The sequence below is a fragment of the Paenibacillus koleovorans NBRC 103111 genome (assembly GCF_004000845.1).
Lineage (GTDB): Bacteria > Bacillota > Bacilli > Paenibacillales > NBRC-103111 > Paenibacillus_AA > Paenibacillus_AA koleovorans.
In genome coordinates this window covers 1-56,559 of sequence record NZ_BIMA01000041.1, presented here as the reverse complement: position 1 = coordinate 56,559, position 56,559 = coordinate 1, and the positions used below count along the sequence as shown (strand labels likewise).

The following is a 56,559-nucleotide window of genomic DNA, read 5'->3' as shown; positions in this document are numbered from 1 at the left end:
GACGGCGCGACTCGGAGCGGACTCTTTGCCGACGACATCCACAGCCGTGACATAATACCCGACAAGACCTTGTGCATTGACCGGCTTATCGCTGATCGAGGCTTCCTGCCCGATCAAGGCGACCTTGCCGTTCAACCGGTTGAAGCCGGTGCTGTCGGAAGAGCGATACAATCGATAGCCGACCAAGTCCTGGCTTGTGGAAGGCTGGAACGAGACCGTATACGTGCCGTCCGGCGAACGTTGAAGCGCAATCCCGCTCGGTGCTGCCGGCTTCTGGCCGTCATCCACGCGCGGATCTTCGGTATAAGCGGCGTCGTTCTGGTAATCTTGCGGGTAGTAGTGCCAAATGTCCTTGCGATTCTCTGCCGGCAGCTGCGGGAGAATGTCTTCGATTTCTTTAATAATCTGCGCGATCGGCTTCTGCCTGCGCACGACAAGCTTCTCTTGAACCATGTCCCCCGGGGTGTCCGCCTTGGGCAGGAAGACGAGGCCGTCGTAGGAGACGAATTTCTGATGAACGAGGACATTATCCTCTTCGATCGGCACGAACTTTTTGTTGAAAATATCGGTGTTCAGCTTGCCGGCTTTGACCGTTTCTTCGTTCGGAAGTTTGCCGGAATAGCCGGATACCGTCATTTCGACGATATTTTCCGGTTTCGTGTAAGCCGGTGTCACGAACAGATCCGGCTTGTTCTCGACCGTGGCGTTCATGACGAGCGACCATATTTTTTTGGCCCGCTGGGTGCCGCAGCCGATGCCGGTGCCGCAGCCCGTTTTGCTGAGCGTGTTGATCTGCTCGTCATAACCGGCCCATACGCCCAGCGTAACGTCCGGGGTGTAGCCCACGAACCAGGCGTCGCCGTCGTTCTGCGTAGACCCGGTTTTGCCGACGACCGGATACTTGTTGTAATATTTGAAGTCTCGTTTGATATCGGTTCCCGTACCGGCCGATACGACGGTGCGCAGCATGTCCGTAATCAAATACGAGGTTTCTTCGGAAAACACCGTCTCCGGTTTCAATTTATGCTCGTAAATGATAGTGCCGGAGGCGTCGGTTATTTTGCTGATCATAAACGCATCGTTGAAAATGCCCTTGTTGGCCAGCGTCTGGTAAGCATTCGTCATTTCCTCGACGGACACGCCCTGAGACAAGCCGCCGATTACGCCGGTCTGCGCATTGTAATCATCCTGCGTAATCGAGGTGATGCCCATTTTCTTGGCGTAGTCCCAAGCGGTGTTGATGCCGACGTCGTTCAAGTACAGCTTGATCGCCGGAAGGTTGTATGACTGGTTCAGCGCATGTCGCGCAGTGACCAGACCGTGGAAATCGCCGTCCCAGTTTTCCGGCAAGTGGAACTTCTTCACCCAGTCCTTCAGTACGAGGGGGACGTCGTCGATGATCGAAGCCGGCTGGAGGACGCCTTTCTCGATAGCAGGGGCATAGGCGGCGATCGGCTTCATCGTGGAGCCGGGCTGGCGCTTCATCTGCGTGGCCAAGTTCATTTGTTCGACGAAAAAGTCGCGTCCTTCGATCATACCCAGAATCGCACCGGTTTTGTTGTCCATCATCACACCGGCTATTTGCTCGATGCCCTTTACTTTATCGTCCGGCGTGAAGTTTTTCGGATTATCCGAAATGAGATGCATCTGGTCGTAAATCGTTTTGTCGATCGTCGTGTAGATATGATAGCCGCCCTGCAGCAACTGCTCGCGAGCGTCCTTGAGCGCTTCCGCATAGAGCTCCTGCTCCCGTTTCGTAGCGCCTGACTTAAGCCCGGGAGTCACACTTTTCAGCAGCAGCTCGGACGCTTGGCGTTCGGCTTCCAGCATCAAATAAGGATAAGTGTCGTACGCCCTCTCCGAAGAAGGGGCGAGCGAGGCTTGCAGATCGAACTGGAGCCCTTCGTCATATTGCGCCTGCGTCAGCTTGCCGGTCTCGAGCATCCGCTTGAGCACGAGCTCCTTGCGGTTGTTCGCCTTGTCGAAGCCGGTTTTGTCGAACTTGCCGCGGCTCGTGTAGGCCGAGAACACGCTAGGCGACTGCGGCAGACCCGCCAAGTAGGCGGCTTGGGCTACGTTCAATTGATTGAGATCGTCGATGTTGAAAATGCCTTTGGCGGCAGCTTTGATGCCGGATAAATTCGTTCCGTTCGACCCGTTGCCGTAAGGGATTTTGTTGAGATAGGCGAGCAAAATCTGATCCTTCGACATAAGCCGCTCCAGCCGCAGCGACAAGAAAATTTCTTTCGCCTTGCGGTTGTCGCTCTTGTCGAAGCTCAGGAACACACGGCGGGCGACCTGCTGCGTAATCGTGCTGCCCCCGGTCTGCACATCGGCGTTCGTCAGCTTCTGCGAAACCGCCCGGAACAGCCCTTTCATATCAACCCCGCTATGCTCGTAGAACCGGTCGTCCTCGATCGCGATGACGGCGTCGCGCATAAGCGCCGGGAGCTCGGACTGGCTGATCATGCGGCGGTCTTCATCCGAACGGAGCTGGCCGACCGGTGTACCGTCGTTGAAATAGACGAAGCCGGTAAGCGTGTTCTCGTCCATCCTACTCAATATGTATTCGCGGCTCCGCACCGGGTCGTCCTTCACGAGCGAGCTGACATAGCCGAATGCCGCGCCGGCACCCACCAGCAAACCCAACATGCCGATCAAAAAAGTCAGCTTGATGATCGCCAGCGTAAACACCAGCGTCTTGCGCAGCCTCGGATGACGTTTGAAAAATGATGGCTTTTTCTCTGATGATTCCTGTGGCATATGCAACCTCCTATCCTGCAAGTGTATTATACCATATTGCGGAAAAGCAGCCTATCCTGTCGAACCGCGTCCCATCTTGGGAGATGGATGGCAGGCCAGCATTCTCTTGATAGCTTGCGGTACGATTTTCCATAGTATTCGTGACCCGCTTATCGGATTGTGTACGTACAAAAAAGACCGTCCGAAAGGCCGGACGGTCTGGGGCTGCAGCTTAACGGCTGTAGAACTCGACGATTTGCTTCTCATCGATTTCTTGAGGCATTTCGGAACGGTCCGGAAGACGGATGAACTTGCCTTCCATAGCGCCTTCGTTGAATTCCACGTAGGCCGGCAGGAAATTGCGATTAGCCAATGCTTCCTTGATCGAGGATATCGCGCGGCTTCTCTCGCGGAGGCCGATTACGTCGCCAGGGCTGACGATGTAGGAAGCGATGTCGACTTTCTTGCCGTTCACGGTCACGTGGCCGTGGGAGACGAGCTGACGCGCGCCTGCACGGGAGTTGGCCAAGCCCAGACGGTACACGAGGTTGTCCAGACGGCTCTCGAGGAGCGCCATGAAGTTCTCACCGGCGATACCTTGAAGCTTGGAAGCTTTATCGAACAGGTTGCGGAATTGCTTCTCGCCCAAACCATACATGTGGCGAAGCTTTTGCTTCTCTTGCAGCTGGATGCCGTAGCCGCTCATTTTTTTGCGTTGGCCCGGACCGTGTTGTCCCGGAGGGAACGCGCGCTTCAATTCTTTGCCGGAACCGCTCAAGGAAATGCCCAGACGGCGGCTCAATTTAAACTTGGGACCTGTATAGCGTGCCATGTATTCATGACTCCTTCATCAATTAAAGTAGGATGGTTGAAATGGAAACACAGCCATCGCCGGGTGCCTGATTTTGTTTACAGAATCCGGAGGATTCATCTGCCAGGAATGTTCAGCCGCAGTCCTGTCAGCAACAAAATCAGTGAGGGTGACACCGGATCGGTTCGATACGCAGTCTTAATTCCACTCGACTTCTAATTTTATTAAAAGCGGGCGGCTGTGTCAAGCGGGTCCAATCATTCTGGGCGGTCCATTTTTGACAAAACCGCGTGGGATGGCGGTTGGTGCAGCATTTTGACGAATAATTTATGATGCAAAGAAAAAATATTACGTGTACTATAAGAGTATTGAAGTTTCGTAGAAGGAGCTTGCTATGGAAGAAGATCAACAAACAGCCGCTCCCTGGACGGATGCGTTTCATACCATGATCGACGAGCTCATGAATTTCGATTCCGAGGAGACGGGAACGGTTTCGCTGCTAGGTCCGGACGGAGCCGTATGGGCAATGCGCGACTTGAGGAGCGGCTCCTCCGGACGGCAGGCGGAACCGCCCATCGAGACCGAGCATGAGCCGGTGACGATCGTCATCGATTCGATCCCTATATCGCTTACATTGCAGCTCGGCGCTGGGAGGGCGAGAGACGCTCGCTTGTTGCTGCAGGCGATGGCGTCGGCGTTGACAGCCAAGGTGCGACTCACGCGGGAACGGAACGGGCTTGCTTCGACTGATGCCGCCCTGGAGCGTATGAATCAAGCCTTCGAACGGCAGAACACGCTGTTTTTGCTGACCAAGCGGCTGCATGAGCAGAACGATGTGAACGCGATTTTAACTGAATGGATCAAATGTCTGAATGCGCTGTATCCGGAGCTGGAGAAGAAGCTGTATGTGGCGCAGGACCATCTTTGTCCGGAAATTCCCGTCACGCCGCTCGTGCTGTATGACGACGACCATCTGTGCTCGCGGGCGTTCATGCAGGGCAAGCTCGTCTTCGAGGACGCCGACCGGAACGGCCGCTTGACGGCCGGCGTGCCTCTGAAAGGCAAACAAGGCGTATATGGCGTGCTTCAGCTAACGGAGTCATCGGCTGCGCTGTCCGGCGAAGACTGGGACTACATTTCGCTGCTGACCGATACGGCGGGGACCGCCTTCGAGAACGCCCAGCTGTTCGGCCAAACGGTACGTCTCGTTCAGGAGCTGCAGCTGATTAATGAGATTTCGCACCGGTTGAACCAGAGCCTGAAGCTGCAAGACATTTATCAGTTCGCGGTGGAGGAGCTGATGCAGCTGTTCCAGGCGGAGTTCGTCTGCATCCTCGAGCTGGACAAGCAGAAGAACGAGTTGGTCGTTAGGGCAAGCCGGCCGGAATCGTTCATGCGCGAGCGGGTGTCGCTCGATTACGGTTTCGCCGGACTCGTCATCTCGAAGAAGGAGCCGGTTATGCTGGCCGATTACCGGTCCGACTGTCCGGTGGATTCCGTGTGGATGAACGAGACCGAAGCCCGCTCCTTGTTAGCCTCCCCGATGATGGATCACGGCGAAGCGATCGGTGCGATTTTGGTCGCCCATCGGCAGCCGAACCATTTTTCCTACAACAACTACAAGCTGCTGCAAGTGCTGTCGACTCACTTCGGGCTGACGATCTCGAACGCGAACCTGCATGCCGAGATGAGGCGCATGGTGGCGACCGACCATTTGACCGGCTTATTCGCCCGCCACTACCTGGACGAGCACATCGCCATGTTCCAGAAACGCGACGCTTGCGGCTCGCTGGTGCTGCTGGACATCGATAATTTCAAGAAAATCAACGACTCCCACGGTCATCAGATCGGCGACCACGTCTTGATTCAAGTGAGCAAGGTGATCAAGTCTTGCATCCGGGACGGCGATATCGCCGCCAGATGGGGTGGGGAGGAGCTGGCGATCTACTTCCCCAAGGTAAGCCGCGAGCAGGCGGTTCACGTCGCAGAGCGCATCTGCAACAAGGTAAGGCTGGAGACGACCCCTCAGGTGACCGTATCCTGCGGAGTGTCCGATTGGGCCTGGAGCGATGCCAAGCTCAGCGTGGAGACGCTGTTCTATCGAGCCGATATGGCGCTGTACAAGGCGAAGCGATCCGGCAAAAATCAGATTCGCCAAGGATAAGCGTGCTGCATAACGACACTCCCATAGGAGACGCTAACGAAAAAGCGATTTCTATCCATTCGCGGGAGGCGTTGACAGCATGCTTTTTTCAATCTGGAAAGTAGGCGGCGCAAGAGTTGGGCATAACCGCAAACGGCTGGCAGCTGGCGGATTGATCGTCCTGCTGCTGGCGGCGGCGCAAGGTTGCGGCATTAGCGGCGGAGACCCGGGCGAGCTGTTCGACAACACGGTTTCCGGCTTGTCCGGCAAAGACAATTTTACGTTCATCGGCAAAACGCAGTCGTCCGTCAACGGGATGCCGCCGCAACCCGGAATTAACTTCAAGGGCACCGTGACCGGTCATAATCAAATGCAGATGCAAGTGCTGGACCCTGGCCGACAGCCAAGCTCCTCCGGCACGGTGCCCATGCAGGCAACGTCCGAGGCCGTCGTCTTCAATCGGTCGCAGGACAAATGGCTCGTAACGGAGGACGGGGCGAATGCGAATGCCGGCCAACTGCTGCGATTGAATCCGATGGTGCATCTGGAGCGGCTGAACGTGATGCAGAAGCAAGTGGACGCAGGTCGCAGGGCGGAGCAGCCGGGCGTGACGCTGCTGTCGGTGCATCCGGATGCTCGGCAGGCAACCGGCATGGTGACGGAAGGGATCGATGAGCAGCTGCGCGCGCTCGATACGGAGAAGAAGCTGGAGGAGCTGCGGAAGCAATTCCATTTGACGGACAAGCAAAAGGCCGCCATGCGCATCGAAGTCGAGGCGAGTCTGGCGGAAGCCAGAGGTTCGCTGGAAGAAGTGAAACGCAGCTTGCAGGCGGAGATGCAGTACGTTATTGGAGTGGATCGCAAAACGAATTTGCCGACCACGATGCAAGTGAAGACGGTCATGCATTATTCGAAGGGCGGTCAGCCGAAGGAAGAAACGTCGCTGGTCGAGTACGCATTCACGGATTGAGTGATAAGTGCTAGAATAAGGGGTGGTTCGTCCCTTACTACGAACAGCCTTTATTACTTCTTTTTATGAGGAGATGTGCCGTTAGCATGAGAGATCCCAGACTCCAAACGTTGGCCCGCAACTTGGTCAACTACTCGGTGGGCGTGAAGCCGGGGGAAAAAATATTGATCGAGATGATCGGCTCCGAGCGCGAGCTGGTCAAATGTCTGGTGGAGGAAGTCCACGCGGCAGGCGGTTATCCGTTCGTGGAGCTGAGCGATAAGTCCGTCCTGCGGTCGATGCTCGCTTCGATCACAGCGGAGCAGCTCGAGCTGTGGAAGGAGCTGGACTTGAACCGGATGGAGAAGATGGACGGATACATAGCGGTGCGTTCCGGCGACAATGTGAACGAGATGTCCGATGTACCTGGCGCGAAAAATGAAATGTATCAGCGGCTCTACTATAAGCCGGTTCATCTGGAGCAGCGTGTGAAGAAAACCCGATGGGTCGTTCTCCGTTACCCTAGCCCTTCGATGGCGCAGCTCGCCAACATGAGCACGGAAGCGTTCGAAAACTTTTATTTCGATGTATGCAACCTGGATTACGCCAAGATGGACAAAGCGATGGATCCGCTCGCAGACTTGATGGGGCGGACGGACAAAGTCCGGATCGTCGGACCGGGAACCGACCTCAGCTTCTCCATCCAGGGGCTGCCCGGCAAGAAATGCTCTGGCGAGCGCAACATTCCGGACGGCGAAGTGTACACCGCACCGGTGAAAAACTCCGTAAACGGGGTCATCTCCTATAACACGCCTAGCGTCTATGGCGGCTTTACATTCGAGAACATCCGGTTCCGCTTCGAGAACGGCCGAATCGTCGAGGCGACCTGCAACGATACGCAGCGCTTGAACGAGATTCTCGATTCCGACGAAGGCGCGCGGTATATCGGCGAGTTCAGCCTGGGTTTCAATCCTTACATCCTCAAGCCGATGAAGGACACGCTGTTCGACGAGAAAATCGCCGGCAGTCTTCACTTCACCCCGGGTCAGGCGTATGAGGAAGCCGACAACGGGAATCGTTCATCGATTCACTGGGACATTGTGCTCATTCAGCGGCCGGAGTATGGCGGCGGAGAGGTGTATTTTGACGACGTTCTGATCCGCAAAGACGGTATTTTCGTCATTTCTGAGCTGGAAGGCTTGAACCCGGAACGATTGAAATAAGCGATGCGGTCCATTTTGAAAAAAAGGCCAATCTTTCATTGCGTGGAACGAGCTTCCAAGTTATCATAGAGGAAACTACATTTTCTGGAGTCGGATCGATACCGCATCCGCTTCTTATGGAGGGATCTGTTATGTCAAGCGCCAACAACAGTGCAATCGTGGAAATTTCCCAAACGGCCAACAAATTCCGGTCTTCAATCGTGCTCCAACTGGAGAACAAGTTCATCGATGTGAAGAGCATTTTGGGACTGTTCACCACTCTGCTGGATAGCGGGTCCTACGAATTGCATGTGCACGGACCGGATGCCGATGAAGCCAAGCAAGCTATGCTGGACATATTCAACAAGCACAACCTTTCGATCAAGGTCGTTTCCGAATAAGGAGACCGAATACGCCAGATCGAATTGCGCAAGCATCTCTTCCTCCGGGAGAGGTGCTTGTTTTTGCATGCAAGCCCGCCGCTGCGGGCTGGAGGACATCTTCTCTTGTGTAAAGAGTCGATTTCGACTATCATAAGCATATAAGGCAGGATAAGCTTCGGGCAAAGGGGGAGATTTGATGTCGTCATCGGAAATCATGATTGGCTTGAATCAGAAGGCGCTTAGCCTTCTACAAGAAGATGCGGATCAAATTGAGAAGCTGATTCAGATTCAGATGGAAACGCTGACTAACCGCAGATGCCCTCTTTACGAAGAGGTGTTGGATACACAGATGTACGGACTGTCCCGGGAAATCGACTTTGCGGTACGGGCAGGACTATTGGCCGAGCCGGCAGGGAAGCAAATATTGAGCGAGCTCGAGCGCAAGCTGGCGCAGCTGTACGAAGCACTCGCCCTCAGCAAAAAGGAGTAGCCCCGATCGGGAGGCTGCTCCTTTTTTAACTCAATTCGGTTACACCAGGAAAAACGCGATGCCGAGGATGACATAGACGACCAAGAGCAGAAGGCCCTCGTACCAGTTCGTCGCCCCATCCTTGGAGATCGACTTGGCGATGAACGAGGCGACGGCGATGCCGACGAGCTCGTAGGTCGTGAAGACGATGTTCATCGTCTCGCCGAGGAAGAAGCTGATGATGACGAGCACAGGCGCCACGAACAAGGCGATCTGCAAGCTGCTGCCGATGGCGATCTCGACGGCGGCGCCGATCTTGTTCTTCATCGCGAGCATCACGGCGGCGCTATGCTCAGCGGCGTTGCCGATGATGGCGATCAGGAACGCCCCTACGAACAGCTCCGATAAGCCGAAGCGGTGCGTGAACTCCTCGAGCGTGCCGACCAGCCATTCGCTGATAAAGGCGACCATCACCGTAGCGAGAATCAGGAACAGGATCGACTTGTTCCGGGACCAGGCGACATCATGCTCGTCCGGCTGCTCGGTCGGGTCGGTCAGCTCGTTTTTGTGCGTCACCATCGAGAACAGCAGCCAAGTCAAATAAGAGACGATCAGGATGCAGGCGACGATGATGCTGAACATGTCTATTTCCTTCGTCGTCAAGCTCTTTGAGAAGATGGCCGGGATGAAGAGGGCGATGACGGCCAGGAGCATAAGCGAAGCGTTGCTGCCCGCCATCATGACGTTGAATTTCTGGACTTTGAACTTCAGCCCCCCGAGAAACACGCTGAGGCCCAGAACGAGCAGCAGGTTGCCGAGAATCGAGCCGGTGATGCTCGCCTTCACCATATCGAACAGGCCGTCCCGGATCAGGAAGATGGCGATGATCAGCTCGGCCGCGTTGCCGAACGTGGCGTTCAGGAAGCCGCCGATCCGTTCCCCCGCATAATGCGCTACCCCTTCCGTCGCTTTGCCGAGGAACCCGGCGGCGAATACGATCGCCACGCAGCAGGCGAAAAACTGAACGAGGCTCGCCATCCCCGTGTAATGCGCGATTCCGCTGAAGCCGAAGCTGGCGATCAGGATCGTAAAAAACAATTTCTGTTTCATCGGGCATCCTCCCTAAGCATAAGCCGCCATTTCATCCCGTGACGGTTCCGTATGTAAAACATTCCCTTTCCGCAGGAAACCTATTCTACTATACTGGAAATTTTTCCGCTTGAAAAGGGTCGTTTTCCCGGGCGCTTAGGTCTTTGGGACAAGTTGCTTTCCTCGATCGAACAAATTACAATATAGCTATAATGTGGAAGGAGTGAGCGCAATGTCCGTTGACCAACAAACCGGTACGATCCGTATATCCGATGACGTAGTGTCCACTATCGCCGGACTTGCGGCCCTTGAGACTTCAGGCATAGCAGGCATGTCGGGCGGCATTTCCGAAGGTCTGGCCAAGCGGTTGAGCGGGAAAAACGTGCAGAAGGGCGTCTCCGTCGAAGTAGGACAAGTGGAGGCGGCGATCGATCTGCGCGTCATCATTCATTACGGGATGAAAATTCAGGATGTCTGCCGTTCCTTGCAGGAAAATGTGAAGGAAGCGGTGGAGAATATGACGGGGCTCACCGTCGTGGAAGTGAATGTGAAGGTGGAAGGCGTCGCGTTCAAGGAAGAGGAAATTGAAGAGGCCGTACCCCGGATCAAATGATAGCCTGGAGATAAGAAGAGGCTGCACCGCATGGTGCAGCCTCTTCTTATCGTATTAAGCGCCAGAACCGAACGTCAGCTGATAAAACCAAACGTCCTGCCAGGCGTCAAACTTATAGCCGACTTTCTTGAACGTGCCTGCGAACTCGAAGCCGAACTTCTCGTGCAGCTTGACGCTGGCCTCGTTCCCGCCGGTAATGCATGCCACGATGACATGGAACTGGCGCTGCCTCGCCTCGTCGATGATCGCCTGCAGCAGCCGAGTGGCGATCCCTTTGCCATGATACCGTTCGTCAATATACACCGATAGTTCAGCCGTACGGTCATAGGCGGGTTTGGCGCGGAAGGAGGTCAAGCCGCAGTAGCCGACGACCGTGCCGTCGCATTCCGCTGCTAAGAGCGGATACCGCTCGCCGAATTGCCGGAACCAGACGACCCGCTGCTCGAGTGTCTGAGGCTCCAGGTCGAACGTGGCGGGCAGATGGATAACGGCATAGTTGTAAATATCGAGCAGGGCGGGCAAATCTTCTTCGGTGGCGTAACGGATAACCGTCTGCATGGTGAACCCAGCCCTTCGATAATATTAGCCGGAGACGAATTTTCGTTTGTCCCGGTCTGCTTTGTCCGGCTTCTCCGGCTTGTCCGGTTTATTGTACTCGCGAGAAATGCTGAGCAAAATGCCGATGCTCGCCATCATGACGATAAGCGAGGAGCCCCCTGCGCTGATGAAGGGCAGCGTCACCCCCGTCATCGGAATGGCGCCGGTCACCCCGCCCATGTTGATGAACGCCTGGATGCCGATCAGCCCGACGATGCCGATGCCGACGAGATTCCCGAACGTGTCGGTGCTCCGCAAGGCGACGATCAGCCCGCGCCAGATGAAAGCCAGATAAAATAAGAGGAAAATAACCGTACCGATAAAACCCAATTCTTCTCCGATGATGGCGAAAATAAAGTCGTTATGCGCTTCCGGCAAATAATGAAGCTTCTGAATGCTTTGGCCGATGCCGGCGCCGGTCACTTCCCCGTGCCCGAAGGCGTACATCGACTGCACGATCTGATAGCAGGAGCCTTGCGAGTCCGACCAAGGATTCATATAACAAGAGATGCGGTCCATCCGATAGCTCGTCGAATCGGGGGTCAAGGCGTAGAAAGCCAAACAGACGCAGCCTACCAACACGACCGCCGCCGAAGCGCTCAACACGAAGCGTATATTGGCGCCGCCTACGACGATGACGAGCGAGGCGCACAGGACGAGGATCACCATAGAGCCAAAATCCGGCTGCATCATGATTAGACCGGCGACGAGGGCAACGATCAGCACGGAAGGGAGCAGCCCTTTGCTGATGTGGCGGGCTTTCTCGCCTTTCTTGTGGATGAGCATAGCCAAGTACAGAATGACGGCCAGCTTCGCGAACTCCGAAGGCTGCAAGCTGAAGCCGGCGAAATTGAACCAGCTCTTCGCCCCGTTCACTTCGTTGCCGATGAACGGCACGAGCGCCAGCATGATCAGCACAACCATGAAAAACGGCCGGAGCAGCATGCGGAGCTGATTCATAGGGATATTCATAAGAAAAAACATGCCAATCGTGCCCAGTACGGCAAAAATGGCTTGTTTCTTCACGACGTAAAACGCATTGAAGTTGTATTCCTTGGACGAAATGGCGATCGCAGAGCTGGCGCTGAACACCATGACCAGACCGAAGCCGACCAAGAGGAAAGTAAGCAGCAGAAGCAGGAAATCCGGCGTTCCTCTGCGTGTTGGCATGGGCAGCGCCCCTTATTCCGAGAGAAGCTTCTTCAGCTCGTTCAGCTTCTGGTCGGCGATTTTCACCACGGGAGCAGGAACAGGAGAGGCATAATCAAGACCGTGCGGGAACGTAGATACGCCTAAGTAGACGCTCTCGATAATAAGAATCGCGTACGGCGATTCCAGGCGGCCTTCTACGGCGCGCGTGTTGATTCGCAGGAAATATTCGGATTTCTCATGTTCGATTTTCAGATCATATGTAGCGCGATAGTATTCCCATTGCCAACGAACGAAGCCGAGCTTAGTCGAAGACTCGTCCAAATGACGCAAGTCGCTTTTCACGGAATTCAAACCGGTATTCTCAATAATCACAGGTTAACCCTCCTGAGGTTCAGATGTCTTTATTCATGATAGTATGTTTCCCGAAGTTGTGCAACCCTATATAGGCATGGCAAATGGGAACATTCCGTGGCGGACGTTACCAGGAACTCGCAGGAATCGGACGATGACGCTCCGGGCAATTTAAGGCTGTACGAAACCAAATCAGTCTGCCTGACGGAGGGATAGCGGATGAAAAAAATACGCGATATTATGAGCACCGACTGCGTAACGGTAACGCTCCAAGACAATGTGTTTGAGATTGCGCTCAAAATGAAACAAAACGATATCGGCTTTATTCCGGTCGTGGACGGGGACAAGCTGATCGGGGTCGTCACCGACCGCGACCTAGTAGTCCGCGGCTACGCTGAGAAACATTCCGGCTCGACGGCGGTCAAGGAGGTCATGTCCGAGGGCTTGACCACCGTATCGCCGGACACGTCCGTGGACGAAGCGGCCAAGATGATGGCCAGCCACAAAATCCGCCGGCTGCCGGTCGTGGAGAACGGCAAGCTGATCGGAGTCGTGGCAATCGCCGACTTGGCCGTTCGCGAGATCTTCGTCAACGAAGCGGGCGAAGCGCTAAGCGATATCTCGGAGAACGTCGATCACGGCGCAGCCGTGCACTAACGGTAAGGACCCGGTCCGGAGCAAGCCTCTGGATACGGGTCTTTTTCATGAAGCCGGCGAATAATGACCTTTGTCAATCACGAGCCTTACGGAACCCGGCCGCCGTCGCCTCCGCCTCCGTGCAGAACATTTGCTCCGCCTTCGTAACTGCGTAGGAACGACCGCCAGGAACATGGTATATTTTCTCCTTCCTGGAGTTGATGTTTCCTTTAACCTGTGGATTGGCGCATGAGGGTGGAGGTCCCGAGGCTGATTCGTCCGCCCACAAGCCTATCCGGTTTTCTCGAGCGCGGCGCTCCAGCTCCACGAATTTTTTCTGAAACATGACGTTCGGAGGGACGGTCATCGTATTCGCGTACCCTTCGACCAGCAGCGTCTCATTATACATCTCCGTTTTTCCCGCCAAAAACACGTAGCGCAGCAAGCGGCTGTATGTATCTTTGTCGCCTGCGTCCCGGAACATGTACACCATCCGGCCGGTCAGCGCTTGTTTCGTGTAGTTGCTCGCCTCTTTTCCATAACGCTCGACCGGACTGTTCGGTTTGACCGTCTCAGGCGTATTGACGCCGATCAACCGCACTTTGTCGCCTTCCATCGTTTCGAACGTATCGCCATCCACCACACGCTTCACCTCGGCCTTCGTCCAGGGCTGATCGGCCAACTGCGGATAAGCTTGCACGATTGCAGCGATGTCGGAGTCGGGGTTTACGCTTGCGCTTTGGGCTGAACAGCCGATAACCAGGATTGCCAGAAGCACAATCGCAAGAAAACCGGAGGTACATCTCTTACTACTCATCTTGTCACCTCATCCCATCTCAGTTTCGTCACTTTCGGCTCGGGCTTCATTATACACAGGGTTTAAATCGGATTCCATCCTTTCATACTAAGAGTATACCAATCGCTGTGGAAGGAGCGCTGATTGCAAAATGAAATATTTCCCGGAACGCCCGCTGCTCGTCCAGAGCGACTCGACGCTGCTGCTCGAGACGCATCATGATGATTTCGAGCAACTGAGCGAGGAATTGGGCAAGTTCGCCGAGCTCGTGAAGGCGCCTGAGCATCTGCATACTTATCGATTAACTCCACTCTCGCTGTGGAATGCCGCCTCGTCGGGGCTTAGCGCGGATCAAATCCTGTACGTGCTGCGGGGCAACAGCAAGCTGGAGGTGCCGGGCCAGGTGCAGAATCATATTCGGCATTACGTGGCCCGCTATGGGCTAGTGCGCATGATCGCCCGCTCCGACGGGACGATGGCGCTGGAATCGGATGATCCGGCCGTGGTCAGTGAGCTTGCTCACTTCACGACGACACGCGCCTTCTTCATCGGTCAATCGAACGAGCTGACGATCGAGTTTGACCCGGCCTATCGCGGAGTGATCAAACAGGAGCTGATCAAGCTAGGTTACCCGGTAAGCGATTTGGCCGGCTATCATGATGGCGAGCGGCTGCCGATGCGGCTCAAAGAATTTACGGGAAAAGCGCCGGCGGCGCCGATGCCCGGCGGTGCATTTCGCTTGCGCGACTATCAGCGGGAAGCGGTCGACGCGCTATGCGCCGACGGCCGACGGCATGGCGGCAGCGGTGTCGTCGTTCTGCCGTGCGGCGCCGGCAAAACGGTCGTCGGTATAGCTGCGATGGCCCGCTTGCAATGCGCAACGCTCATTCTGACGACGAACGTGGCCTCGGTGCGGCAATGGAAAAGGGAAATCGAGGCGAAAACCGATTTGCCGAAAGACGCGGTAGGCGAGTATAGCGGTGCCAGCAAAGAAGTGTGTCCGGTCACGATCGCGACCTATCAGATTTTGACTCATCGGCACCGCAAGGACGAGCCGTTTTCGCATATGCGGCTGTTCACCGAGCGGGATTGGGGGCTCATCGTCTATGACGAGGTGCATCTGCTGCCGGCTCCCGTCTTCCGGGTGACGGCGGAGATTCAGGCGACAAGGCGGCTCGGGCTGACCGCCACCCTCGTACGCGAAGACGGCTGCGAGGAGGATGTGTTCTCGCTCGTCGGGCCGAAGCTGTACGAGGCCGGCTGGAAGGAGCTGGAGCGCGAAGGCTGGATCGCCAAGGTGCGTTGCACGGAATTGCGCGTCACCATGCCCAGAGAGGTGAGGGAGGCTTATATGACGGCGGAGAACAAGGCCAAGGCGCGGATCGCCGGCGAAAACCCGAACAAGCTGAACGTCATCCGCCAGCTTATGACTCGTCATGATCGGGAGCCGACGCTCGTTATCGGCCAGTACTTGGATCAGTTGAAGCATATTTCCGAGGAGCTGGAGGCGCCGATGATATCCGGCGAGATGCCGCATAAGGAGCGTGATCGGCTGTATGCGCAGTTTCGGGAAGGGGCGATCCGGACGCTTGTCGTCTCCAAGGTGGCGAATTTCGCCATTGACTTGCCGGACGCCAGGGTAGCGATCCAAGTGTCGGGCAGCTTCGGCTCGCGGCAGGAGGAGGCGCAGCGATTGGGACGTATTTTGCGGCCGAAGGCGGACAATGAAGCGTTTTTCTATTCCCTGGTGTCCGAGGAATCCCGGGAGCAGGAATTTTCCATCCACCGCCAGCTGTTTCTCGTTGAGCAAGGGTATCGTTATGAGATTAGGCAGGCGGCGGCCGGTACAGGAACAGGAACAGGTGCAAGTGCAGGGGAATCATTCGAACAACAGGGACAAGGAGCTGCAGCTGAGTGAAACGATCGCAATTTATTGGCAAGCTGCCGGAGGCGTTGGCCGAAGAGATCCGGGACTATGTGCTGGACATACCAGGGGTGTGGTCCGAAGCCCGTGTGGACTTGTCGCTGGAGGAGCTGCTTAACGACCGCGAGGTGCTGGAACGAATGTTTCAATCGCTGCGGGAAACGGAAATCCGGACGTTGCGCTTGATCTTGACCGGGTTCGCCGGTGAACCGTTCGACGAAGCCAGGCTCGTCAAGGCGGGCCGGGAGCAGCTATCCGGTGCGGCATTGAAGGTGGGCTTGAACCGATTGTGCCGCAAAGGCGTCGTCTTCACGCTGCGCAAAGCGTGGGGCGAGCAGCTCTATATGCTGCCGACGGATCGGATCGGCCTGTGGGCCGGGCTGCTAGCTCCGTTCGAGGCGGAGTCCTATCTCGCGGAGGAAGGGGCGACCGTCGTTCCGCTGCGGGAAGAGCAGCCTGTTCCTCCGGCGCGGCTGTTGTCCTTGCTGGCCTATGCCGAGAGGGAGGGGCTGCCGCTTACGCAGAAGGGTACGCTGGTCAAACGTACCGTCACACGGCTGCAGCAGCTGCTCGGCGTTGACGGGAGCGTTGGAGCGCGTCCCCCGCTGCTTCGTTACAAGGGCGAGGAGGCATACCCGTTTCCGCTTGCGGCGGTATTGGATGCGGCACTGAGGCTCCAGCTGTTGCATGCCGATGCCGAGTGTTATCGATTGAACGAGCGGATGCTGGCGGAATGGCTCAGTCTCAGTGAAGCGGAAATGAACCGGCAGCTGTACGGACTGTTATCCGATTTGCTTCCTCCGCCGGCCGATCCGATGATCCGAAACGTGATCGCCTGTGCGGAGGAGCTTCCGACGGACCGTTGGTTTCGGCCGGAAGCGATAAGCGCAGGTCTCGTGGAACGCGGGCTGACAGGTGCTGGAGTCGGCCCCGAGCCGGACAAGCTGCTCGTGGAATGGCTGAAGCCGGCGGAAGCCTTGGGCTTCCTGGAGCTCGGCAGGGCGGAGGACGGCGGCTGGCTGGCCCGTTGGAGGCTGCCGGCATCAGGGACCGAGCGCCAATTGGCGGAATCCATCGACACTACAACGACCATCACCGGCACCTCGACTATGGGGCAAAAAGCGGTATTTATCCTGCCGGACTTCGAGATCATCGTCCCGCCCGCGGTGCCCTATTCGATTCGTTGGGAGCTGGAGCGGCACACGGAGCTCGAGCAGCCCGGAGCCGTATGCCGCTATCGGCTGACGAAGGAGCGGATCATCCGCTCGCTTGAGCTGGGGGCCGACGGCGCACGGATCCTCGAGCTGCTGCATGACATCGCCAAATACGGCGTTCCCGAGCCGGTCGAGTATACGCTGAAGGACTGGATTGCGCAGTACGGCCGCACTTCCATCGAGTCAGCCGTACTGTTCCGCTGCCGGGATGAGGCGACGGCGGAGGAGATGGAGGTCAATCCGAAGCTCCTCCCTCATTTGCGCGAGCGGCTCGGGCCGCTTGTCTGGCTTGTAGAGCCGGGAGCGTCGGACTTGCTGCTGGAACAGCTGCAGATGAACGGGTACATCCCGGCTCAAGCAAATGCTGGCACGAATGCCGCCGATGACCCCGTTGCAACGGCATCCCAGATGCCATTCCCTGCAGATTCCATACAAAATATGGTCGCGGAACCGGCCGGGCTTATTTACTCCAGGCAATCCGTGCAGTATTATGATATTGAACGGACCATTCCGCCGACTGAGGAGCTGTATCCAGGGTTGACGGAGGTGCCGGGCATCTGGCTGAAGGAATGCAGAGCTTACCATGCGGCCACCCGCATGGATATGATACGCAAGGCGTTGGAATGGAAGGCGTCCGTCCGCTTGCGTCAAGGTGGACAAGATCGGGTGCTCGTTCCCGAGAAGGTTGAAGGCACGAAGGAGCGATGGCAAGTCCTGGTCCGCCATGAAGCGGGCGAAGCTACGCTCGGTCCCGAGCAATGGGACGAGATGCAGCTAGTGCTCCCGGGCATCAACGACGACGTCTGATCCGTTCCGCGCGCGAGCGAGGAGGGATAACGCGCAATGGACACCATGCTGATGGAAACCGGCACGCTCGATTTATCGGAGCTGCTCGCGCAAGCCTACGAGGTAGGCGATATGATTAACGGCTCCGCCGAAGTGGCGGATTACGCATATTGGAAACGGGTAGTCGAGGCGGATGCCGACGTGCAGGCGGCGGTTCTCCGCTTCGAGCGGACGAAGGAGCGCTTCGCCGAGACCGAACGCTTCGGACACTACCATCCGAACTACCATGAGGCGCTGGACGAGGCGAAGGAGGCCGAGCTGGCGCTGGAATCGTTCGAGTCCGTCCGCCGCTTCAAGGAAGCGGAGGCGAAGCTCGACGATCTGCTGTTCACCGTGTCTCAGACGATCGCTTTTGCCGTGTCGGAGGACATTAAGGTGCCGAGCAACAACCCGCTCCCGACCAAGGGCTGCGGATCGGGCGGCAGCTGCGGCTGCGGCTGACCTATAACGAAGGCCTGCGGTTATTCCGCAGGCCTTAAGTCCAAGTCGGGGACGATCGCCCCGACCTGATCGCCCGCCCAGTTGCGCACGGGCGGGGTATGGAATTCGCGGAGCGCCTCGAGCTCCGCCGCAGTCAGCCAGTCGAGCTGGCGCAGCGCCTCGACGACGGCGGGGTAGAGGGCGCGCTGCGCGCCGTCCTCGACCTTGACCGCGAGCGCTTCGCCGCGCTCGGGGGCGCTCACGGCAAAGACGCCTTCCGCGCCCATCTTGCCGACGAGGCGGCCGCCCGTAGCCTCGATGAGGCGCGTGTCGAAGCGGCCCGTGCCGGCGAGGTAAAACGGCGCGGCGCGCAGCGCCCCGAGCAGCTGCCGGCACGCCGCTTCGCGCGTCTCGGGCACGAGGCCGTCAGGCCGCCCGAACACGGCGAACGCCCGCGCGAGCGCGGCGAGCGGCAAGCCGAACACCGGCACGCCGCAGCCGTCCGTGCCGAGGGCGATGCTCGCCGCGGGGACGCCGCTCATCGCGGCGACCGCTTCGAGCATATGCCGCTGCACCGGATGCTCCGGTGCCATGTAGCCCTCGAGCGGCGCGCCTAGACGCAGCGCGAGCGCGAGCATCCCGCTGTGCTTGCCGGAGCAATTGTTGTGAAGCCGAGTCGGCCGCTCGCCGGATGCTTTCATCCGGTCGGCCTCCGGCTCGTAATAAGGATAGTGGGGGCCGCAGCCCAGGTCGTGGACGGTGACCCCCATCTGTTTAAGTAAGCGCTCTACCGCTTGAATATGGGCGGGTTCCCCGTTATGGGAGGCGCATAGCAGGGCGAGCTCGTCGGGACCGAGCCGGTAAGCTTCGGCGGCGCCGGATTCCACGACGGGAATCGCCTGAAGCGGCTTGGCGGACGAACGGGCGAACGTCACCAGCATCGGATCGCCCAGACCGGCCAGGAGATGTCCGGAACGGTCGACGACCGCTGCGTGGCCGCGATGCTGCGACTCGGTGAGCGGGCCGCGGGTGACGCGAGCAAGCGGTGCGGAGATGGAAGACAGAGCAGCCATATGACGAATCATCACTCCTGGAATCGATTGCTCGGTACGGGATCATTACGGAAGGAGATCATCCATGTTTCCTGAACGCACCGGCCTTATAGTATGGGTCAACGACTTGAAAGCGGTCAAGCACCTGGAACGGTTCGGGTCGATCCATTATAGCTCGAAGCGCATGCACTATGTGGTCATCTACATGAACGCGGACAAAGTGGACGATGCCGTCAAGGCGATGCAAAAATACCCATTTGTCAAAAAAGTGGAGCGTTCCATGCGCAGCGAAATTCGGACCGAATATAATAGTAATGTACCTGATAAGTCCAAACTTTACACCTAGACGATCGACTACAGCAAGCTCCCGAGGCGATCCGTGGCTGGGGAGCTCTTTTTTTTTACGGAAAACTTCTAAAAGTCGCGCAATTCGCAATATTATATAGAAATCACAAAAATGAAGCAAATAATAATTGGAAAAAAATAAGAAATCGATTAAAATAAAGCTAACCTGCATTACATAGGGAGATAGACCTACTTCGAAGAGGGGGATGTTGGAGATGAAAGATAAGATGATGGATAGGTGGAGTACTTATGAACCGTTCTACGTTGTATTGGGCGATAAGAAAGTAGCTGACATTATCATTACGAACCATGCGCGTTCCCGTTGGGCCGACCGGGTCGAATCCGAGAAGACGGGCTTCGAAGACATCTGCTCTTTTCTGTGGGACCGCCTCAAGAAAGACCAGGTGCAGCCTTATTACAAAAATGAGAAAGACGTCTTTGTCGTCGAGGACGATTTGGTTATGGTCGCCGAGTTTGCGGTGCTCGAGAACGAATTCGATATCGCCGGCAATCCGCTTCATAAAATGATCGTAGTCACGTTCTTGGGCCGGATGTCGGAAGTAATCGAGCTTAGGGACCTTAAGTCCTATTACTCTTGGCTCAGGCATTCGCGTCGGATGACGCTGATTAAGAATAGCCGCAAGCGCAAGTAGGCTGCCAAAGCTGGAAAAGATTAGCCTGAGTTGCGGCGCGACCCGATCGGCTCCTTAATTGAACATTGGCTGTGGCCGGGCATGCAGGCGAACTGTATGCTTTTTTGCTTCGTACCGGCTTTTCTGGTGGAATGAATTGCAAACCGCGCCTTGTTAAGATAGATTATGTTTGTATCCCTTTTTTGACAATGGATTCGCAACGTTAATGAAAGCGGGAGGCCAGAAGCGAGTGGCGTTAAACTTTCACCAGCTGCACATCTTTTATACGGTTGCCGAGAAAGGCAGCTTCTCCATGGCCGCGCAAGCACTTCATATGACACAGCCGGCGGTGACGATGCAGGTCCAGGGGCTGGAGGATTACTTCGGCACGAAGCTGTTCCAGCGTTCGACCAAACGGATCGAGATTACGGAGGCGGGCCGCACCCTGCTGCCGTTCGCCAAGCGGAGCATCGAGCTGATCAAGGAAACGGACGTGGCGATGTCCAAGTTTACCCATATGGTAGAAGGCCGGCTGCAGCTTGGAGCGAGCCTGACGATCGGGGAGTATGTGCTTCCCCGGTTGCTGGGACCGTTTAGCCGCGAATACCCGAACATCTCGGTCAGCATGAAGGTCATCAACACGACGCAAATATTGGAAGAAATATTGAATCACCAGCTGAACTTCGGCCTCGTCGAGGCGCCGGTGCTGCATCCCGATGTGAGGACGGAGGTTGTGCTGAATGACGAGCTCAAGCTGATCGTTCCTTCGGATCATCCCCTCGCGCAGCAGGACAAGGTGATACCCGAAGATTTGCTTCACTACCCGTTCATACTGAGAGAGCAAGGCTCCGGCACCCGCCAGGTGATGGAGAAGGAACTCGAGCGAGTCGGGCTGGGTGCCGGCCGGTTGAAGATCGTCATGGAGCTGGGCAGCACGGGGGCGATCAAGTCGGCGGTTGAAGCGGGACTCGGCATCACGGTGTTATCCCCGTCCTCTGTGAAGCACGAGGTGGCGCTCGGGTTGTTCCAAGTGAAGACGATCGAGGGCGTTACGTTTACGCGGCATTTCTACTCGATTTACTTGCAGGCTACGCTGCTGCCGATATCCGCCGTGACGTTCCTGACGTTTTTGCGCGAAAAAGATTTGCAGGTTTGGCTGTAACAGGGGGCAACGCCACGTGCGGAGAAAAATTTCATCAAAAACAGGCGCGCGGTTAATGTTGGCTTAACATTGGATGGTTAGGATGAAGACGGAGGCATCGGCATGAGGAACGAAGTCGATTTGCATATGCACACGACCGCATCCGACGGCACGCAGCTGCCCGAGGACAATGTCCGGATGGCGAAGGCTGCCGGGTTGTACGGGATCGCCATTACGGACCACGATACGGTGGCGGGAGTGGCCAATGCGATTCTTGCGGGAGAGGCGCTTGGCATCCATGTGATCCCGGGCGTCGAGATCAGTACAGTAGAGAACGGGCTAGACATACATATTTTGGGCTATTATATCGATAGGACGGATTCGCTCTTCTTGAATCGGCTTCAACAATTGAGAGATGGGCGAGAGAGCCGCAACTTGAAAATCGTAGAAAAGCTGAACGCGCTTGGTATTGCGATCACGATGGACGAGGTGATCGCCCAGGCCGGCAAAGGAGTGCAGCCGGACGAATCGATCGGCCGACCGCATATCGCCGAAGCGCTTCTGAACAAGGGCTACGTCGGCTCGATCGCCGAAGCGTTCGACCGGTATTTGGGGCGGAACGGAGCGGCGCATGCGCATTCGCACCGGGTTACCTCGTTCGAAGCGGTCGATTGGATCCGGGAGGCGGGCGGCGTTGCGGTCGTCGCGCATCCTGGCTTGTACGGCAACGACTCGCTTGTGGAGCGAATCGTGCAGTACGGCGCCTCTGGCATCGAGGCTTATCACTCCGACCATTCGCCGGAGGAAGAGGAGCGTTATGCGGCGATGGCGGAGCGTCTGGGCTGCCTCGTTACGGCGGGTTCGGATTTTCACGGCGAGCGAGGCGGCCATGAATTCCACGCGCCTATCGGCTCCCGGCGCATCGGAGCCGATGTTTTGGAGCGTCTGCAAGCTTGCAGAACGCGCGAGCAACAACAATAGATAAAGTTTGGGGAGGACCAACTACAGATGAAACCGATCAAAAAAGCGATTTTGCCCGCAGCCGGACTGGGCACCCGATTTTTGCCCGCTACGAAGGCGCAGCCGAAGGAAATGCTGCCGATCGTGGACAAGCCGGCGATTCAATATATTATCGAGGAGGCGATCGCTTCCGGCATTGAAGATATTATTATCGTCACCGGCCGGAACAAGCGGGCGATCGAGGACCACTTCGACAAATCCGTCGAGCTGGAATCGATTCTGGAGGGCAAAGGAAATACGGAGCTGCTCAAGCTCGTCCGCGACATTTCGAATATGGTCGATATCCACTATATTCGTCAGAAGGAGCCGCTCGGCCTTGGCCATGCGGTGCTGTGCGCCCGCAAGTTTATCGGCGACGAGCCGTTCGCCGTCTTGCTAGGGGACGACATCATCCATCAGGACCCGCCTTGCTTGCAAGAAATGATGCGGCTCTATGAGACGCATGGACGTTCGGTCATTGCGACGATGCAGGTGCCTTGGTCCGATGTGGGCAAGTACGGGATCGTCTCGCCGGATCATTCGATCGCTGCGGACGGGCCGTTCTCGTATATCGCCGATTTGGTGGAAAAGCCCGATCCGCAGGAGGCGCCGTCCAATCAGGCGGTCATCGGCCGTTATGTGCTGGATCCGGACATTTTCCCGATTCTCGAAACTTGCCAGCCGGGACGCGGAGGCGAAATTCAGCTGACCGACGGTCTGCGCGTGCTGAACCGCAAGCAGTCGATGCTGGCGTACTCCATCGAGGGCAAACGTTACGACGTCGGCGACAAGTTCGGCTACATCGAAGCGACGATCGAGTTCGCGCTGGGACGGAGCGACCTGCAGCCACAGGTGAAGGCCTATTTGAGCGAGCTTGTAAAGCAATGGAGCTAGGCTGCTGAACGCATGGGAGCGTAGGGCGAGTGGCTATCGGGGAGAGGAGCTGGCACTAATTAGGATGGAACGTGTAGCGGTAATTGGCACCGGGTATGTCGGGCTTGTTTCTGGGACTTGTTTGGCGGACATCGGGCATGAGGTCGTCTGCGTGGACCGGGATGCCGCAAAAATCGAACGGCTGCGTCAGGCGGATATTCCGATCTATGAGCCGGGCTTGGACGCCATGGTGGAGCGCAATGCCAAGGAAGGACGGCTGAGCTTCACGACGAGTATCGCCGAGGCGGTTCGTTTCGCCGATATCGTCTTCCTGGCGGTCGGCACGCCGCCGCTGGAGAGCGGCGACGTCGACCTGCGGCAGCTGAACAGCGCGGTCCAGGAGCTGGCGTCCCATATCGAGTCGGCTAAGACTATTGTTATCAAAAGCACGGTTCCGGTCGGGACAGGGCGCAAGGTGGAGCGGTTGCTGGCCGAGGGTTTGCCTTCCGGCGTCGAGGCCGCAGTTGTCTCCAATCCGGAGTTTCTGCGGGAAGGTTCGGCGATCCATGACACGTTCCATGCCGACCGGATCGTCATCGGGGCAGCGGATGCCGTAGCCGGCGAGCGGATTCGCGGGTTGTATGCGCCGTTCGACCGTCCCGTGCTGATGACGGACCGCGAGAGCGCGGAGCTGATCAAGTATGCTTCGAACGCTTTTCTCGCCGTGAAAATTTCGTTCATCAACGAGATGGCGAACGTATGCGACAAGGTTGGAGCCGACATCTCGCTCGTCGCGCAAGGGATGGGGATGGACAAGCGGATCGGGCCGCATTTTCTGAATGCAGGAATCGGCTACGGCGGCTCTTGTTTCCCGAAGGACACGCGCGCTCAACTGCGTATCGCGGAGCAGGTTGAGTACGATTTCAAAATATTGCGTTCGGCGATGCAGGTGAACCAGATGCAGCGCATCCAGTTCGCCAACTCCATCGAACGCGCGCTGGACGGCTCGCTCGATCGCAAGCGGATCGCCGTGCTAGGGCTTGCGTTCAAGCCGAACACCGACGACTTGCGCGATGCGCCGGCGTTGGATATTATCCGGTACTTGCAGGAGAAAGGCGCGGAAGTGAGCGCGTATGACCCGATCGCAGGCGGGAAAGCGCGCGGGCTGCTGTCGCATGTGAAGATATGCGAGAGGATCGAGGAGGCTGTCGAAGGTGCCGACGCGGTCGCCATCACGACCGACTGGGCGGAGTTCCGCAGCTTGGATTGGGCGACGATCGCCCGCCTGCTTCGTCAGCCGCTCGTGCTGGACGGACGCAACATGTTCAGCGCGGAGCAGCTTAAGGAGTACGGCATTCGGTATATCTCGATCGGCCGGCCCTGATAATTATATGCAAAAGCCATCCGTACCTTCTGCGCGAAGGACAGGATGGCTTTTGCATATTCGATCGATTAAGAGGCACCTCTCCTAAATAACGTTATGAAAACACCTTATTTGGGCGTCAGTCCGAGAATTTGGAAGAATAGCGTTATGGCAGACCGTTATTTGAAACGACAGACGAAGGACCCGTGTGAGGGAAGAAGTTTTTTACTTTTATACCGTACGCACACCCATAGCCAGCTGCTTGACGGCCTGCTCATCAGGCGTCACGTACAGCGTCTTCTGCTGCTCGTAGATGACGAAGCCGGGTTTCGCGCCGTTCGGCTTGCGCACATGGCGGATCAGCGTATAGTCGACCGGCACTTGGCTGGACGCCTTCGCCTGGCTGTAGTAAGCGGCCAGCATCGCCGCCTCGTGCAGCGTCGGCTCGCCGAAGCCGGTGCCCCGGATGACGACATGGGAGCCCGGAATGTCTTTCGTGTGCAGCCAAGTATCGTTCGACTGGGCGAGCCGGTTCGTCAAATATTCGTTCTGGTTGTTGTTTTTCCCGACATAGAGGGGGAAGCCCTCGCTGGATGTATAGGTGGTGAGCGTCGGTTTGTCCGGCGTTTTTTTCTTCTTCCGCGTTTTTTTGTTCCGATCGCGCACGTAGCCTTGCTCGATCAACTCTTCCCGGATCTCGTCGATGTCGCCGGGACCGGCGCTGTCCAACTGCTGCAGCAGCGTGTTCAAGTAAACGAGCTCCTCTTCCGTAGAGCGGATTTGCTCGGCGACGACCGTTAGGCTGTTTTTGCTTTTCGTATATTTGCGGAATTGGCGTTGGGCATTCTCGGACGGAGTCAGCTGAGGATCCAGCTCGATCGTTATCGTAGCCTGTTCTTCGTCGTAATAGTTGACGACCTCGATGGAGCGCATTCCTTTTTTGGCCAAATGAAGGGAGGAAGTGAGCAGCTCGCCCATGATCCGGTATTTATCCGCATCCTTCGCCTCTTCGACCGTCTCTTGAAGCTTGTCCAGCTTTTTCTCGTTTTTATTGCGCTCATTCTGCAGAAACCGCGTCAGATCGGCCCCCCGCTGCTTCGTTAGGTCCCGAACCGCCTTATCGCCATAGAAGGCTTCGAGGCATTCACTCACCGCTCCATACGTCCGCACGCCTTGAGGCGCTGCGTTTGTCAGATGAGTCAGCTCCACGACGGAGAAATACGATTTTCCTTTGCTGTCATCCACGATCTGTGGAAAATAACGATCAACTGCGGCTGCTGACATGGAGCTATGAAATGCGTTCCAAACGGAGTCAAGGGACGGCTCGACACTGGCTGCATCCGCACCTGCGCTCGAACCTTCACTGGCGCTAGCGCGATACACGAGTTCCTTGGCCACCAATGGGCTTAACCCGCTGAATGCCGCTACGAGCTGCTGCCGGACTTGCTTCGCTTCCGTTTCTCCAACCTTGTTGAGAGCTTCTTCAAAGGATAGGCGATCTCCGATTTGCAGCGGATTTTGTTTTCCTTGCTCGGGCGGAGCGACGTACTGGCTTCCCGGCATTACGATTCGGTACATGCTGATCGCAGGGGTGACATGGTGGATGCCGTCCAGAATGGTGCCCGTGTTCGGGTCCATCAGAATGATGTTGCTGTGCCGGCCCATCAGCTCAACGATGACACGTTTGACGCTGATGTCGCCTACTTCGTCCCGCTGGCGGACATCGAAATGCAGGACGCGCTCCATCCCCACTTGGCTGACCGCCTCGAGTATCGCTCCCTCGCAATGTTTGCGCAGCAGCATGCAGAACATAGGCGCTTCCATTGGATTGACGAACGACTCTTCGGTCAGGTGGGCGCGGGGATATGTAGGATTAGCGGAGAGCAGCAGCTTGCAATTCCGGCCTTGCGCTCGAATTTGCAGGACGACGTCATGCTCCGACGGTTGATGGATTTTATGGATGCGGCCGCCGGCGCACGCTTCCAGCTCTCGGGCAATGGCGCGGGTGACGAGACCGTCTAGCGACATGAATGATTCCTCCAGTTGTGAAAATGCGCCGAGCTTTGCCGCTACGAGCGCGTACTGCCAGTTTAGAGTCTTCCGGCCAAAAAAGCAAAGGACAGTTTGATTGACAAACGACCTGCCCGCTTCGATCCGCTGCGCTTCTTCCTTACAAGGTGCTATTTCCCGGCTTGTCTGCATACATTTAGGGTTGTACAGATTTTCTTGGAAAGAGGGGACTCGGATGAGTGAGAAGCCTTGGTATCAATTGAATCCGGAGGAAACGGCGGAAGCGCAGCAGGTACGGCCGTCTCAAGGATTATCTCAGGATGAAGCGCAGGACAGGCTGACCCGATTCGGCTTCAACGAGCTGTCGGAGAAGAAGGGCGTACCGCTCATTACGCTGTTTCTGGGGCAGTTCAAAGATTTTATGGTGCTGGTGCTGATGGCCGCGACGCTTATTTCGGGTTTACTGGGCGAGTATTTGGACTCGATTACGATCGTCGCCATCATCGTCATGAACGGCGTGCTCGGGTTCATCCAGGAATTCCGCGCGGAGCGGTCGCTGCGAGCGCTGAAGGAGCTATCGGCCCCGACGGCCAAGGTACTGCGCAGCGGGCAAGTAGCGACGATCCCGGCTAGGGAATTGGTGGCGGGGGACGTTGTGTTGCTCGAGAGCGGAGACCGGATTCCCGCAGATGTACGGTTCCTCGAGACGAATTCGATCTATGTCGAGGAGTCCGCGCTGACAGGGGAGTCCGTGCCGGTCGGCAAGCTGACGAATGCGCTTGACGGCGATCAAGTGCCGCTCGGCGACCAGAAGAACATCGGCTTTATGGGTACGCTGATAACGCGTGGAACGGGCAAGGGCATCGTCGTACGGACAGGGATGGCAACGGAGATGGGCAAAATCGCCGATTTGATCCAAAATACCGAATCGATGGAAACCCCGCTGCAGCACCGTTTGGAGCAGCTTGGCAAAATTCTTATCGCGGTCGCCATCGGGCTGACCATAGTCGTCGTGATCGCCGGCATCATGCACGGCCAGCCGCCGTACGGGATGTTCCTCGCCGGAGTCAGCCTGGCGGTAGCCGCCATCCCCGAGGGGCTGCCGGCAATCGTGACGATCGCTCTGGCGCTCGGCGTCCAGCGGATGATCAAACGCAAGGCGATCGTGCGCAAGCTGCCGTCAGTGGAGACGCTCGGCTGCTCATCCGTCATTTGCTCGGACAAAACCGGCACGCTGACGCAGAACAAGATGACCGTCACCCATGTGTGGATGGGCGGCGACGTGCTGGAAGTGACCGGTGAAGGCTACGATCCGCAGGGCCAAATCATGGCGTCGACCGGAGGGCAGCATGTCGATCTGCGGAACAACCAGATGATGCGCCGGCTGCTGCAGATTGCCGTGCTGTGCAACAACGCCTCGCTCGTCGAAGAGCTGCCTGAGGTCAAGAAGAAAGGCTCGAAGGAGCCGGTGAAGCCGATCTGGTCCGTGCAAGGCGATCCGACGGAAGGCGCGCTTGTTGTGTTGGGTGCCAAGGGTGGCGTGACGGCAAGCTCGCTCGACGGGCTGTACAAGCGGATCACAGAAATACCGTTCGACTCGGAGCGCAAGCGGATGTCTGTCATCGTCCAGCATCAAGGCGGCCGGCTGCTGTATACGAAAGGGGCCCCCGACGTCATTGCCGAGAAATGTACGTATATTTTATGGGAGGGCAAGGTGATCCCGTTCACGCCGACGCTGAAGCAGAAGGTGATGGCGGCGAATCTCGGCATGGCGCGTTCCGCCCTTCGCGTTCTTGGCATGGCGTACAAGGAGCTGAAGGCGACCGATCGCGACGATACGGTGCATACGCTCGAGAGCGGGCTCGTCTTCGTCGGCCTCGCCGGGATGATCGATCCGCCGCGCAAGGAAGTGCGCGAAGCGATCTCCACTTGCCGCCGGGCGGGCATTCGGACGGTGATGATCACCGGCGATCACCAGGCGACGGCGGAAGCGATCGCCAAGCAGCTCGGGATGCTGCCGACCGGCGGCAAATGCGTGAACGGCCAGCAGCTGGCCGCGATGAGCGACGAGGAGCTGGACGCCGATGTCGAGCACATCTATGTCTACGCCCGCGTGTCGCCGGAGCACAAGCTGCGCATCGTGAAGTCGCTGCAGCGGCAAGGCCATGTCGTCGCGATGACCGGCGACGGCGTCAACGACGCGCCGGCGATCAAGGCGTCCGACATCGGCATCGCAATGGGCATCAGCGGCACGGACGTGTCGAAGGAAGCGTCGGCGCTTGTGCTGAGCGACGACAATTTCGCCACGATCGTGGCGGCCATCGAGGAAGGGCGGGGCATCTACGAGAACATCCGCAAATTTATCCGCTACCTGCTTGCCTCGAACGTCGGGGAAATTTTGACGATGTTCCTCGCGATGATGGCCGGCATGCCGCTGCCTCTTGTACCGATTCAAATTTTATGGGTGAATCTCGTGACCGACGGATTGCCGGCGATGGCGCTGGGCGTCGATCAAGCGGAGAAAGACTTGATGCAGCAAAGACCGCGTGGCGCGAAGGAAAACATCTTCGCGCGCCGGCTCGGCTGGAAGATCATCAGCCGCGGCATTCTGATCGGCGTTTGTACGCTCGCCGCCTTCTGGATCGCGCTCCGGGACAATCCCGACAGCGCGGATAACCTCATGCATGCGCAGACAGTCGCCTTCGCAACGCTCGTGATGGCGCAGCTCATCCATGTGTTCGATTGCCGCAGCTCGCGCTCGATCTTCCACCGCAATCCGCTGCAGAACAAATATTTGGTGCTCGCCGTGTTGTCGTCGCTAGCCCTCATGCTGGGCGTGCTCTATATCGAGCAGCTGCAGCCTATCTTCAAGACAGTGCCGCTCGGCACAGTCGATTGGGTCATCGCTCTGGTGTTCGCCGGTATCCCGACGTTTCTCATGGGACTCGGCAGCGTCCTGTCGACGAACAAGAAGGCGAAACGCCCGCCGATCAAATACAGCTCGAAGCCGGTCACTCGCTGACCCGGCTCTCCACCGAACCCGCTTGCCGGGGAAGCTCTTGCTTCCTCCGGCAGGCGGGTTTTTTCTTTGCTATGCACCGGACCCGTTTTGCCCTATAATATAGGCTAATTGAAAAGGAGAGTCGATGGGCATGAACTTTACGAAGATGCAGGGTCTTGGCAACGACTTTATCGTTATCGCCGACAGAGCCGAATTGCCCGCCGATCACGCCGAGCTGGCTAAGCGTTGGTGCGACCGCCATTTCGGAATCGGTGCGGACGGCGTCGTGTATATATTGCCTTCGGAGAAAGCCGATTTCAGCATGCGCATTATCAATGCCGACGGCTCCGAGGCGGAGCAATGCGGCAATGCGATTCGTTGCGTAGCCAAATACGTGTTCGACCGCGGGTTGACGGAGAAGCGCGAGCTTACTATAGAAACGATCGGCGCCGGCGTGCAGCCGGTACAGCTCCAAGTCGAAGCCGGCCATACGGTTAGCGTGCGCGTCAACATGGGCGAGCCGATCCTGGAGGGGCTTCGGATTCCGACGACCCTCGATATGAATCCGGTCATCGACCGACCGATCTACGCCGACGGTGCGGATTTCCGCTTCACGGCGGTGTCCATGGGCAACCCACACAGCGTGATTTTCGTCGAGGACGCTCCCTCATTCGATCTTCATCGCTACGGCCCTCTGCTGGAAGTACATGAGCTTTTCCCGAAGCGGGTGAACGTGGAGTTTGCGACCGTCCGCAGCCGGGATCACGTCGATATGCGGGTGTGGGAGCGCGGAGCGGGACCGACGCTCGCTTGCGGGACCGGCGCTTGCGCGACTTTGGTCGCGACGGTGCTGAATGGGAAAACCGATCGGACGGCAACCGTGTCGCTGACCGGCGGAGACCTGCTCATTGAGTGGGCGGCGGATAACGTCATCTATATGACGGGTGCAGCCGAGTTCGTGTTCGACGGCGCAGTATAAGGAATTTGGGAACGGACATTTGCGAGTTTAGATATAGAATGGTGGGACCGGATATGAAAATGGAGTTCAAAACCGCGCTTTCGAATCGCGTGCTTGCAGGCGACGGCGCGATGGGGACGTATTTGTACCAGCTCGGCTTCACGGTCGGGGCTTCCTACGAGGAGTTCAACTTGCTGAACCCGGAGGCGATATCCGGTGTGCATAGACGTTATTACGATGCCGGCGCGCGCGTGATCGAGACGAACACGTTCTCGGCGAATCGCGAGAAGCTGTCCAAGTTCGGCCTCGAGCACGAAGTGAAGGCGATCAATCGGGCGGGGGCGGCGATCGCCCGCCAAGCCGTCGGAGCGGACGCTTACGTCGTCGGCGCGATCGGTTCGATTCGCGGCGGGGGCAGGCGGACGATCCCGGGCAAGCTGTTGCAGGAGCAATTCCGCGAGCAGCTGGAAGGGCTGCTGGAAGCCGGTGTGGACGGCATCCTGCTGGAGACGTTTTATGAGCTTGAGGAGATGGAGATTGCGCTGCAGACGGTCCTTCAGCTGGACGGCTCGCTCCCGGTCATCTGCCAGTTCGCCTCCGAGAGCAGCGGCGGGACGCGCGACGGAATCCTGTACGCGGATGCGTTCCTTCGCTTGCGGGAGGCGGGAGCCGCCGCGATCGGGTTCAACTGCCATAGCGGACCGAACGGCGTGGCGCGCAACTTGGAGCAACTTCCGGCCGGCATCGGGCTGCCGTTGTCGGTGTTCCCGAATGCAGGTCTGCCAAGCTATGTAGACGGTCAATATGTATACGGGTCGACGCCTGAATACTTCGCGGAGAACGCTTTGAAATTCGCGGCGCTCGGCGCGCGGATCATCGGGGGCTGCTGCGGCACGACGCCGGAGCATATCGCGGCGATTGCCGGAGCGTTGCAGAGCTTTACCCCCGACACAGTGAGCGAGGCTGCGGCTGAAGTGCGCCCGACGGTCGCCGTAGAGGTGGCGGCGAAGCCGAAGGCGGTCGCCCCTGAAGCTGCGGCGGACGAGCCTTCGCTGCTGGAGATGGTGCGCGAGCGCCACACGGTGATGGTGGAGTGGGACACGCCGCGCGATCTCGACATCACGCGCTTCATGGAAGGCGCTGAAGCGCTGCGCAATGCGCATGTCGATTTCATCACGATGGCGGACAATGCCGTCGCGATGACCCGGATGAGCAACCTGCCGCTGGGCATGCTGGTCAAGGAACGGTTCGGCATGCGGCCGCTGCTTCACATCGCTTGCCGCGACCGCAATATGATCGGCACCCAGTCGCATCTGATGGGGCTGCACGCGGTAGGCATGAACCATGTGCTCGTTATTACAGGCGACCCGTCGAAGTTCGGCGACCAGCCGGGAGCCAGCTCGGTGTACGACATGACTTCGTTCGAGATGATCCGGCTGATCAAGCAGCTGAACGAAGGGATGGCGTTCTCGGGCAAGCCGCTCAAGCAGAAGTCCAGCTTCGTCGTAGGCGCGGCTTTCAACCCGAACGTGAAGCATCTGGACAAGGCGGTTCAGCGGCTGGAGAAGAAGATCGAGGCCGGCGCCGACTACATCATGACGCAGCCTGTCTACGATGCGCGATTGATTGAACGGATTCACGAGTCCACGAAACATTTGAACGTGCCGATCTTCCTCGGCTTCATGCCGCTCGTGAGCGGCAATAACGCCGAGTTCCTCCATAATGAAGTGCCTGGCATCGTGCTCTCCGATGAGGTGCGAGGCCGGATGGCGGGGCTGAGCGGACCCGAAGGTCGAGCCCGAGGCAACGAGATGATGAAGGAGCTGCTGGACGTCGCCCTGCCGCTGTTCAAGGGCATCTACCTGATGACGCCGATGCACTTCTACGGCATGTGCGTCGACTTGACGAACTACGTCTGGGAGAAGACGGGACAGCTCGCTCGCGTGGCCGATTTGGCCCGGCGATGAGCCGCTTCCCGTAAGGGATGAAGGGTGTACCGGCCGCAGGTTGAATTGTACTTGTACGGGTTTGTAAAATCAATTAGAATAGGGTAATGGATGTGATGCCCAATGATTCGCAGCATGACCGGCTACGGGATGGCGGAAGGCCATGCCGGCGGGCTTCGCATACAGGTGGAGCTGAAGTCCGTCAATAATCGCTACGCCGAGGCGAATGTTCGGCTTCCTCGCGAGTGGCTCCTATGGGAAGACGGCGTTCGTCGTACGGTCCTGGCGGCTGTGAAGCGCGGAAGGGTCGATGCGTTCGTCACGTGCGAGTTTGACGGGACATCGGCCAGAACCGTTCAAGTGGACTGGGCGCTTGCCGAAGGGTATATGGCGGCAGCCAAACAGCTGAGAGCGCGTTTCTCGCTTCCGGGTCCGGACAAGCTGACGCTTCAAGACTTGATTAAACTGCCGGATCTTGTGACGCTTAGCGATTCTCGAGATTCCGCGGCTGACGAGACTGTACAGGAGACGCTGATCGATTTGACCGCCCAGGCGGTTCGGCGTCTTATAGCCGTGCGCGAAGCCGAGGGTGCGAATCTCGCACAAGACGTCTTATCGCGACTCGGTGCGATGGAACGTATGCTCGAAGAGATTCGCCAATCGGCTGATGCCGTTTCGGAGGAGCTTCGGATCAAGCTGCGCCAGCGCATCCGCGATTTGCTGGGCGAGACGGCTGCCGATAGCCCGCTTGCGGACAATCGGATTGCCATGGAGGTTGCTCTTCTCGCGGAGCGAGCCGACATCAGCGAGGAGCTTCAGCGGCTTGCCAGCCATCTGCAGCAGACGGCCAAGCTGCTAGAGGCGGACGAGCCGATCGGACGAAAGCTTGATTTTTATATCCAAGAGATGAACCGCGAAGTGAATACGATCGGATCCAAATCGAATCGGTCGGATATTGTGAACGCCGTCGTCGACATGAAGGCTGAGCTAGAGAAGATGCGCGAACAGGCGCAGAATATCGAGTAACCGCGGCGGAAGGACAACTGGAGCAGGTTTCGCCTGCATTTCGAATCGGGTATGAGCAACCCGGGAAACGGCAACAATAGTGCAAGGCTGTATAAGTTTGCCAACTTCCGGTTGTTTGATTATAGGGGTTCCCCCCGAACAGGAACGTAATCTTTTTTTCATGCCTCGCTTTACACTTGGGGGAAAAGGATCTAGGAGGGCACTAATGGCCATTAAATTAATCAATATCGGGTTTGGCAACATTGTTTCGGCGAATCGGATCATCTCTATTGTCAGTCCCGAATCGGCCCCGATCAAGCGGATCATCCAAGAAGCACGCGACCGGCACATGCTGATCGACGCCACTTATGGCAGACGGACTCGCGCCGTCATCATTACGGATAGCGACCATGTCATTCTGTCGGCCGTTCAACCGGAGACGGTGGCCCATCGCTTAACGAACAATAAGGATGAAGATCATGACGAATAGTGTTCGGCCCGGTACGGATAGAGGCCTCCTGATCGTTCTGTCCGGCCCGTCCGGCGTGGGGAAAGGGACCGTATGCGCCGCTTTGCGGAAATGCGCCCCGGATCTTGTCTATTCGGTATCGGCTACAACGAGAGCGGCTAGAGCCGGTGAAATAGACGGCGTGAACTATTTTTTCAAGACGAAGGAGCAGTTCCGTTCGATGATCGAGCGGGATGAACTGCTGGAATGGGCGGAATACGTAGGCAATTATTACGGAACCCCGCGGAGCTTCGTAGAACAGACATTGAATGAAGGCAAAGATATTATATTAGAAATAGAAGTGCAAGGGGCCCTGAAGGTGAAAGAGAAGTTCCCGGAGGGCGTATTTATTTTCTTAACCCCGCCTTCGCTTACGGAGCTGGAGAGTCGCATCGTCGGACGCGGCACGGAGTCGGAAGAATCGATCCGCAATCGGATGACGGTCGCGGTGGACGAAATTCGCTTGATGGAGCAGTACGATTATGCGGTTGTGAATGACCAAGTGGAGCTGGCTTGCCAGCGCATTCAGGCGATCCTGATCGCTGAGCATTGTCGGCGGGAGCGCGTGCTGCCGAGGATTCAAAAATGGATGGAAGAGGTGCATTGACCCATGTTATATCCTTCAATTGATTTGTTGATCAACAAGGTCGACAGCAAATACTCGCTCGTCGTAGCCGCCGCCAAACGCGCCCGCGTATTGCGGGACGGAGCGAAGTCGGATCTGCGCGATCCGAAAGCCCACAAGCAAGTCGGTGTCGCGCTCGAAGAAATTTACGGCGACCTCGTTCAAGTGGAAGCCGTCATCGTTAAGGACGTAGCCAAGTAGAAAGTTCAAAGATTGCCGAAACTCAACAACCTGCGCAAGGTTGTTATTTTTTTCTCGCAAAAGAAGGGGGCTACTTGGATGTGGAAAGGGAAAACGGTCATCTTGGGCGTAACCGGAGGGATCGCTTGTTATAAAGCGGCGGCGCTGTGCAGCAAGCTGGCTCAGAAGGGGGCGGAGGTGCGTGTCATCATGACCGAATCGGCGACCAAATTCGTCGCTCCGCTGACGTTTCAGACGTTGTCCCGGCATCACGTCATGGTGGATACGTTCGATGAGAAGGATGCCTCGGTCGTCTCGCACATTGATTGGGCCGATTCGGCCGACCTCGTCGTCGTAGCGCCGGCAACGGCGAACATGCTGGCGAAGATGGCGCACGGCCTAGCCGACGACATGCTGAGCACGACGCTGCTCGCGACGACCGCCCCGATCCTCGTGGCGCCGGCGATGAACGTCCACATGTATACGCATCCGGCCGTTCAGGCGAATATGCAAACCTTGTTAGAACGCGGCGTGCGGTTCGTCGAGCCCGGTGTCGGACAGCTCGCATGCGGATACGTGGGCAAGGGAAGGCTCGCCGAACCGGAAGAAATCATGCTGGTGATCGATCAGATGCTGCATCCCTCTCAGCCGCTGAGAGGCCGACGCGTTCTCGTAACGGCGGGTGGAACCGTCGAACGGATCGACCCGGTGCGGTACATCACGAACGATTCCTCCGGCAAAATGGGTTATGCGATCGCAGAGGCTGCTCGCGACATGGGGGCGGAAGTGACGCTGGTCAGCGCCAAAACCGCCATCGACCCGCCGACAGGCGTTGAGGTAGTGCGCGTGGTTTCTACAAAGGATATGCTGCATGCCGTACAAGAGCGCTTCAGCCACACCGACATCTTCATTAAAGCGGCTGCCGTGGCCGATTATCGGCCGGCGGAAACCGCGGACCGCAAAATCAAGAAAAAGGCGGAGACGTTGACACTCGAGCTCGTGAAAAATCCGGACATCTTGCAATGGCTCGGGGAAAACAAACGGGCGGGTCAGCTGGTGGTCGGCTTTGCCGCGGAAACGAACGATGGGGAGCAGCATGCGCTCGATAAAGTGCGCCGCAAGAAAAGCGATTTGCTTGTGCTGAACGATGTAACCATACCTGGTGCGGGATTCGGGACGGATACGAACTTGGTGCGGATCTATGATGCGAACGGGTTGGTGCAGGCGTTGCCGATGATGGGCAAGCGGGCTGTAGCCGAAAAGCTGCTGGAGCTGGTGGCGGGGCGGCTGCAAGCGTCGGGCGGGAGTGAGGCCTGATGTACGCGCAAGTCATCGTCGATGTGCCTGCGAAGCAGACGAACCGTCCGTTCGATTATTCGGTTCCTCATGAGCTGCGTGAGTGGGTACAGGTCGGCTGCCGGGTTGGCGTGCCGTTCGGACCTCGTACGGTTCAAGGTTTCGTCATCGGACTGTCCGACCGCACGGACGCGAATCCCGCCAAGCTGAAGCCGATCGGCGAAGTGCTCGACCTCATGCCTCCGCTGACACCGGAGCTTGTCGGACTGGCAGGTTGGATGAGCCGGGCGTATATATGCCACGAGGTGACGGCGCTGCAGGCGATGATTCCAGGCGCGCTCAAGGCGAAGTACGAGAAGCTGGTCGGCATCGGACAGGCGGGTGCGGAAGATCGCGCGTCCGAATCCGGACACGATCCGTTGCAATCTTCCCTTGAGATCGCTATGGATCTGACCGATCCCGAGGAGTCGGCGGTGCTCGACTATGTTCGTTCCCGCGGTCAAGTGAAGACCCAGACGCTGCTGCAGAAATTTCCGCTTCACGGTCCTATCATCAAGCGGCTGCTCGCGCAAGGCCGGCTGTCCGAGGAGCAGACCGTCAAGGACCGGGTGGGGACGAAGACGGCGCTAACGGTTTCGCCGCTACTGGACGGAGACGAATTGCAGCAGGCGATGGCGTCGCTGGGGGCTTCCGCCAAGCGGCAGCTCGACGTGCTGCGGCATTTCGAAGCAGCGCCGGAGCCGATCCGGTTGGCCGATCTGCTCGCCAAGCTGGGGATTAGCGCCGGCACCGTCAAGAGTTTGCATGAAAAAGGCTGGCTCGACATTCAAGAGGTGGAAGTATTCCGCGATCCGTACGCCGGCCGCAGCTTCGTGCCGACGGCGCCGCTGCCGCTGACGCCAACGCAGCAAGCGGTGTTTGAGCCGCTGTCCAATGCGCTTGCTGCCGATGCCCACAAAGTGTATTTGCTCCAAGGCGTGACGGGCAGCGGCAAGACGGAAGTGTACATGCAGGCGATTCGCCAATGCCTGGATCAAGGCAAGGATGCGATCGTGCTCGTGCCCGAGATTTCGCTCACCCCGCAGATGGTGGAGAGGTTCAAGGGACGCTTCGGCAATCAAGTCGCCGTCCTGCATAGCCGATTGTCGACCGGCGAGCGCTACGACGAGTGGCGCAAAATCGGCTTGGGTCAAGTGCGGGTGGCGATCGGAGCTCGTTCCGCCGTATTCGCCCCGTTCACGAAGATCGGACTGATCATAATAGATGAAGAGCACGAATCTTCCTATAAACAAGAGGAAAGCCCGAAGTATCATGCACGGGATGTAGCCGTAGCCAGGGCTAGACGGCATGGCGCCGCCGTAGTGCTCGGTTCTGCAACGCCCTCGCTTGAGAGCTACTACAAGACGCAGCATCCCGGCGAGCCATATGAAGGCGCGTTCCTGGAACAAGGATCGCCTGGCGCATGGGCTCCTCTGCTGGGCACCGAATGGCCGCCCTTCGCGCTGCTGCGCATGGATGCGCGGGTGGAGGGGCGACCGCTGCCCGAAGTCCACATCGTCGACTTGCGCGAGGAGCTGCGCGGCGGCAACCGCTCGATGTTCAGCCGCGAGCTGTATAAAGCGATTGAAGATCGGTTACACAAGGAACAACAGATCGTGTTGCTGCTGAACCGCCGCGGCTACTCGACGTTCGTGATGTGCCGTTCCTGTGGCTTCGTCGTGCAATGCCCGCATTGCGACATCGCCATGACGTATCACCAGGTGTCTCGATCGATGCGCTGCCATTATTGCGGCCGCAGCGAGTCTGAGCCGCGGACATGCCCTTCTTGCGAGAGCGAGCATATCCGCTATTTCGGCACGGGCACCCAGCGTGTGGAAGAGGAGCTCGGCAAGCTGTTCCCCGGCATCCGCGTCATCCGGATGGACGTCGATACGACGTCGGAGAAAGGGTCGCACGAGAAGCTGCTCACCCGCTTCCGCAACCGCCAGGCGGATGTGTTGCTAGGGACGCAGATGGTGGCGAAGGGGCTCGACTTCCCGGATGTCACTTTGGTTGGCGTCATTGCAGCCGATACGGTGCTCAATCTGCCCGATTTCCGCGCGGCGGAGAAGACGTTCCAGCTGCTTACCCAAGTGGCGGGACGCGCAGGCCGACACAAGCTGCCCGGCGAAGTGTATATCCAGACTTATACACCGGAGCATTACAGCATTCGGCATGCGAGCAAACACGATTACGGCTCCTTTCTCGCCGATGAGCTGGAGTCGCGTCGGGAGCGCGGCTATCCGCCTTTTAACCAGTTGGCCCTCGTAACGTTCTCCCATGAGCAGGCTCAATTGCTCGTCCAATTCGGCGAATCGTTCGCGGCCAAGCTTCGGGAGCTGTGGGCCCGATCACCAGATCGGCATAAGCCCGGCACATTATTTGAATTATTAGGCCCGATCGCTTCGCCGATCCCGAGGATCAAAGATAGATATCGATTCCAATGCATGATAAAATATCGGGGGGATCTGGACGCTGCAGGCTTGATCGGCGCGGCTTCTGACGCCTTCGAGGAACGAATCCGCACGTCCAAAATCATCCTCGGCGTCGACGTAAATCCTCAAGTTTTAATGTAATCATTTGTTTGCATCTGCATCTTCTATAATAGGCATTTATTTAAGGAGTGATAGCGTATGGCCATTAAAATTATCGTCAAAGATCCCGATCCGGTGCTTCGCGAGAAGTCGGTTCCGGTCACGAAGTTCAATTCCAATCTGCACAAGCTGCTGAACGATATGGCGGATACGATGTACGAGGCGGAGGGAGTCGGGTTGGCCGCCCCTCAGATCGGCATCCTGAAGCGGGTTATCGTTGTAGACGTCGGCGACGATAACGGGCTCATTGAAATCATCAATCCTGAGATCGTGAACAAAGAAGGCGAGCAGTTCGGACCGGAAGGCTGCCTCAGCATTCCCGGGCTCCAGGGCGATGTGAGCCGCGCGATGACCGTCACGATCCGCGGCCAGGACCGCAACGGCGACCCGGTTGAATACACCGGCTCCGAATTGCTGTCGCGCGCGTTCCAGCATGAGGTCGATCATCTGAACGGCGTGCTGTACACCGATCTGGCGAAAAGCGTATACCGCAATACCGAGCGGGAAGAAAACGGCGAGGAGTGAATCGCATGAACATCGTGTTCATGGGAACGCCGGACTTCGCCGTTCCTTCCTTACAGACGCTGTTGCGCGAAGGCTACAACGTCGTCGGCGTGGTCACCCAGCCGGACCGGCCGAAAGGCCGCAAGCGCGAGCTGGCGCCGACGCCGGTCAAGGCGGAGGCGCTGCAGCACGGAATCCCCGTGCTGCAGCCGCTCAAGCTGCGGACCCCGGCGGCCGTCGCCGAGCTGGCTGCGCTGCAGCCCGACCTGATCGTGACCGCCGCCTATGGGCAAATCCTGCCGAAGTCGGTGCTCGCGTTGCCACGCCACGGCTGCATCAATGTGCACGCTTCGCTGCTGCCTAAGTACCGCGGAGGCGCGCCGATTCACCATGCCGTCATGAACGGAGAGACCGTGACGGGCGTCACGATTATGTACATGGCGGAAGGGCTGGACACCGGCGATATGATCAGCCGGGTCGAGCTGCCGATTACGCCGGACGACACGACCGGCTCGCTGTTCGAGAAGCTGAGCCTCGAAGGGGCGGAGCTGCTGAAGCGGACGTTGCCCGCCCTGCTGGCAGGCGAGCTCCAAGCCGAGCCGCAGCGCAATGAGGACGCTACATACGCCTCGAATATTAGCCGCGAGGATGAGCAGATCCGCTGGGAGCGACCGGCGCTGGAGCTGTTCAATCAGATTCGCGGCTTGAATCCTTTTCCCGGAGCCTTCACGACTTACGACGGCGCGAACTTCAAAGTATGGGCGAGCCTTCGGCCGGGTCAGTCGGAACCGCGTCAAGCAGCTGATGAAGGCGTGGAACCGGGCACTGTATTGCGGATGACCGATGCCGGCATTGAAGTGCAGACCGGCGCGGGCACATTACGGCTGACGCGGGTGCAGCCGGCGGGCAAGAAGGCGATGGACGTCTCGGAGCTGCGGCGGGGAATGACGATTCCGCCCGGCGCCGTCTTTGGGGGTTCGCTTGACGGGGCCGAGGGTGCTTCGGAATGAACCGGACGAGAGATGGACAACCGAAGCAACCGAAGCAACCGAAACAACCGCATCAGCCGAAGCAGCGACAAGGACAGCAACTGGCTCCCGAGCGGAATTCACAGTCATCGCAGAGCTCGCAGAAGCCGAACAATCGGCCTCTCAAGAGGCCGGCTGGAGCCCGCGAGCTGGCGATGGATATATTGACGCGCGTCGAGCAGGAGCAAGCGTACAGCAATTTGCTGCTGAACCAGACGCTGCAGAAGCAGTCGCCGCCGCTCGAGAAGGCGGATGCCGGACTGACGACCGAGCTCGTGTACGGGACGATTCAACGATTGAATACGCTGGATTACTTTCTCGCCCGGTTCGTCGCCAAAGGCGTGGCGAAGCTGGAGCCATGGGTACGAAGCTTGTTGCGGCTTAGCCTGTACCAGCTCGTCTACCTGGACCGCATTCCCGAGCACGCCGTCGTGAACGAGGCGGTCAACCTGGCCAAACGCCGGGGCCATGCCGGCATATCCGGCATGGTGAACGGCGTGCTGCGGAGTGCGATCCGCAGCCGCACCGAGCTCGTCGTGCCGACCACGCTGCCCGCGGCCGAGCGGATCTCGCTGCTCCACTCCTATCCGAAGTGGATGGTGGAGCAGTGGATCCGCCAGTTCGGCGAAGCGACGGCCGAGCGCATCTGCGAGTCGAACAACCGGCCGCCGGCCGTCAGCGTCCGGGTCAATCGGCTGCGCGCCAGCCGCGAGGCGGTGCTGCAGCAAATGGCGGACGCCGGGCTGGATGCCCGACCGTCGTCGATTGCGCCGTCCGGCCTTATCGTCGAGAGCGGCGGCAACATGGCGTTTTCGACCTGGTTCCGCGACGGCGCGATCTCGATCCAGGACGAGAGCTCGATGCTCGTCGCCGAGGCGGTCGATCCGCAGCCGGGCATGACCGTGCTCGATTGCTGCGCGGCGCCAGGCGGCAAGACGGCCCATCTTGCCGAGCGGATGGACGACCGCGGCCGGATCGTCGCCTGCGACGCTCACGAGCACAAGCGCCGGCTCATCGCCGAGCAGGCGGAGCGGCTCGGGCTACGCAGCGTCGAGACGCTCACCGGCGATGCTCGCGAGCTGCCGCAGCGGTTCCCGGCCGGCGCCTTCGACCGCGTGCTGCTCGACGCGCCATGCTCCGGGCTCGGCGTCATCCGCCGCAAGCCGGACTTGAAGTGGGCCAAGCAGCCGGAGGAAATCGAGGCGATTACCGAGCTGCAGGCCGAGCTGCTGGATGCGGCCGCCTGGCTGGTCGCGCCGGGCGGCGTGCTCGTCTATAGCACGTGCACGCTCGCCGCCGAAGAGAACGGAGACGCAGTGCTCGCCTTCCTGGAGCGTCATCCGGCATTTGCTCCGGAGCCGATGCCTCCCGCGTTAGCTGCACTCCCCGGCGCTGCGAACGGACAAGTATCCTTGTTGCCCAGCGATTACGGCTCGGACGGATTTTTCATCGCCCGCCTGCGGCGCAAGGACGCATAACTTTAGCAAACGCACGAATTATGTTACACTAGGCTAGATGTAAACCAAGCAAATCATGAACGGGTAGTGATTCGATTGAGCCAGACAGAACCATTGAAACCATTAAAGCCGCTCGCCCCCCATGTTCCGGTGCGGCCGTTTGTTTATGACTACTCCCTGGAGGATTGGCAGGCGTGGTGCAAGACGAACGGCGAACCGGCTTTTCGGGCGGGCCAGCTATTCGACTGGCTCTATGTGAAGCGGGTGGAGTCGTTCGACGAGATGACGAACTTGTCCAAGGGGATGCGAGACAAGCTGGCGAACCAGTTCGAGTTCGTCTCCTTGCAGGAAATCGACAAGCAGGAGTCCCAGGACGGGACCGTCAAATTTTTGTTCGAGCTTCAAGACCGCAATGCGATCGAAACCGTCGTCATGAAGCATAACTACGGCAACAGCGTCTGCGTCACGACCCAGGTCGGCTGTCGGATCGGCTGCACGTTCTGCGCTTCGACGCTGGGCGGGCTGAAGCGGAACTTGTCGGCCGGCGAAATCGTAGCGCAAGTCGTACGCGCGCAGAAGACGCTCGACGCGAAGGGCGAACGCGTGAGCAGCATCGTCATTATGGGCATCGGAGAGCCTTTCGAGAACTACGACGCGATGATGACGTTCCTCAAGGTGATGATCCATGAGAAAGGGCTGAATATCGGCGCTCGCCATATCACAGTTTCGACGAGCGGTATCGTACCGAACATTCGCCGATTCGCCGACGAGCAGATGCAGATCAATCTCGCCATTTCGATTCACGCGCCGAACGATGAGCTGCGCTCCAAGCTGATGCCGGTCAACCGCCGTTATCCGTTTCAGGATCTGATCGAAGCGTGCAAGTATTATTTGGACAAAACCGGTCGCCGGATTACGTTCGAATACGCCTTGATGGGCGGCGTGAACGACAAGGCGGAGCATGCCGAGGAGCTCGCCGACGTGCTGAAGCAGATGCTGCCGCTCTGCCACGTCAACTTGATTCCGGTCAATTTCGTCATGGAACGGAACTTCAAGCGCACGGTGCGGGACGACATTTTCACATTTCAACGCATTCTGGAACGCCATAACATTACGGCGACGATTCGCCGGGAGCATGGAAGCGACATAGCGGCCGCCTGCGGCCAGCTGCGCGCGAAGCATATGGAGTCAGGGGTGAAGTAGAACGATGCTTACGGCCTATAGAACGGATATCGGGAAAGTCCGTTTGATCAATGAGGACCGAGCCGCCATACAGACCGGTTTGAACGGCTTCACACTCGCCATCTTGGCCGACGGCATGGGCGGGCACCAGGCGGGGGAAATTGCGAGCAAGATGGCGGTGGAGCTTATTCAGGCCCACTTGCTCGCCATACATAAGGATTTGTCGGACGAGCAGCGGCCGGAGGCGATCCGCCGTTCTATCGTGCAAGCGAATGAAACCGTCTTCGAGTTCGCCTTGAACCAGCAGCGGTATTACGGTATGGGCACGACGGTAGTCGTTGCCCTCGCTTCCGTGCAAGATTTGACGATCGGCCATATCGGCGACAGCAGAGCGTACCTATGGCAGTCAGGTCGGCTGCGGCAGGTGACCGAGGATCACACGCTAGTGAACGAGCTAATGAAGTCGGGTCAGATTACGGCATCCGAAGCGAGTACTCACCCTCACCGGAACGCGCTGACGAGAGCGCTTGGCACGGAGAAGCGAGCGGAAGCCGACGTAACTCGGCAACAATGGAACTTGGGGGACATTTTGCTCATCTGTAGCGACGGCTTGAGCGGGCTTGTGGAAGACTCGGTCATCGGGCAAGTGCTGGCGGCGGAGCGGGAGCTGGAGTGGAAGGCCGACGAGCTCATCCGGCTGGCGCTGGAGGAAGGCGGGGGCGACAATGTCACGGTTGTACTGCTCGAGAACAAGGAAGCGAACGAAGCCTCGGAAGACAGGGGGGATGATGAATGATCGGTCACGTGTTGGGCGGTCGCTACGAGATCATGGATCGGATAGGCGGCGGCGGCATGGCCTTGGTGTACAAAGGGCATGATATTCTATTAAATCGTAAAGTGGCCGTCAAGGTGCTGCGCCAGCAATACGTGCATGACGAAGAATTCATCCGGCGGTTCCGACGGGAAGCTCAGGCCGCTGCGTCTCTGTCGCATCCGAACGTGGTAAGCATATACGATGTCGGTCAAGAGGAAGAAGTCCATTATATCGTAATGGAGTATGTGGAAGGCAAGACGCTGAACGAGGTGATCAAGGAACGCGCCCCGATGCAAGTCGAGGATGCGATCCGAATCGCGAGCCAAATTTGCGATGCGCTCGATCACGCCCACCACAACCAGATTATCCATCGGGACATCAAACCCCACAATATTTTGATGGGCAAAAACGGCCGCGTGAAAGTAACCGATTTCGGAATCGCCCGCGCTGCGGATTCGTCTCAAATTACGCAGACCGGCTCGGTCGTCGGGTCGGTGCATTATTTTTCGCCGGAGCATGCCAAAGGCACATCCACAGGAGCCAAGTCCGATATTTACTCGCTCGGGATCGTGCTGTACCAGATGCTGACGGCGAGGTTGCCGTTTTCCGGAGAAAGCCCGATCAGCGTGGCGCTCAAGCATTTGCAGGAAAACGTGGAGGAGCCGCGCAAGGTCAATCCGCTTATTCCGCAGAGTGTGGAGAACATGATTCTGAAGTCGATGCGCAAAAACCAGGACGAGCGCTATCAGTCCGCCCGCGAGATGCTGAAGGACCTGGAAACTTGCCTGCTGCCGGAACGGCGCAATGAACCCAAGATCGTGTTTGCCAGCGATGCCGAGGATCAAGAGAGGACGCGTGTGCTCCCGGCGCTGAAGGGCGACGCGGCGGGCAAACCGTCGGCCTCTGCCATGGGCTCTCGATCAGGGGATCCGGATGCGCCGGAGAAAAAGAAGCGGCTTTGGCTCAAACCTTCGATTTGGGGTCTGGTTATTGTTCTTTTCCTGCTGGGCATGTGGTATGCGGTTGGGGTCGTCAGAGGTCTGATCGAAGTGCCCGAGACGGAAATCCCGAACGTCGTCAACATGAACGTAAAGGACGCGCAGAAGCTGATCGAGGACAACCAACTGAAGAGCAAAGTGATCACGCAGCCGAACAAGGACGTGGCCAAGGATATTGTGTTCGCGCAAAATCCGGAGCCGATGAGGGTGAAGGTCAACAACGAAGTCGTGCTCTATGTCAGCCTCGGTACGGAAAAGCCGAAAATGCCGGACTGGTCGGGCAAAAGCTTTAATGAAATCATCAACACCGAGCTTGTGAAATTGGGCATCGCCGCTTCGCAGGTTACCAAAGAATTGGAAGTGTTCGGCGTGGAAGAACCGGGGACGGTTCTGAAGCAAGTGCCGGCGCCGAACGAAGAGTACGATCCGAAGACAGTGGCGATCAAGCTGACGATCAGCAAAGGGCGCGAGCAATTCTCGATGCCGAACTTGTCGGGCATGACCGAGACGGAAGCTTCTTCGGCCGTAGTGCTTCTTGATTTGAAGCCTCTAATTGAGCGTGCACCGACGTATAAGCAGCAGAAGGGAAAAGTGTTCGACCAATTCCCGTTCAAGTTCAACGATCTCGTCTCGAAGGGACAGGAGATCAAGATTTTCGTCAGCAACGGCTATCCGCCTGAAGCGAAGGAAAGGACCGTTTCACGTCCGATTTCTCCAGCAGTTAAGGGGAAAGAAAGCACGATTCGAATCGTGTACAGCGATGCCAGAGGCGATAATATCGAATGGGCTTCGCGCAAAATTACGGATACGCAGACGTTCGACGTCGTCCTCGTCCTCTCCCCGGAGAAAGACGGCACAATTCAATATTTCGTAGACGGTGCTCGAATCGATTTGCAGACGGTACCTTACAACGACAAGGCTACCGGCAGTCCGAGCCCGACGCCAACACCGACTCCGACGCCAACGAAGACGCCGGGCGGATCGGCTTCACCGACGCCGACGCCGACGCCGAAGCCTTCCACAACGCCAACTCCGAGTCCGACCGGCACAGGAGGCCATTAATTAATGCCTTCAGGAATTATTGTAAAAGCCTTGAGCGGGTACTATTACGTTCAGCCCGATGAGCCGGCCGGCGCCGGGTCCGTGCAATGCCGGGCCAGAGGCATCTTCAAGAAAAAAGGAATCTCTCCGCTAGTAGGCGATCATGCCCTGTATGAGCTGACCGAGAACGGCGAAGGGACGGTAGACGAGATCAAACCCCGCACGACGGAGCTGATCCGTCCGCCGATCGCCAACGTCGATCAGGCTGTGCTCGTTTTCTCGCTGACCGAGCCGGGTCTGAACTTGCAGCTGCTGGACAAATTTCTCGTCCACACCGAGCAAGCTCGCCTCGAGACGGTCATTTGCCTGACCAAGGTGGACTTGCTTCAAGACCGGGAATCGGGTGAGCTCGCGGGCGGCATGAATCTGGATGCCGTGCGACGGCTATACGAGTCGTTCGGCTACCGGGTCATCGTGACGAGCAAGCGTACCCAGGAAGGGCTCGAAGCGGTGCGCGACGCCCTGGCCGGCCGAATCAGCGTGTTCTCCGGCCAATCGGGGGTCGGGAAGTCCTCGATGCTCAATGCGATCGTGCCCGGGCTGAAGCTCGAGACGAATGAGATCAGCGCGAAGCTCGGCCGCGGCAAACATACGACGCGGCATGTCGAGCTGTTCCCGCTCGAGGCGGGCGGCTTTGTCGCCGACACGCCCGGCTTCAGCCAGCTCGACTTTCTCGAGCTGGAGCCGGAGCAGCTGTCCGGCTGCTTCGCCGAGTTCCGCGGCTACAGCGCCGGCTGCAAGTTCCGCGGCTGCCTGCATCAGCAGGAGCCGGGCTGCCTTGTGCTGCAGGCGCTGGATGAAGGCGCCATTGCGCCTAGCCGCTACAAGCACTACACGGCTTTTTTGACCGAAATGAAGGAGAGAAAACGGAGGTATTGACCGATGACAATTTTGGCTCCTTCGATTTTATCCGCTGATTTTGCCCGGCTGGCCGAGGAAATCCGGGATGTCGAGCAGGGAGGCGCGGACTGGATCCACGTCGACGTGATGGACGGTCATTTCGTTCCGAATATCACGCTCGGGCCGCTGGTCGTATCGGCGATTCGCCCTCATACGAAGCTGCCGCTTGACGTCCATCTGATGATTGCGAACCCGGATGCTTATATCGAAGCTTTCGCGGCGGCAGGGGCGGACCTGATCTCCGTGCATGTGGAGGTTTGTCCGCATTTGAACCGTACGATTCAGCACATCAAGGCGCAGGGCGTTAAGGCCGGCGTCGTGCTGAATCCGTCCACCCCGTTGTCGACGCTCGACTATGTGCTGGATGAGGTGGATTTGGTATTGCTGATGACGGTCAATCCGGGCTTCGGCGGACAACCGTTCATCCCTGCGATGATTGGGAAAATTGCCGAGCTTAGACGGCGGCTGGCAGCGGCGGGCCGCTCCGGCGTGCACGTGGAAGTCGACGGCGGCATCAACGAAAACACCGCTCCGCTCGTCATCCAGGCTGGAGCCGACGTGCTGGTAGCGGGCAATGCCGTATTCGGCATGAGCGACCGCCGTGACGCGATGCAGCGCATCCGCGGAAATCGCTAGGGGGTTCGACGGAAGTGAAAAAGACATTATGGCTGCTGTTATTGAGTTTTATCGCCGGTCATTTGCTGCTGATCTTTTCTTGGCTGAACGGCGGGCTGTTCCGTTATGTATTTTCGATCGGCGCCTTATTGATCGGCGTCTACTTTTTCAAGCAGTACGACTCGCTCAAGCTGCGCATTTGGTTCATTGTCGTCTCCGTCTTTTTCTATCTCTTGTTGACGATTATTTATACGATGATTTATGTTGCAACCGGCAAAATTCCGATTCTGAACCTGGTGCCGCCGGGGACGGATATGGAATAAAGCATTGTTGCCCTTCATGAAGCATAACCATAACTACAGGAGCCGTTGTCCTGTAGTTTTTCTTTTTTGATGGGCAGGCACTTTTCCCGGGCGATCGGAATAAGATGTACTAAATGGCACTATGAGGAGGGGTAGAGGTGAAATTTTATACGATCAAGCTACCAAAGTTTTTGGGCGGCTTCGTCAAAGCCATTCTGGGTTCCTTTAGCAAAAATTGAGCTTACCACATAAGGCAGCGGTTCCGGCCCGTCGTTATAAAAGGATACTTAAGCACAAAAAAAAGCACCTCGCGATAAGGTGCTTTTTGTCTATGCGGGTTCGTAGCGAACCTCAGCATACTTTACACACGAACGATTTTGCCGGATTTCAGAGCACGAGTACTTACATAAACGCGCTTCGGCTTGCCATCCACCATGATCCGTACTTTCTGTACGTTGACTCCCCAAGTCCGCTTCGTCTTGTTGTTAGCGTGAGAAACGTTGTTCCCTTGGCGAGGGCTTTTACCGGTAATAAAGCATTTGCGGGACATACTAAAAACACCTCCTAACCGTTACGTTCAAGTGCAGCTTTTGCCCGAAAACATACTCTAATATATTAGCACAACCGCTTTCCGATAGTCAATGAAAAGACTTGCTGCTGTTGCTTTTATTTGTCCGGTCGGGTATAGTAAAATCAGCGCAAATGCAGCTATATGGCTGCTGTACGCAAGCTTGGACGCGGTATTGCCAAGGGAGCGGGAGCGTTGCGACGAACCGACGGAATCTCCGAACAGAGAAAGGATGGAGCATGCCGATGCAAATCAAGAGTGAGCTCGGAACCATACATGTTTCGAATGATGTAATTGCGGTTATCGCCGGCTCTGCGGCTCTGGATTGCTACGGGCTCGTGGGCATGGCTTCGCGCAAGCAACTGAAGGACGGCATCGCGGAGCTTCTGGGACGGGAAAACTTGAGTCGGGGCGTCGAAGTGCGTCTCGAGCAGGAGCAAATACATATCGACCTGCACATTGTAGTGAGCTATGGAACCAAAATTTCCGAAGTGGCGCACAATGTACAATCGAAAGTGAAGTATGTTCTGAACGATGTGGTCGGCCTGCGCGTCGATCTTGTCAACATTATTGTACAAGGTGTCCGCGTATCGCGATAGGAAGGGGATTTTTTCTTGAGTAAGCGCTTTAATTGGATTAATGGGTCGGACTTCACCCAGATGGTATTGGCAGGAGCCGCGAATTTGCAGGCGAACAAGGAGAACGTCAATGCTTTGAACGTCTTTCCGGTTCCGGATGGCGATACCGGTACTAACATGAATTTGACCTTGACGTCAGGTATCGAAGAGCTTAAGAAGAAAACATCCGCCCATATAGGCAAATCCGCTGAAGCGTTGTCCAAAGGGCTGCTCATGGGAGCCAGAGGCAACTCAGGCGTGATTCTGTCTCAGTTGTTCCGGGGCGTTGCCAAAGCGGTCGCCGAGCACGAAGAGATCAATGCCGCTCAATTCGCCGCCGCTCTTCAGAATGGAGTGGATACCGCCTACAAAGCGGTCGTCAAGCCGGTGGAGGGGACGATCCTTACGGTGGCCAAAGAAGTGGCCAAACAGGCCGCCTCATCCGTGCGGAAGACGTCCGATGTGCTGGAGCTGATGACGGAAGTGCTGGCAGCGGCCAAAGAAGCGTTGGCCAGAACGCCGGAGCAGCTGCCCGTGCTGAAGCAGGTCGGCGTAGTGGACGCCGGAGGGCAAGGGCTCGTGTGCGTGTACGAGGGCTTCGTGAGCGCCTTGCGTGCAGGCGGTGCGGCTGCGGCGGGTTCGACGGTGCCTGTTGTCGCGATTTCGGCTGCAGCATCGGCTGCCGGCCGTTCGATGGCCGAGCTCGCCCATGCGGCGGACCGGACGCGGAGCGCGCAGTCCCATCTCGCGACCGAGGACATTGAATTCGGCTATTGCACGGAATTTATCGTCAAGCTCGTCCCAGGCAAGACGGCGGGCTGGGTGTTCGACGAGCTCGGCTTCCGGTCCAGTCTGGAGAAGCATGGCGACTCCGTTCTGGTGGTAGCGGATGACGATCTCGTCAAAGTGCATCTGCATGCCGAGCACCCGGGCGAAGTGTTGACCTACGCTCAGAAGTACGGGGAGCTCATCAAGATCAAGATCGACAATATGCGGGAGCAGCATACAACGCTGCTGGAGGACGAGCATGCCCATGGGCATGCGATTGCCACCGCCGGCGCTGCCGCAGTAGGAAGCGCCGTGGCCGCTCCGGTCGCGCCTGCAACGGCTGCGACGGCTACGCAGGAGCTCAAGCCGTACGGCTTCGTCGCCGTCTCGATGGGCCGGGGCATCGCCGCCATTCTCGAGAGCCTCGGCGCCGATGTGGTGCTGTCCGGCGGGCAGACGATGAATCCGAGCACGGAGGATATCGTGCTGGCCGTCCGGCAAGTACAGGCGTCCACTGTGTTCGTGTTGCCGAACAACTCGAACATCATCATGTCGGCCCAGCAGGCGAAGGACTTGGTGGGGGACAAGGAGCTGATCGTCATCCCGTCCAAGACGATCCCTCAGGGCATGTCGGCTCTTCTCGCCTTCCAGTCCAGCGCAGACGCCGTCCGCAATGCGGAGACGATGCAGCGGGCGATCGCCGGCGTGCAGTCCGGGCAAGTGACTTACGCCGTCCGCGATTCGCAGATTGACGGGCTGGACATCAAGCAAGGGGACTTTTTGGGCATTCATAACAACAAAATCGTTACTTCCACCCCTGACCTGATGCAGACCTGCAAGGCGCTGATCGACAGCATGACGGCGGAGGGCGGCGACATCGTCACAATTTTGTCCGGAGAGGACGCGCCGGAGGATGCGACGACCGAGCTGGTGGATTGGCTCGCGCAGGAGTTCCCGAAAGCGGAAGTCGAAGTGCATAGGGGCGATCAGCCCTTGTATTACTACATTTTCGCAGTCGAGTAGAACCGATTCGCGGCAAGCCCGTATTAACAGACAGAGAGACCAAATGTTGAACGGAGGAACAGGGGTATGGCTAACATTCGGATCGTGACCGACAGCACGGCCGATATACCGGAGTCGGTGCGCAAGGAATACGGGATCGAGATGGTGCCGCTGAAGGTCCATATCGGAACGGAAACTTATTATGACGCCGTGACGATTCAATCGGAGCAATTTTACGCGAAGCTCGCGGAGGCGTCCAAGCTTCCGACGACGTCGCAGCCCTCCCCCGTCGATTTTCTGGAGGCGTTCAAGGCGGCTGCTGTCGAACCGGGCGATGAGGTGCTGGCCATCCTGCTGTCTTCGGCGCTTAGCGGGACGTATCAGTCCGCGGTGCTGGCCAAATCGCTGCTGGACAATGAACTGCAGGTGACCGTGTTGGACTCCAAGTCGGCTTCATACGGGTACGGCATGCTCGTCGTCGAGGCGGCGAAGGCGGTACGCGCGGGCAAGAGCTTGGACGAAGTGGTGCGGCTGGTGCAAAAAATGCGCGAGAAAACCCGGATCTATTTCCTGGTGGATACGCTGGAATATTTGCAGAAGGGCGGCCGAATCGGCAAAGCATCCGCTGTGATCGGTTCCTTGCTGAATATAAAGCCGATTCTGACGATCGATCCGGAGGGGCAAGTCGCTCCGGTCGACAAGGTGCGGGGACAGAAGAAAGCGCTTGGCCGCATCGTCGAGCTGCTGACGGAGGAGTTCGGGCAGCAAGAGGTGGTCGTCACGGTCGCTCACGCCAATACGCCGGAGGCGGCGCAAGAGTTTGCGGACTTGCTGGGACAGCACTTCAACGTGAGCAGCACGAGCTTCACGACGGTCGGTCCCGTAATCGGGACGCACGCCGGTCCCGGGGTGCTCGCCGTGTTCATGATCCCGGCTTCGGTAGGATGAAGGCGGGGGCGGCAGGCTTGGATCTGCAGGCGCTGCCCGTGACGAGCGTGAAGGGCATCGGGCCGCAGAAGGCCAAAGAACTGGAGGCGTTCGGGATATACTCGGTCGGGCAACTGATCGAGTATTTTCCTTTTCGCTATGAAGATTATCGATTGCGAGATTTGGCCGATGTGCAGGACGGGGACAAAATTACGGTCGAAGGCAGCATTTCCAGCGAGCCGGTGCTGCAACGCTTCGGCGGCAAGTCTCGTTTGACCGTCCGGGTTATGTGCGGAGCCGTACTGCTCACGGCAGTCTGGTTCAATCGGCCGTTTCTGAAAGAGAAGCTGAGACCGGGGCTACCGATTGTGCTGAGCGGCAAATGGGATCAAAGGCGCCGACAAGTAACGGTGACCGATTCGGAATTTGCCGGTATTGCAGGCGGACGGAGCGGTACGCTGCAGCCCGTCTATTCGGTTGGCGGGCCAATTACGCAAGCTTGGATCCGGCGGGCGATCGGACAAGCGCTTATCCAATATGGGACACATGTGCCTGAAGTGCTGCCCGAGGAGCTGGTCGGGAAATACCGTTTCATGGCACGGCGACAGGCGGTGCATGCGCTCCACCATCCCGAAGAGGTGGAGGCCGGCCAAGAGGCGCGGAGGCGGATGGTGTACGAGGAGCTGTTTTTTTTCCAGCTGAAGCTTCACGCTTTTCGCTCGCTCCAGCGCAAACGGTCCGACGGAGTGGCACATGTGTTCGACAATGAGGTCGTCCGTCAATTTGTGCGGGGATTGCCCTTCACTTTAACCCCGTCCCAGAAGCAAGTAATCGGTGAAATTCTGGAGGATCTGAAAGCTCCCCATGCGATGAACCGGCTGCTTCAAGGCGATGTAGGGGCGGGGAAAACGGTCGTCGCGGCGGCTGCGCTGTTCGCGGCGGTGCGAGGCGGCGCACAGGGCGCTCTGATGGTGCCGACGGAAATATTGGCCGAACAGCATAGACGGTCGCTGGAGCGGCTGTTCGAACCTTACGGCATTCAGGTCGGGCTGCTTACCGGCAGCTTGACCGACCGGCAACGGAGGGACACGATTGCTTCGCTCCATATGGGGCTGATCGATGTCATCGTCGGGACGCATGCACTCATTCAAGAGGATGTTACGTTTCGGCGTTTAGGGCTGGTTGTGACGGACGAGCAGCACCGGTTCGGGGTCAACCAACGCAGCATCCTGCGGCGCAAAGGGTTGAATCCCGATGTGCTCACTATGACGGCGACTCCGATTCCGCGGACGCTCGCCATCACCGCCTTCGGCGACCTGGACGTCTCTACCTTGCGGGAGCTGCCCAAAGGGCGGAAGCCGATCAAAACGTATTCCGTCGGTCCCGATAAGCTCGAACGGGTGTATGGCTTCATTCGACGCGAAGTGCTGGCCGGCCGGCAAGCGTACGTGATATGTCCGTTGATCGAGGAATCCGAGAAGCTGGATGTGCAAAATGCAATCGATGTCCATATGCAGCATGTGCAGGCGTTTCCCGAATTTCGAATAGGGCTGCTGCACGGCAGGATGACGAACGCGGAGAAGGAGGCGGTCATGCGCTCGTTTGAGGCGAACGAGGCGCAGGTGCTCGTTTCTACGACGGTCATTGAAGTCGGGGTCGATGTGTCCAATGCAACGTTAATGATCATCTATGACGCGGTTCGGTTCGGGCTGTCTCAGCTGCATCAGCTGCGCGGGCGGGTCGGCCGGGGCGAGCATCAATCGTATTGCGTGCTGCTCGCCGATCCGAAGAACGAAGCGGCCAAAGAGCGCATGCGCGTCATGACCGAGACGAACGACGGGTTCGAGATCGCTCGCCGGGATTTGGAGCTGCGGGGGCCGGGTGAATTTTTCGGCACCAAACAGAGCGGTATGCCGGAGTTCCGGGTCGCCGATTTGATGAGCGATTTCGAGACGATGGAGAAGGCTCGCGACGATACGGCGGAGCTGGTGGCAAGGCCGGATTTTTGGACGGCGGCCGTCTACTTGCCACTGCGGGAGTTTTTGCGCAAGGAGCATGTTTTCGACGGAGATTCGCTGGATTGAGTGCAGGTGCGGCTTAGTTCTTACAACTGCGTCTTAAAATTGCAAGGCAAGTCGCCGTAGGCCGGAGCATACACTGAAAGAAGCAATGTTCTCTTTTGGAGGTGCCGGCCATGAGCTATCAGAAGTACGGGATTGAGCGGGAACTGGTGGAGCGGATCAAGACGAAGCTGAAAAATCCGCAGGTGAAGGAACGGGTCAAATCGATTTTGGACGGCGTGACGAAGCAGGAGCTGCAAGATCGCACGCGGGTGAAGCTTCTGACGGGTCAGCTCGCCAAGGCGGTCAATGAGCCTCTCACCGTCAAACAGACGGACCAGATCGTCCATTTCGTCGTGGATATGAAGATCGATCCGAACAACACGTTTCATTTGATCAAATTATGGGGCATGTTTCGCTAAGGGATGTCCGATCCCCTGCTGCAGCTCGCCGAACAGGCGGGGTTTGCGGCGGGGGATTTTTTTGCGATTGGGATGGTGCCGGCGGGCGGTTATATTGGCAATGACTGGGGCTGTGCATATTCGATCGACTATTTTGAAACGTTATAGGAGAAAAGGAGGGAATGGATGGATGAGAACAAGTTGGCGGGCAGGTTTGCTGATGCTCGCACTGGCGCTGGCGGCGGCAGGCTGGTCTCCAGGAGCTATATCGGCGGAGGAGAACGGAGCCCAGGCTGGTATCCGGTTCGTGCACGCCTCGCCCGATGGACCGGCGGTTGATATTTTTATCGACGGCAAGCCGGTTTTTCGAGGCGTCTCCTTCAAGCAGGCGACGCCGTATCAGCCGCTTGCGGCCGGCTCGCATGAAGTCGCGCTTTACCCGGCTGCGGCTGGCGGAGTGGGCAAACCTGCTCTGAGAACGACGTTAGTCGTTGAGGAGGGCAAAAAGGTGACGGCCGCTGCCGTCAACAAAATGGCGCAGCTGGAGCTGCTGATGATGGTGGATGAAGCGGATGCTTCCGCAGGAAAATCGAAGATGCGCTTCATTCATGCCGCGATGGATGTGCCGAAGTTGGATGTGGCTGTAAAGGGAGGCGATGTGCTGATTCGGAATATTTCTTACAAGGGGATCAGCACGTTCGTCGAAACGTCGAGGCATCATCTTCACTAGCAGTAGAATCAGGTATGAACCGGCACCTCCTCGAGCAGCTCGGGCGTATCGTTCCTGACGTTGCCTACCGCTTGGGATACCGGATAGGCCTTCATTTGGGCGGCCGGATAGGGCCGAAGCAAAGGCAGCAGCTTGTGGGGCGAACGTTCGTTCCGGTCGAGCCAAGCCTTTTCATCCTCCGGCCTCAGAATGACCGGCATACGGGAATGGATGTCCATGATGAGCTCGTTAGCTTCGGTCGTAATGATGGTTGCCGTGCTGAGCTTTTGGCCTTCCGGGGTCAGCCAAGTGTCGTACAGCGCCGCCATGGCGAACAAGCTGCCGTCATGCAGCTGAATGCGCATCGGTTGTTTGCCCTTGCCGTCGGGAAGCGGTTTCCATTCATAAAAGCTGTCGGCTGGAATGATACAGCGCTTGCGCTCCAAGAGAGCTTTGAATGAAGGCTTCTGAGCGACCGATTCCGATCTGGCGTTGATGATGCCGGTCCCGCCCGAACGTTCATTCTCCGGTTTCGTCCAGGAAGGAATCAGTCCCCACTTGAGCTCGCCCGCACGATTGTTCTCCCCATCATGGATGACGGCCATAATCATTTGTCCGGGAGCGACATTGTACCTTGGACTATAGAACGGAAGGGATGTTCGATCCATCACGAAACGAATGACCAGCTCCTCCAACGTTAAGGTAATCGTATAGCGTCCGCACATGGGTACCGTCTCCTTTTCAGCACGAAGCTTATCCTATCTCACATGCTAGTGGCGGAAGTCGCGACTGTCAAGAAACCATAAATCCCCACTTGAAATAAGAATATATGTTCGGTATATTAGTTGTAACTCTGGTGGAGAACAAACGTTCGGTCATGTTCGGGAGGCGGATACGATGAGAATTCCAGACCGTTATATTGGGAAAACGATTGAGCTGGTTTATGTAGACCGATTCGGAAACGTGACTCAGCGCCGGGTTATTGTCAAACAGCTGCATGAACGGATGGCCGATGTGTATTGCCTGAAGCGGATGCAGTACCGCAGGCTTGTGCTGAATCAAATATTGGCGTTCACCTTGGCGGCGGGCAAAAAGTTCGGATGACTGAAATAATTTTGGGGAATTGGATTGACGGGAACAATTGTTCGTGTTAAGATGAATTCATAGAAACGAGAACAAACGTTCGGAGGATGATTCCAATGCAAGCTGTCGACAGTTCCATGTTCAATCCTTATCGTTCTACATCCGTTAAGAAAAGCCCGGCGGCCGCTTCTTCCCGCTCGAATAGAAAAGTCACCCCCGCTTTGCGCTTGACTCGCCTCCTGCTGCTGGTAGCTGCGATGCTGATCAGCTTCGTGCTGGGGATCATCGTACATACCGTTTCCACGCAATCGGAGGTTCAAGCTGCATCCGTCACCGGTTCAATTTCGGTTCACGCACCTGCTCCGGCAGCGGTCGATACTGAGAAGCAACGCATCATTGTCGTGCCCGGCGACACGCTCTGGACGATTGCCGAGCAGCATCTGGCCAGCGGTCAAGACGTGCGAGAATATATTACCAAGCTGAAGAAGCTCAATGCGATGAAATCAAGTGCGCTTAAGGCGGGGCAAGTGCTAGTACTTCCCTAATCTATTCGTTCGTACATATAATCCCTATACCATCACGGAAAGTCGGGCCGATCGAGGTCCGGCTTTTCTGAACA

General features: G+C 57.6%; 54 protein-coding genes (1 of these 54 only partly in view). 43 read left to right on the top strand and 11 right to left on the bottom strand.

The annotated features are described in order from the left end of the window. Both PKO02S_RS15515 and rpsD read right to left on the bottom strand, forming a co-directional pair. On the bottom strand, positions 1–2,763 hold the 5' portion of the coding sequence (locus PKO02S_RS15515) for a transglycosylase domain-containing protein (RefSeq protein ID WP_127584394.1). Its footprint begins 438 nt before the window's first position; 2,763 of the gene's 3,201 nt are visible here — the first part of the coding sequence; its start codon is at positions 2,761–2,763; the stop codon falls past the left edge of the window. Between the two features lie 211 nt (positions 2,764–2,974). Next, positions 2,975–3,574: a 30S ribosomal protein S4 gene (gene rpsD, locus PKO02S_RS15510; RefSeq protein ID WP_127584392.1), complete on the bottom strand. Its 600-nt coding sequence runs from the start codon at positions 3,572–3,574 to the stop codon at positions 2,975–2,977. Between the two features lie 373 nt (positions 3,575–3,947). On the opposite strand from rpsD, the gene PKO02S_RS15505 reads away from it, so the two are divergent. The 5 genes from PKO02S_RS15505 to PKO02S_RS15485 all read left to right on the top strand — a co-directional run bounded on the left by PKO02S_RS15505 (position 3,948) and on the right by PKO02S_RS15485 (position 8,720). Then, the gene (locus PKO02S_RS15505; RefSeq protein WP_127584390.1) at positions 3,948–5,717 is read left to right on the top strand and encodes a sensor domain-containing diguanylate cyclase; all 1,770 of its coding nucleotides are present in this window, start codon (positions 3,948–3,950) and stop codon (positions 5,715–5,717) included. 79 nt (positions 5,718–5,796) lie between these two features. Beyond that, on the top strand, positions 5,797–6,666 hold the full coding sequence (locus PKO02S_RS15500; RefSeq protein ID WP_127584388.1) for a hypothetical protein: 870 nt from the start codon (positions 5,797–5,799) through the stop codon (positions 6,664–6,666). 86 nt (positions 6,667–6,752) lie between these two features. Next, complete coding sequence (locus tag PKO02S_RS15495) at positions 6,753–7,868, top strand: aminopeptidase (RefSeq protein ID WP_127584385.1); 1,116 nt, start codon at positions 6,753–6,755, stop codon at positions 7,866–7,868. A 131-nt stretch (positions 7,869–7,999) separates the two neighbouring features. Further along, positions 8,000–8,248 (top strand): HPr family phosphocarrier protein, encoded by a 249-nt coding sequence (locus tag PKO02S_RS15490; protein ID WP_127584383.1) that lies wholly within the window; start codon positions 8,000–8,002, stop codon positions 8,246–8,248. Positions 8,249–8,426: 178 nt separating this feature from the next. Next, complete coding sequence (locus PKO02S_RS15485) at positions 8,427–8,720, top strand: Fpa/YlaN family protein (protein ID WP_127584381.1); 294 nt, start codon at positions 8,427–8,429, stop codon at positions 8,718–8,720. Positions 8,721–8,759: 39 nt separating this feature from the next. Here PKO02S_RS15485 and cax read toward each other — a convergent pair whose 3' ends face one another. Beyond that, positions 8,760–9,809, bottom strand: coding sequence for a calcium/proton exchanger (gene cax / locus PKO02S_RS15480; RefSeq protein ID WP_127584379.1), 1,050 nt, complete (start codon positions 9,807–9,809; stop codon positions 8,760–8,762). A gap of 211 nt (positions 9,810–10,020) precedes the next feature. On the opposite strand from cax, the gene PKO02S_RS15475 reads away from it, so the two are divergent. Beyond that, positions 10,021–10,401 carry an Asp23/Gls24 family envelope stress response protein gene (locus PKO02S_RS15475; protein ID WP_127584377.1) on the top strand — a complete coding sequence of 127 codons (381 nt, stop codon included), beginning with the start codon at positions 10,021–10,023 and terminating at the stop codon, positions 10,399–10,401. A gap of 54 nt (positions 10,402–10,455) precedes the next feature. Here PKO02S_RS15475 and PKO02S_RS15470 read toward each other — a convergent pair whose 3' ends face one another. Genes PKO02S_RS15470 through PKO02S_RS15460 form a run of 3 tightly spaced genes read right to left on the bottom strand, consistent with a single transcriptional unit; the run spans position 10,456 to position 12,522 of the window. Continuing rightward, positions 10,456–10,959 carry a GNAT family N-acetyltransferase gene (locus tag PKO02S_RS15470; RefSeq protein ID WP_127584374.1) on the bottom strand — a complete coding sequence of 168 codons (504 nt, stop codon included), beginning with the start codon at positions 10,957–10,959 and terminating at the stop codon, positions 10,456–10,458. 24 nt (positions 10,960–10,983) lie between these two features. Continuing rightward, positions 10,984–12,168 carry a putative lipid II flippase FtsW gene (gene ftsW, locus PKO02S_RS15465; protein ID WP_127584372.1) on the bottom strand — a complete coding sequence of 395 codons (1,185 nt, stop codon included), beginning with the start codon at positions 12,166–12,168 and terminating at the stop codon, positions 10,984–10,986. Between the two features lie 12 nt (positions 12,169–12,180). Further along, positions 12,181–12,522 carry a YugN family protein gene (locus PKO02S_RS15460; RefSeq protein ID WP_127584370.1) on the bottom strand — a complete coding sequence of 114 codons (342 nt, stop codon included), beginning with the start codon at positions 12,520–12,522 and terminating at the stop codon, positions 12,181–12,183. A gap of 198 nt (positions 12,523–12,720) precedes the next feature. Between PKO02S_RS15460 and PKO02S_RS15455 the strand changes: the two genes are divergently transcribed. Next, a complete protein-coding gene (locus PKO02S_RS15455) occupies positions 12,721–13,158 on the top strand; it encodes a CBS domain-containing protein (RefSeq protein ID WP_127584368.1) in 438 nt (145 codons plus the stop codon). A 73-nt stretch (positions 13,159–13,231) separates the two neighbouring features. Here PKO02S_RS15455 and PKO02S_RS15450 read toward each other — a convergent pair whose 3' ends face one another. Beyond that, positions 13,232–13,954, bottom strand: a complete 723-nt coding sequence (locus PKO02S_RS15450) for a thermonuclease family protein (RefSeq protein ID WP_127584365.1) — start codon at positions 13,952–13,954, stop codon at positions 13,232–13,234. A 130-nt stretch (positions 13,955–14,084) separates the two neighbouring features. Here PKO02S_RS15450 and PKO02S_RS15445 point away from each other — a divergent pair, with 130 nt between their 5' ends. Genes PKO02S_RS15445 through PKO02S_RS15435 form a run of 3 tightly spaced genes read left to right on the top strand, consistent with a single transcriptional unit; the run spans position 14,085 to position 18,358 of the window. Next, on the top strand, positions 14,085–15,851 hold the full coding sequence (locus tag PKO02S_RS15445; protein WP_127584363.1) for a DNA repair helicase XPB: 1,767 nt from the start codon (positions 14,085–14,087) through the stop codon (positions 15,849–15,851). After that, entirely contained in the window at positions 15,848–17,878 is a 2,031-nt protein-coding gene (locus PKO02S_RS15440; protein WP_127584362.1) for a helicase-associated domain-containing protein, read from the top strand. The genes PKO02S_RS15445 and PKO02S_RS15440 overlap by 4 nt, the downstream gene beginning before the upstream one ends. A gap of 36 nt (positions 17,879–17,914) precedes the next feature. Then, positions 17,915–18,358: a YlbF/YmcA family competence regulator gene (locus PKO02S_RS15435; protein WP_127584360.1), complete on the top strand. Its 444-nt coding sequence runs from the start codon at positions 17,915–17,917 to the stop codon at positions 18,356–18,358. A gap of 20 nt (positions 18,359–18,378) precedes the next feature. Here the strand turns inward: PKO02S_RS15435 and PKO02S_RS15430 are convergent, their stop codons facing one another. Next, positions 18,379–19,422: an asparaginase gene (locus PKO02S_RS15430; protein ID WP_246067047.1), complete on the bottom strand. Its 1,044-nt coding sequence runs from the start codon at positions 19,420–19,422 to the stop codon at positions 18,379–18,381. 52 nt (positions 19,423–19,474) lie between these two features. Between PKO02S_RS15430 and PKO02S_RS15425 the strand changes: the two genes are divergently transcribed. The 6 genes from PKO02S_RS15425 (at position 19,475) to PKO02S_RS15400 (ending at position 24,763) form a co-directional block, all read left to right on the top strand. Continuing rightward, positions 19,475–19,735 carry a YlbG family protein gene (locus PKO02S_RS15425; RefSeq protein ID WP_127584358.1) on the top strand — a complete coding sequence of 87 codons (261 nt, stop codon included), beginning with the start codon at positions 19,475–19,477 and terminating at the stop codon, positions 19,733–19,735. Between the two features lie 214 nt (positions 19,736–19,949). Then, positions 19,950–20,387: a hypothetical protein gene (locus tag PKO02S_RS15420; RefSeq protein ID WP_127584356.1), complete on the top strand. Its 438-nt coding sequence runs from the start codon at positions 19,950–19,952 to the stop codon at positions 20,385–20,387. Between the two features lie 229 nt (positions 20,388–20,616). Next, entirely contained in the window at positions 20,617–21,528 is a 912-nt protein-coding gene (locus tag PKO02S_RS15415; protein WP_127584353.1) for a selenium metabolism-associated LysR family transcriptional regulator, read from the top strand. A gap of 102 nt (positions 21,529–21,630) precedes the next feature. Beyond that, positions 21,631–22,488 carry a PHP domain-containing protein gene (locus PKO02S_RS15410; protein ID WP_127584351.1) on the top strand — a complete coding sequence of 286 codons (858 nt, stop codon included), beginning with the start codon at positions 21,631–21,633 and terminating at the stop codon, positions 22,486–22,488. Positions 22,489–22,515: 27 nt separating this feature from the next. After that, positions 22,516–23,400 (top strand): UTP--glucose-1-phosphate uridylyltransferase GalU, encoded by an 885-nt coding sequence (gene galU, locus PKO02S_RS15405; RefSeq protein WP_127584349.1) that lies wholly within the window; start codon positions 22,516–22,518, stop codon positions 23,398–23,400. Between the two features lie 64 nt (positions 23,401–23,464). Continuing rightward, entirely contained in the window at positions 23,465–24,763 is a 1,299-nt protein-coding gene (locus PKO02S_RS15400) for a UDP-glucose dehydrogenase family protein (RefSeq protein ID WP_127584347.1), read from the top strand. 210 nt (positions 24,764–24,973) lie between these two features. Here PKO02S_RS15400 and PKO02S_RS15395 read toward each other — a convergent pair whose 3' ends face one another. Further along, entirely contained in the window at positions 24,974–26,770 is a 1,797-nt protein-coding gene (locus PKO02S_RS15395; protein ID WP_127584345.1) for an Rqc2 family fibronectin-binding protein, read from the bottom strand. A 217-nt stretch (positions 26,771–26,987) separates the two neighbouring features. Between PKO02S_RS15395 and PKO02S_RS15390 the strand changes: the two genes are divergently transcribed. From PKO02S_RS15390 to spoVM, 19 genes are all read left to right on the top strand, one after another. Next, a complete protein-coding gene (locus PKO02S_RS15390; RefSeq protein WP_127584343.1) occupies positions 26,988–29,774 on the top strand; it encodes a calcium-translocating P-type ATPase, SERCA-type in 2,787 nt (928 codons plus the stop codon). Between the two features lie 130 nt (positions 29,775–29,904). After that, positions 29,905–30,732 (top strand): diaminopimelate epimerase, encoded by an 828-nt coding sequence (dapF, locus tag PKO02S_RS15385; protein WP_127584341.1) that lies wholly within the window; start codon positions 29,905–29,907, stop codon positions 30,730–30,732. A gap of 53 nt (positions 30,733–30,785) precedes the next feature. Further along, positions 30,786–32,678 (top strand): bifunctional homocysteine S-methyltransferase/methylenetetrahydrofolate reductase, encoded by a 1,893-nt coding sequence (locus tag PKO02S_RS15380; protein WP_127584339.1) that lies wholly within the window; start codon positions 30,786–30,788, stop codon positions 32,676–32,678. Between the two features lie 102 nt (positions 32,679–32,780). Next, positions 32,781–33,683 carry a YicC/YloC family endoribonuclease gene (locus PKO02S_RS15375; protein ID WP_127584337.1) on the top strand — a complete coding sequence of 301 codons (903 nt, stop codon included), beginning with the start codon at positions 32,781–32,783 and terminating at the stop codon, positions 33,681–33,683. Positions 33,684–33,888: 205 nt separating this feature from the next. Beyond that, entirely contained in the window at positions 33,889–34,152 is a 264-nt protein-coding gene (gene remA / locus PKO02S_RS15370) for an extracellular matrix/biofilm regulator RemA (RefSeq protein WP_127584336.1), read from the top strand. After that, entirely contained in the window at positions 34,142–34,777 is a 636-nt protein-coding gene (gene gmk, locus PKO02S_RS15365) for a guanylate kinase (RefSeq protein WP_246067046.1), read from the top strand. Before remA ends, gmk begins: the two co-directional genes overlap by 11 nt. Before the next feature lie 3 nt (positions 34,778–34,780). Next, complete coding sequence (gene rpoZ / locus PKO02S_RS15360; RefSeq protein ID WP_127584332.1) at positions 34,781–34,996, top strand: DNA-directed RNA polymerase subunit omega; 216 nt, start codon at positions 34,781–34,783, stop codon at positions 34,994–34,996. A 78-nt stretch (positions 34,997–35,074) separates the two neighbouring features. Next, positions 35,075–36,292, top strand: coding sequence for a bifunctional phosphopantothenoylcysteine decarboxylase/phosphopantothenate--cysteine ligase CoaBC (gene coaBC, locus PKO02S_RS15355; RefSeq protein WP_127584330.1), 1,218 nt, complete (start codon positions 35,075–35,077; stop codon positions 36,290–36,292). After that, entirely contained in the window at positions 36,292–38,886 is a 2,595-nt protein-coding gene (priA, locus tag PKO02S_RS15350) for a primosomal protein N' (protein WP_127584328.1), read from the top strand. The genes coaBC and priA overlap by 1 nt, the downstream gene beginning before the upstream one ends. Before the next feature lie 57 nt (positions 38,887–38,943). After that, the gene (gene def, locus PKO02S_RS15345; protein WP_127584325.1) at positions 38,944–39,429 is read left to right on the top strand and encodes a peptide deformylase; all 486 of its coding nucleotides are present in this window, start codon (positions 38,944–38,946) and stop codon (positions 39,427–39,429) included. 5 nt (positions 39,430–39,434) lie between these two features. Further along, a complete protein-coding gene (gene fmt / locus PKO02S_RS15340; RefSeq protein WP_127584323.1) occupies positions 39,435–40,418 on the top strand; it encodes a methionyl-tRNA formyltransferase in 984 nt (327 codons plus the stop codon). A 173-nt stretch (positions 40,419–40,591) separates the two neighbouring features. Then, positions 40,592–41,914 (top strand): 16S rRNA (cytosine(967)-C(5))-methyltransferase RsmB, encoded by a 1,323-nt coding sequence (rsmB, locus tag PKO02S_RS15335; RefSeq protein ID WP_246067051.1) that lies wholly within the window; start codon positions 40,592–40,594, stop codon positions 41,912–41,914. Positions 41,915–42,043: 129 nt separating this feature from the next. Next, a complete protein-coding gene (gene rlmN / locus PKO02S_RS15330) occupies positions 42,044–43,096 on the top strand; it encodes a dual-specificity RNA methyltransferase RlmN (protein WP_127584400.1) in 1,053 nt (350 codons plus the stop codon). A 4-nt stretch (positions 43,097–43,100) separates the two neighbouring features. Continuing rightward, complete coding sequence (locus PKO02S_RS15325; protein ID WP_127584319.1) at positions 43,101–43,871, top strand: Stp1/IreP family PP2C-type Ser/Thr phosphatase; 771 nt, start codon at positions 43,101–43,103, stop codon at positions 43,869–43,871. Continuing rightward, positions 43,868–45,949 carry a Stk1 family PASTA domain-containing Ser/Thr kinase gene (gene pknB, locus PKO02S_RS15320; RefSeq protein WP_176594935.1) on the top strand — a complete coding sequence of 694 codons (2,082 nt, stop codon included), beginning with the start codon at positions 43,868–43,870 and terminating at the stop codon, positions 45,947–45,949. The genes PKO02S_RS15325 and pknB overlap by 4 nt, the downstream gene beginning before the upstream one ends. A 3-nt stretch (positions 45,950–45,952) precedes the next feature. After that, the gene (rsgA, locus tag PKO02S_RS15315) at positions 45,953–46,867 is read left to right on the top strand and encodes a ribosome small subunit-dependent GTPase A (protein ID WP_127584317.1); all 915 of its coding nucleotides are present in this window, start codon (positions 45,953–45,955) and stop codon (positions 46,865–46,867) included. Positions 46,868–46,870: 3 nt separating this feature from the next. Next, on the top strand, positions 46,871–47,524 hold the full coding sequence (gene rpe / locus PKO02S_RS15310) for a ribulose-phosphate 3-epimerase (RefSeq protein WP_127584315.1): 654 nt from the start codon (positions 46,871–46,873) through the stop codon (positions 47,522–47,524). 14 nt (positions 47,525–47,538) lie between these two features. Continuing rightward, the gene (locus tag PKO02S_RS15305; protein ID WP_127584313.1) at positions 47,539–47,826 is read left to right on the top strand and encodes a hypothetical protein; all 288 of its coding nucleotides are present in this window, start codon (positions 47,539–47,541) and stop codon (positions 47,824–47,826) included. 137 nt (positions 47,827–47,963) lie between these two features. Continuing rightward, on the top strand, positions 47,964–48,044 hold the full coding sequence (gene spoVM, locus PKO02S_RS15300; RefSeq protein ID WP_127584398.1) for a stage V sporulation protein SpoVM: 81 nt from the start codon (positions 47,964–47,966) through the stop codon (positions 48,042–48,044). Positions 48,045–48,166: 122 nt separating this feature from the next. Here the strand turns inward: spoVM and rpmB are convergent, their stop codons facing one another. Further along, entirely contained in the window at positions 48,167–48,355 is a 189-nt protein-coding gene (gene rpmB, locus PKO02S_RS15295) for a 50S ribosomal protein L28 (protein WP_127584311.1), read from the bottom strand. A gap of 257 nt (positions 48,356–48,612) precedes the next feature. Between rpmB and PKO02S_RS15290 the strand changes: the two genes are divergently transcribed. The 6 genes from PKO02S_RS15290 to PKO02S_RS15265 all read left to right on the top strand — a co-directional run bounded on the left by PKO02S_RS15290 (position 48,613) and on the right by PKO02S_RS15265 (position 54,878). Further along, entirely contained in the window at positions 48,613–48,972 is a 360-nt protein-coding gene (locus PKO02S_RS15290; protein WP_127584309.1) for an Asp23/Gls24 family envelope stress response protein, read from the top strand. A gap of 15 nt (positions 48,973–48,987) precedes the next feature. Beyond that, complete coding sequence (fakA, locus tag PKO02S_RS15285; RefSeq protein ID WP_127584307.1) at positions 48,988–50,781, top strand: DAK2 domain-containing protein; 1,794 nt, start codon at positions 48,988–48,990, stop codon at positions 50,779–50,781. A 66-nt stretch (positions 50,782–50,847) separates the two neighbouring features. Then, on the top strand, positions 50,848–51,708 hold the full coding sequence (gene fakB, locus PKO02S_RS15280) for a DegV family protein (protein ID WP_127584305.1): 861 nt from the start codon (positions 50,848–50,850) through the stop codon (positions 51,706–51,708). A gap of 17 nt (positions 51,709–51,725) precedes the next feature. Continuing rightward, positions 51,726–53,771: an ATP-dependent DNA helicase RecG gene (gene recG, locus PKO02S_RS15275; RefSeq protein WP_246067040.1), complete on the top strand. Its 2,046-nt coding sequence runs from the start codon at positions 51,726–51,728 to the stop codon at positions 53,769–53,771. Between the two features lie 110 nt (positions 53,772–53,881). After that, entirely contained in the window at positions 53,882–54,169 is a 288-nt protein-coding gene (locus tag PKO02S_RS15270) for a stage VI sporulation protein F (protein WP_127584301.1), read from the top strand. 169 nt (positions 54,170–54,338) lie between these two features. Then, the gene (locus tag PKO02S_RS15265) at positions 54,339–54,878 is read left to right on the top strand and encodes a DUF4397 domain-containing protein (RefSeq protein ID WP_164821476.1); all 540 of its coding nucleotides are present in this window, start codon (positions 54,339–54,341) and stop codon (positions 54,876–54,878) included. A gap of 8 nt (positions 54,879–54,886) precedes the next feature. Here the strand turns inward: PKO02S_RS15265 and PKO02S_RS15260 are convergent, their stop codons facing one another. Further along, positions 54,887–55,582 carry an SOS response-associated peptidase gene (locus PKO02S_RS15260; RefSeq protein ID WP_127584297.1) on the bottom strand — a complete coding sequence of 232 codons (696 nt, stop codon included), beginning with the start codon at positions 55,580–55,582 and terminating at the stop codon, positions 54,887–54,889. Positions 55,583–55,754: 172 nt separating this feature from the next. On the opposite strand from PKO02S_RS15260, the gene PKO02S_RS15255 reads away from it, so the two are divergent. Together PKO02S_RS15255 and PKO02S_RS15250 are read left to right on the top strand one after the other, a co-directional pair. Next, on the top strand, positions 55,755–55,961 hold the full coding sequence (locus PKO02S_RS15255; RefSeq protein ID WP_127584295.1) for a hypothetical protein: 207 nt from the start codon (positions 55,755–55,757) through the stop codon (positions 55,959–55,961). 95 nt (positions 55,962–56,056) lie between these two features. Continuing rightward, complete coding sequence (locus tag PKO02S_RS15250; RefSeq protein WP_164821475.1) at positions 56,057–56,485, top strand: LysM peptidoglycan-binding domain-containing protein; 429 nt, start codon at positions 56,057–56,059, stop codon at positions 56,483–56,485. The last annotated feature ends 74 nt before the right edge of the window (positions 56,486–56,559 follow it).

What these genes read in the sequence shown, in the direction of transcription:
- pknB (WP_176594935.1), top strand. Translation starts at nt 43,868, where the DNA reads ATGATCGGTCACGTGTTGGGCGGTCGCTACGAGATCATGGATCGGATA.
- coaBC (WP_127584330.1), top strand. Translation starts at nt 35,075, where the DNA reads ATGTGGAAAGGGAAAACGGTCATCTTGGGCGTAACCGGAGGGATCGCT.
- gmk (WP_246067046.1), top strand. Translation starts at nt 34,142, where the DNA reads ATGACGAATAGTGTTCGGCCCGGTACGGATAGAGGCCTCCTGATCGTT.
- galU (WP_127584349.1), top strand. Translation starts at nt 22,516, where the DNA reads ATGAAACCGATCAAAAAAGCGATTTTGCCCGCAGCCGGACTGGGCACC.
- PKO02S_RS15375 (WP_127584337.1), top strand. Translation starts at nt 32,781, where the DNA reads ATGATTCGCAGCATGACCGGCTACGGGATGGCGGAAGGCCATGCCGGC.
- PKO02S_RS15475 (WP_127584377.1), top strand. Translation starts at nt 10,021, where the DNA reads ATGTCCGTTGACCAACAAACCGGTACGATCCGTATATCCGATGACGTA.
- PKO02S_RS15490 (WP_127584383.1), top strand. Translation starts at nt 8,000, where the DNA reads ATGTCAAGCGCCAACAACAGTGCAATCGTGGAAATTTCCCAAACGGCC.
- fmt (WP_127584323.1), top strand. Translation starts at nt 39,435, where the DNA reads ATGAACATCGTGTTCATGGGAACGCCGGACTTCGCCGTTCCTTCCTTA.
- rsmB (WP_246067051.1), top strand. Translation starts at nt 40,592, where the DNA reads ATGGATATATTGACGCGCGTCGAGCAGGAGCAAGCGTACAGCAATTTG.
- PKO02S_RS15430 (WP_246067047.1), bottom strand. Translation starts at nt 19,422, where the DNA reads ATGATTCGTCATATGGCTGCTCTGTCTTCCATCTCCGCACCGCTTGCT.
- PKO02S_RS15485 (WP_127584381.1), top strand. Translation starts at nt 8,427, where the DNA reads ATGTCGTCATCGGAAATCATGATTGGCTTGAATCAGAAGGCGCTTAGC.
- PKO02S_RS15455 (WP_127584368.1), top strand. Translation starts at nt 12,721, where the DNA reads ATGAAAAAAATACGCGATATTATGAGCACCGACTGCGTAACGGTAACG.
- PKO02S_RS15250 (WP_164821475.1), top strand. Translation starts at nt 56,057, where the DNA reads ATGCAAGCTGTCGACAGTTCCATGTTCAATCCTTATCGTTCTACATCC.
- PKO02S_RS15400 (WP_127584347.1), top strand. Translation starts at nt 23,465, where the DNA reads ATGGAACGTGTAGCGGTAATTGGCACCGGGTATGTCGGGCTTGTTTCT.
- rpsD (WP_127584392.1), bottom strand. Translation starts at nt 3,574, where the DNA reads ATGGCACGCTATACAGGTCCCAAGTTTAAATTGAGCCGCCGTCTGGGC.
- PKO02S_RS15450 (WP_127584365.1), bottom strand. Translation starts at nt 13,954, where the DNA reads ATGAGTAGTAAGAGATGTACCTCCGGTTTTCTTGCGATTGTGCTTCTG.
- rpe (WP_127584315.1), top strand. Translation starts at nt 46,871, where the DNA reads ATGACAATTTTGGCTCCTTCGATTTTATCCGCTGATTTTGCCCGGCTG.
- priA (WP_127584328.1), top strand. Translation starts at nt 36,292, where the DNA reads ATGTACGCGCAAGTCATCGTCGATGTGCCTGCGAAGCAGACGAACCGT.
- PKO02S_RS15435 (WP_127584360.1), top strand. Translation starts at nt 17,915, where the DNA reads ATGGACACCATGCTGATGGAAACCGGCACGCTCGATTTATCGGAGCTG.
- rpoZ (WP_127584332.1), top strand. Translation starts at nt 34,781, where the DNA reads ATGTTATATCCTTCAATTGATTTGTTGATCAACAAGGTCGACAGCAAA.
- PKO02S_RS15380 (WP_127584339.1), top strand. Translation starts at nt 30,786, where the DNA reads ATGAAAATGGAGTTCAAAACCGCGCTTTCGAATCGCGTGCTTGCAGGC.
- dapF (WP_127584341.1), top strand. Translation starts at nt 29,905, where the DNA reads ATGAACTTTACGAAGATGCAGGGTCTTGGCAACGACTTTATCGTTATC.
- ftsW (WP_127584372.1), bottom strand. Translation starts at nt 12,168, where the DNA reads ATGCCAACACGCAGAGGAACGCCGGATTTCCTGCTTCTGCTGCTTACT.
- fakB (WP_127584305.1), top strand. Translation starts at nt 50,848, where the DNA reads ATGGCTAACATTCGGATCGTGACCGACAGCACGGCCGATATACCGGAG.
- PKO02S_RS15495 (WP_127584385.1), top strand. Translation starts at nt 6,753, where the DNA reads ATGAGAGATCCCAGACTCCAAACGTTGGCCCGCAACTTGGTCAACTAC.
- PKO02S_RS15425 (WP_127584358.1), top strand. Translation starts at nt 19,475, where the DNA reads ATGTTTCCTGAACGCACCGGCCTTATAGTATGGGTCAACGACTTGAAA.
- PKO02S_RS15265 (WP_164821476.1), top strand. Translation starts at nt 54,339, where the DNA reads ATGAGAACAAGTTGGCGGGCAGGTTTGCTGATGCTCGCACTGGCGCTG.
- PKO02S_RS15270 (WP_127584301.1), top strand. Translation starts at nt 53,882, where the DNA reads ATGAGCTATCAGAAGTACGGGATTGAGCGGGAACTGGTGGAGCGGATC.
- rsgA (WP_127584317.1), top strand. Translation starts at nt 45,953, where the DNA reads ATGCCTTCAGGAATTATTGTAAAAGCCTTGAGCGGGTACTATTACGTT.
- PKO02S_RS15290 (WP_127584309.1), top strand. Translation starts at nt 48,613, where the DNA reads ATGCCGATGCAAATCAAGAGTGAGCTCGGAACCATACATGTTTCGAAT.
- cax (WP_127584379.1), bottom strand. Translation starts at nt 9,809, where the DNA reads ATGAAACAGAAATTGTTTTTTACGATCCTGATCGCCAGCTTCGGCTTC.
- rpmB (WP_127584311.1), bottom strand. Translation starts at nt 48,355, where the DNA reads ATGTCCCGCAAATGCTTTATTACCGGTAAAAGCCCTCGCCAAGGGAAC.
- PKO02S_RS15505 (WP_127584390.1), top strand. Translation starts at nt 3,948, where the DNA reads ATGGAAGAAGATCAACAAACAGCCGCTCCCTGGACGGATGCGTTTCAT.
- PKO02S_RS15255 (WP_127584295.1), top strand. Translation starts at nt 55,755, where the DNA reads ATGAGAATTCCAGACCGTTATATTGGGAAAACGATTGAGCTGGTTTAT.
- PKO02S_RS15395 (WP_127584345.1), bottom strand. Translation starts at nt 26,770, where the DNA reads ATGTCGCTAGACGGTCTCGTCACCCGCGCCATTGCCCGAGAGCTGGAA.
- PKO02S_RS15500 (WP_127584388.1), top strand. Translation starts at nt 5,797, where the DNA reads ATGCTTTTTTCAATCTGGAAAGTAGGCGGCGCAAGAGTTGGGCATAAC.
- def (WP_127584325.1), top strand. Translation starts at nt 38,944, where the DNA reads ATGGCCATTAAAATTATCGTCAAAGATCCCGATCCGGTGCTTCGCGAG.
- PKO02S_RS15470 (WP_127584374.1), bottom strand. Translation starts at nt 10,959, where the DNA reads ATGCAGACGGTTATCCGTTACGCCACCGAAGAAGATTTGCCCGCCCTG.
- PKO02S_RS15390 (WP_127584343.1), top strand. Translation starts at nt 26,988, where the DNA reads ATGAGTGAGAAGCCTTGGTATCAATTGAATCCGGAGGAAACGGCGGAA.
- PKO02S_RS15410 (WP_127584351.1), top strand. Translation starts at nt 21,631, where the DNA reads ATGAGGAACGAAGTCGATTTGCATATGCACACGACCGCATCCGACGGC.
- PKO02S_RS15445 (WP_127584363.1), top strand. Translation starts at nt 14,085, where the DNA reads ATGAAATATTTCCCGGAACGCCCGCTGCTCGTCCAGAGCGACTCGACG.
- PKO02S_RS15260 (WP_127584297.1), bottom strand. Translation starts at nt 55,582, where the DNA reads ATGTGCGGACGCTATACGATTACCTTAACGTTGGAGGAGCTGGTCATT.
- PKO02S_RS15325 (WP_127584319.1), top strand. Translation starts at nt 43,101, where the DNA reads ATGCTTACGGCCTATAGAACGGATATCGGGAAAGTCCGTTTGATCAAT.
- remA (WP_127584336.1), top strand. Translation starts at nt 33,889, where the DNA reads ATGGCCATTAAATTAATCAATATCGGGTTTGGCAACATTGTTTCGGCG.
- PKO02S_RS15420 (WP_127584356.1), top strand. Translation starts at nt 19,950, where the DNA reads ATGAAAGATAAGATGATGGATAGGTGGAGTACTTATGAACCGTTCTAC.